This is a genomic window from Hymenobacter sp. BRD67, assembly GCF_013256425.1.
GTDB lineage: Bacteria > Bacteroidota > Bacteroidia > Cytophagales > Hymenobacteraceae > Hymenobacter.
The window spans coordinates 2,323,082-2,379,038 of record NZ_CP053904.1 but is presented as its reverse complement, the minus strand read 5'-3'; the positions used below and the strand labels follow the sequence as shown (position 1 = coordinate 2,379,038).

General features: G+C 59.7%; 54 protein-coding genes, 4 tRNA genes and 2 pseudogenes (2 of these 60 cut by a window edge). 27 read left to right on the top strand and 33 right to left on the bottom strand.

Annotated elements, in window-relative coordinates:
- A protein-coding gene (locus GKZ67_RS11140) for a T9SS type A sorting domain-containing protein (RefSeq protein WP_173242346.1) crosses the window boundary here: on the top strand, positions 1 to 498 show its 3' end. It extends 516 nt beyond the left edge of the window; the window shows 498 of its 1,014 coding nt (coding positions 517-1,014); the start codon falls outside the window, past its left edge; the stop codon is at positions 496 to 498.
- A 207-nt stretch (positions 499 to 705) separates the two neighbouring features.
- Here GKZ67_RS11140 and GKZ67_RS11135 read toward each other — a convergent pair.
- From GKZ67_RS11135 to GKZ67_RS24595, 10 genes and pseudogenes are all read right to left on the bottom strand, one after another.
- Positions 706 to 1,485 (bottom strand): annotated as a pseudogene (locus tag GKZ67_RS11135) (pectinesterase family protein); the annotation flags it as partial.
- 258 nt (positions 1,486 to 1,743) lie between these two features.
- Positions 1,744 to 2,709: a pectinesterase family protein gene (locus GKZ67_RS11130; RefSeq protein WP_173242344.1), complete on the bottom strand. Its 966-nt coding sequence runs from the start codon at positions 2,707 to 2,709 to the stop codon at positions 1,744 to 1,746.
- A complete protein-coding gene (locus GKZ67_RS11125) occupies positions 2,685 to 3,782 on the bottom strand; it encodes a pectinesterase family protein (protein WP_173242342.1) in 1,098 nt (365 codons plus the stop codon). The genes GKZ67_RS11130 and GKZ67_RS11125 overlap by 25 nt, the downstream gene beginning before the upstream one ends.
- Before the next feature lie 145 nt (positions 3,783 to 3,927).
- Positions 3,928 to 4,776 (bottom strand): fumarylacetoacetate hydrolase family protein, encoded by an 849-nt coding sequence (locus tag GKZ67_RS11120; protein WP_173242340.1) that lies wholly within the window; start codon positions 4,774 to 4,776, stop codon positions 3,928 to 3,930.
- 204 nt (positions 4,777 to 4,980) lie between these two features.
- On the bottom strand, positions 4,981 to 6,507 hold the full coding sequence (locus tag GKZ67_RS11115) for a glycoside hydrolase family 88 protein (protein WP_317172126.1): 1,527 nt from the start codon (positions 6,505 to 6,507) through the stop codon (positions 4,981 to 4,983).
- Between the two features lie 95 nt (positions 6,508 to 6,602).
- Positions 6,603 to 6,800, bottom strand: a pseudogene (locus GKZ67_RS24615) (glycoside hydrolase family 88 protein); the annotation flags it as partial.
- Positions 6,801 to 6,981: 181 nt separating this feature from the next.
- Positions 6,982 to 7,302: a hypothetical protein gene (locus GKZ67_RS24610; RefSeq protein WP_317172125.1), complete on the bottom strand. Its 321-nt coding sequence runs from the start codon at positions 7,300 to 7,302 to the stop codon at positions 6,982 to 6,984.
- 91 nt (positions 7,303 to 7,393) lie between these two features.
- Positions 7,394 to 7,651: a glycosyl hydrolase family 28 protein gene (locus GKZ67_RS24605; protein ID WP_317172124.1), complete on the bottom strand. Its 258-nt coding sequence runs from the start codon at positions 7,649 to 7,651 to the stop codon at positions 7,394 to 7,396.
- Positions 7,648 to 8,376, bottom strand: coding sequence for a glycoside hydrolase family 28 protein (locus GKZ67_RS24600; protein ID WP_317172123.1), 729 nt, complete (start codon positions 8,374 to 8,376; stop codon positions 7,648 to 7,650). The genes GKZ67_RS24605 and GKZ67_RS24600 overlap by 4 nt, the downstream gene beginning before the upstream one ends.
- Complete coding sequence (locus GKZ67_RS24595; protein WP_317172122.1) at positions 8,358 to 8,669, bottom strand: hypothetical protein; 312 nt, start codon at positions 8,667 to 8,669, stop codon at positions 8,358 to 8,360. Before GKZ67_RS24595 ends, GKZ67_RS24600 begins: the two co-directional genes overlap by 19 nt.
- 342 nt (positions 8,670 to 9,011) lie before the next feature.
- Between GKZ67_RS24595 and GKZ67_RS11105 the strand changes: the two genes are divergently transcribed.
- From GKZ67_RS11105 to can, 8 genes are all read left to right on the top strand, one after another.
- The gene (locus tag GKZ67_RS11105; protein WP_173242338.1) at positions 9,012 to 9,833 is read left to right on the top strand and encodes a phosphatase PAP2 family protein; all 822 of its coding nucleotides are present in this window, start codon (positions 9,012 to 9,014) and stop codon (positions 9,831 to 9,833) included.
- Positions 9,834 to 10,110: 277 nt separating this feature from the next.
- Positions 10,111 to 10,788: a response regulator transcription factor gene (locus GKZ67_RS11100; RefSeq protein WP_173242336.1), complete on the top strand. Its 678-nt coding sequence runs from the start codon at positions 10,111 to 10,113 to the stop codon at positions 10,786 to 10,788.
- Positions 10,789 to 10,843: 55 nt separating this feature from the next.
- Positions 10,844 to 12,160, top strand: a complete 1,317-nt coding sequence (locus tag GKZ67_RS11095; protein ID WP_173242334.1) for a sensor histidine kinase — start codon at positions 10,844 to 10,846, stop codon at positions 12,158 to 12,160.
- A gap of 133 nt (positions 12,161 to 12,293) precedes the next feature.
- The gene (locus GKZ67_RS23510) at positions 12,294 to 12,533 is read left to right on the top strand and encodes a DUF3869 domain-containing protein (RefSeq protein ID WP_254244766.1); all 240 of its coding nucleotides are present in this window, start codon (positions 12,294 to 12,296) and stop codon (positions 12,531 to 12,533) included.
- The gene (locus GKZ67_RS11090) at positions 12,509 to 14,644 is read left to right on the top strand and encodes a TonB-dependent receptor plug domain-containing protein (protein ID WP_254244765.1); all 2,136 of its coding nucleotides are present in this window, start codon (positions 12,509 to 12,511) and stop codon (positions 14,642 to 14,644) included. The genes GKZ67_RS23510 and GKZ67_RS11090 overlap by 25 nt, the downstream gene beginning before the upstream one ends.
- A gap of 14 nt (positions 14,645 to 14,658) precedes the next feature.
- The gene (locus GKZ67_RS11085; RefSeq protein ID WP_173242332.1) at positions 14,659 to 14,811 is read left to right on the top strand and encodes a hypothetical protein; all 153 of its coding nucleotides are present in this window, start codon (positions 14,659 to 14,661) and stop codon (positions 14,809 to 14,811) included.
- Positions 14,808 to 15,497: a DUF4249 family protein gene (locus GKZ67_RS11080; protein WP_254244764.1), complete on the top strand. Its 690-nt coding sequence runs from the start codon at positions 14,808 to 14,810 to the stop codon at positions 15,495 to 15,497. Before GKZ67_RS11085 ends, GKZ67_RS11080 begins: the two co-directional genes overlap by 4 nt.
- Before the next feature lie 76 nt (positions 15,498 to 15,573).
- Complete coding sequence (gene can / locus GKZ67_RS11075; RefSeq protein WP_254244763.1) at positions 15,574 to 16,227, top strand: carbonate dehydratase; 654 nt, start codon at positions 15,574 to 15,576, stop codon at positions 16,225 to 16,227.
- 8 nt (positions 16,228 to 16,235) lie between these two features.
- On the opposite strand, the gene GKZ67_RS11070 is transcribed toward can, so the two are convergent.
- On the bottom strand, positions 16,236 to 17,378 hold the full coding sequence (locus tag GKZ67_RS11070; protein WP_173242330.1) for an acyltransferase family protein: 1,143 nt from the start codon (positions 17,376 to 17,378) through the stop codon (positions 16,236 to 16,238).
- Positions 17,379 to 17,489: 111 nt separating this feature from the next.
- Here GKZ67_RS11070 and GKZ67_RS11065 point away from each other — a divergent pair, with 111 nt between their 5' ends.
- The 7 genes from GKZ67_RS11065 (at position 17,490) to GKZ67_RS11035 (ending at position 26,236) form a co-directional block, all read left to right on the top strand.
- Positions 17,490 to 18,395 (top strand): DUF3078 domain-containing protein, encoded by a 906-nt coding sequence (locus tag GKZ67_RS11065; protein ID WP_173242329.1) that lies wholly within the window; start codon positions 17,490 to 17,492, stop codon positions 18,393 to 18,395.
- A 29-nt stretch (positions 18,396 to 18,424) separates the two neighbouring features.
- The gene (locus GKZ67_RS11060) at positions 18,425 to 20,425 is read left to right on the top strand and encodes a TonB-dependent receptor plug domain-containing protein (RefSeq protein WP_173242327.1); all 2,001 of its coding nucleotides are present in this window, start codon (positions 18,425 to 18,427) and stop codon (positions 20,423 to 20,425) included.
- Positions 20,426 to 20,584: 159 nt separating this feature from the next.
- Positions 20,585 to 21,463: an EamA family transporter gene (locus GKZ67_RS11055; protein ID WP_173242325.1), complete on the top strand. Its 879-nt coding sequence runs from the start codon at positions 20,585 to 20,587 to the stop codon at positions 21,461 to 21,463.
- Positions 21,464 to 21,958: 495 nt separating this feature from the next.
- Positions 21,959 to 23,431 carry a di-heme oxidoredictase family protein gene (locus tag GKZ67_RS11050; RefSeq protein WP_173242323.1) on the top strand — a complete coding sequence of 491 codons (1,473 nt, stop codon included), beginning with the start codon at positions 21,959 to 21,961 and terminating at the stop codon, positions 23,429 to 23,431.
- A 239-nt stretch (positions 23,432 to 23,670) separates the two neighbouring features.
- Positions 23,671 to 24,615, top strand: a complete 945-nt coding sequence (locus GKZ67_RS11045) for a DNA topoisomerase (RefSeq protein ID WP_173242321.1) — start codon at positions 23,671 to 23,673, stop codon at positions 24,613 to 24,615.
- The gene (locus GKZ67_RS11040) at positions 24,501 to 25,166 is read left to right on the top strand and encodes a DNA topoisomerase (protein ID WP_317172301.1); all 666 of its coding nucleotides are present in this window, start codon (positions 24,501 to 24,503) and stop codon (positions 25,164 to 25,166) included. The genes GKZ67_RS11045 and GKZ67_RS11040 overlap by 115 nt, the downstream gene beginning before the upstream one ends.
- Positions 25,163 to 26,236 (top strand): topoisomerase C-terminal repeat-containing protein, encoded by a 1,074-nt coding sequence (locus GKZ67_RS11035; RefSeq protein ID WP_173242317.1) that lies wholly within the window; start codon positions 25,163 to 25,165, stop codon positions 26,234 to 26,236. The genes GKZ67_RS11040 and GKZ67_RS11035 overlap by 4 nt, the downstream gene beginning before the upstream one ends.
- 5 nt (positions 26,237 to 26,241) lie before the next feature.
- Here the strand turns inward: GKZ67_RS11035 and GKZ67_RS11030 are convergent, their stop codons facing one another.
- The 8 genes from GKZ67_RS11030 to GKZ67_RS10995 form a co-directional block, all read right to left on the bottom strand.
- A complete protein-coding gene (locus GKZ67_RS11030) occupies positions 26,242 to 27,045 on the bottom strand; it encodes a hypothetical protein (protein WP_173242315.1) in 804 nt (267 codons plus the stop codon).
- Between the two features lie 2 nt (positions 27,046 to 27,047).
- Positions 27,048 to 28,145, bottom strand: coding sequence for a prolipoprotein diacylglyceryl transferase family protein (locus tag GKZ67_RS11025; protein WP_173242314.1), 1,098 nt, complete (start codon positions 28,143 to 28,145; stop codon positions 27,048 to 27,050).
- A gap of 193 nt (positions 28,146 to 28,338) precedes the next feature.
- Positions 28,339 to 29,790: a toxin-antitoxin system YwqK family antitoxin gene (locus tag GKZ67_RS11020; RefSeq protein WP_173242313.1), complete on the bottom strand. Its 1,452-nt coding sequence runs from the start codon at positions 29,788 to 29,790 to the stop codon at positions 28,339 to 28,341.
- 164 nt (positions 29,791 to 29,954) lie between these two features.
- Positions 29,955 to 31,136 (bottom strand): acetyl-CoA C-acyltransferase, encoded by a 1,182-nt coding sequence (locus tag GKZ67_RS11015; RefSeq protein ID WP_173242312.1) that lies wholly within the window; start codon positions 31,134 to 31,136, stop codon positions 29,955 to 29,957.
- Between the two features lie 144 nt (positions 31,137 to 31,280).
- Positions 31,281 to 32,330, bottom strand: a complete 1,050-nt coding sequence (locus GKZ67_RS11010; RefSeq protein ID WP_173242311.1) for a tetratricopeptide repeat protein — start codon at positions 32,328 to 32,330, stop codon at positions 31,281 to 31,283.
- Complete coding sequence (locus GKZ67_RS11005) at positions 32,327 to 32,527, bottom strand: hypothetical protein (RefSeq protein ID WP_173242310.1); 201 nt, start codon at positions 32,525 to 32,527, stop codon at positions 32,327 to 32,329. The genes GKZ67_RS11010 and GKZ67_RS11005 overlap by 4 nt, the downstream gene beginning before the upstream one ends.
- A gap of 59 nt (positions 32,528 to 32,586) precedes the next feature.
- Positions 32,587 to 33,138: a VWA domain-containing protein gene (locus tag GKZ67_RS11000; RefSeq protein ID WP_173242309.1), complete on the bottom strand. Its 552-nt coding sequence runs from the start codon at positions 33,136 to 33,138 to the stop codon at positions 32,587 to 32,589.
- Complete coding sequence (locus GKZ67_RS10995) at positions 33,087 to 33,341, bottom strand: hypothetical protein (protein ID WP_173242308.1); 255 nt, start codon at positions 33,339 to 33,341, stop codon at positions 33,087 to 33,089. Before GKZ67_RS10995 ends, GKZ67_RS11000 begins: the two co-directional genes overlap by 52 nt.
- A gap of 188 nt (positions 33,342 to 33,529) precedes the next feature.
- Here GKZ67_RS10995 and GKZ67_RS10990 point away from each other — a divergent pair.
- The 5 genes from GKZ67_RS10990 (at position 33,530) to GKZ67_RS10970 (ending at position 36,603) form a co-directional block, all read left to right on the top strand.
- A tRNA-Ser gene (locus GKZ67_RS10990) sits at positions 33,530 to 33,617 on the top strand.
- 63 nt (positions 33,618 to 33,680) lie between these two features.
- Positions 33,681 to 33,754: transfer RNA gene (locus GKZ67_RS10985), tRNA-Pro, on the top strand.
- Between the two features lie 64 nt (positions 33,755 to 33,818).
- Positions 33,819 to 33,892, top strand: a tRNA-Arg gene (locus GKZ67_RS10980).
- A gap of 193 nt (positions 33,893 to 34,085) precedes the next feature.
- The gene (gene gyrB, locus GKZ67_RS10975; RefSeq protein WP_173242307.1) at positions 34,086 to 36,107 is read left to right on the top strand and encodes a DNA topoisomerase (ATP-hydrolyzing) subunit B; all 2,022 of its coding nucleotides are present in this window, start codon (positions 34,086 to 34,088) and stop codon (positions 36,105 to 36,107) included.
- Positions 36,108 to 36,213: 106 nt separating this feature from the next.
- Positions 36,214 to 36,603 carry a RidA family protein gene (locus tag GKZ67_RS10970; RefSeq protein WP_173242306.1) on the top strand — a complete coding sequence of 130 codons (390 nt, stop codon included), beginning with the start codon at positions 36,214 to 36,216 and terminating at the stop codon, positions 36,601 to 36,603.
- A gap of 51 nt (positions 36,604 to 36,654) precedes the next feature.
- On the opposite strand, the gene GKZ67_RS10965 is transcribed toward GKZ67_RS10970, so the two are convergent.
- The gene (locus GKZ67_RS10965) at positions 36,655 to 37,107 is read right to left on the bottom strand and encodes a nucleoside deaminase (RefSeq protein WP_173246700.1); all 453 of its coding nucleotides are present in this window, start codon (positions 37,105 to 37,107) and stop codon (positions 36,655 to 36,657) included.
- Positions 37,108 to 37,450: 343 nt separating this feature from the next.
- Between GKZ67_RS10965 and GKZ67_RS10960 the strand changes: the two genes are divergently transcribed.
- On the top strand, positions 37,451 to 39,391 hold the full coding sequence (locus GKZ67_RS10960) for an ATP-dependent DNA helicase RecQ (protein WP_173242305.1): 1,941 nt from the start codon (positions 37,451 to 37,453) through the stop codon (positions 39,389 to 39,391).
- An 82-nt stretch (positions 39,392 to 39,473) separates the two neighbouring features.
- Here GKZ67_RS10960 and GKZ67_RS10955 read toward each other — a convergent pair whose 3' ends face one another.
- From GKZ67_RS10955 to GKZ67_RS24590, 6 genes are all read right to left on the bottom strand, one after another.
- Positions 39,474 to 39,770 (bottom strand): rhodanese-like domain-containing protein, encoded by a 297-nt coding sequence (locus GKZ67_RS10955; RefSeq protein ID WP_173242304.1) that lies wholly within the window; start codon positions 39,768 to 39,770, stop codon positions 39,474 to 39,476.
- A gap of 171 nt (positions 39,771 to 39,941) precedes the next feature.
- On the bottom strand, positions 39,942 to 40,229 hold the full coding sequence (locus tag GKZ67_RS10950; RefSeq protein ID WP_173242303.1) for a hypothetical protein: 288 nt from the start codon (positions 40,227 to 40,229) through the stop codon (positions 39,942 to 39,944).
- 175 nt (positions 40,230 to 40,404) lie between these two features.
- Positions 40,405 to 42,378, bottom strand: a complete 1,974-nt coding sequence (locus tag GKZ67_RS10945) for a T9SS type A sorting domain-containing protein (protein ID WP_173242302.1) — start codon at positions 42,376 to 42,378, stop codon at positions 40,405 to 40,407.
- A 133-nt stretch (positions 42,379 to 42,511) separates the two neighbouring features.
- Entirely contained in the window at positions 42,512 to 43,273 is a 762-nt protein-coding gene (locus tag GKZ67_RS10940) for a PASTA domain-containing protein (protein WP_173242301.1), read from the bottom strand.
- A gap of 66 nt (positions 43,274 to 43,339) precedes the next feature.
- Complete coding sequence (locus tag GKZ67_RS10935; RefSeq protein ID WP_317172121.1) at positions 43,340 to 45,889, bottom strand: D-alanine--D-alanine ligase; 2,550 nt, start codon at positions 45,887 to 45,889, stop codon at positions 43,340 to 43,342.
- The gene (locus GKZ67_RS24590; protein WP_317172120.1) at positions 45,826 to 46,086 is read right to left on the bottom strand and encodes a hypothetical protein; all 261 of its coding nucleotides are present in this window, start codon (positions 46,084 to 46,086) and stop codon (positions 45,826 to 45,828) included. Before GKZ67_RS24590 ends, GKZ67_RS10935 begins: the two co-directional genes overlap by 64 nt.
- 188 nt (positions 46,087 to 46,274) lie before the next feature.
- Here GKZ67_RS24590 and GKZ67_RS10930 point away from each other — a divergent pair, with 188 nt between their 5' ends.
- On the top strand, positions 46,275 to 47,462 hold the full coding sequence (locus GKZ67_RS10930; RefSeq protein WP_173242300.1) for a phosphoglycerate kinase: 1,188 nt from the start codon (positions 46,275 to 46,277) through the stop codon (positions 47,460 to 47,462).
- A gap of 163 nt (positions 47,463 to 47,625) precedes the next feature.
- Here GKZ67_RS10930 and GKZ67_RS10925 read toward each other — a convergent pair whose 3' ends face one another.
- From GKZ67_RS10925 to GKZ67_RS10905, 5 genes are all read right to left on the bottom strand, one after another.
- A complete protein-coding gene (locus GKZ67_RS10925; RefSeq protein WP_254244762.1) occupies positions 47,626 to 48,024 on the bottom strand; it encodes a hypothetical protein in 399 nt (132 codons plus the stop codon).
- Positions 48,025 to 48,071: 47 nt separating this feature from the next.
- Positions 48,072 to 48,464, bottom strand: a complete 393-nt coding sequence (locus GKZ67_RS10920) for a hypothetical protein (RefSeq protein ID WP_173242299.1) — start codon at positions 48,462 to 48,464, stop codon at positions 48,072 to 48,074.
- Positions 48,461 to 48,703 carry a hypothetical protein gene (locus GKZ67_RS10915; protein ID WP_173242298.1) on the bottom strand — a complete coding sequence of 81 codons (243 nt, stop codon included), beginning with the start codon at positions 48,701 to 48,703 and terminating at the stop codon, positions 48,461 to 48,463. Before GKZ67_RS10915 ends, GKZ67_RS10920 begins: the two co-directional genes overlap by 4 nt.
- A gap of 84 nt (positions 48,704 to 48,787) precedes the next feature.
- Positions 48,788 to 50,014, bottom strand: a complete 1,227-nt coding sequence (locus tag GKZ67_RS10910; protein ID WP_254244761.1) for a site-2 protease family protein — start codon at positions 50,012 to 50,014, stop codon at positions 48,788 to 48,790.
- Entirely contained in the window at positions 49,974 to 50,636 is a 663-nt protein-coding gene (locus GKZ67_RS10905; RefSeq protein ID WP_173242297.1) for an HAD family hydrolase, read from the bottom strand. The genes GKZ67_RS10910 and GKZ67_RS10905 overlap by 41 nt, the downstream gene beginning before the upstream one ends.
- A 135-nt stretch (positions 50,637 to 50,771) precedes the next feature.
- Between GKZ67_RS10905 and GKZ67_RS10900 the strand changes: the two genes are divergently transcribed.
- The 4 genes from GKZ67_RS10900 (at position 50,772) to GKZ67_RS10885 (ending at position 52,545) form a co-directional block, all read left to right on the top strand.
- Positions 50,772 to 50,845, top strand: a tRNA-Ile gene (locus tag GKZ67_RS10900).
- Between the two features lie 204 nt (positions 50,846 to 51,049).
- Positions 51,050 to 51,346, top strand: a complete 297-nt coding sequence (locus GKZ67_RS10895; protein WP_173242296.1) for a helix-turn-helix domain-containing protein — start codon at positions 51,050 to 51,052, stop codon at positions 51,344 to 51,346.
- A 34-nt stretch (positions 51,347 to 51,380) separates the two neighbouring features.
- The gene (locus GKZ67_RS10890) at positions 51,381 to 51,938 is read left to right on the top strand and encodes a helix-turn-helix domain-containing protein (RefSeq protein WP_173242295.1); all 558 of its coding nucleotides are present in this window, start codon (positions 51,381 to 51,383) and stop codon (positions 51,936 to 51,938) included.
- Complete coding sequence (locus GKZ67_RS10885) at positions 51,847 to 52,545, top strand: IS630 family transposase (RefSeq protein ID WP_173242294.1); 699 nt, start codon at positions 51,847 to 51,849, stop codon at positions 52,543 to 52,545. The genes GKZ67_RS10890 and GKZ67_RS10885 overlap by 92 nt, the downstream gene beginning before the upstream one ends.
- Before the next feature lie 62 nt (positions 52,546 to 52,607).
- Here GKZ67_RS10885 and GKZ67_RS10880 read toward each other — a convergent pair whose 3' ends face one another.
- Together GKZ67_RS10880 and GKZ67_RS10875 are read right to left on the bottom strand one after the other, a co-directional pair.
- A complete protein-coding gene (locus GKZ67_RS10880) occupies positions 52,608 to 55,679 on the bottom strand; it encodes an RHS repeat-associated core domain-containing protein (protein WP_173242293.1) in 3,072 nt (1,023 codons plus the stop codon).
- Positions 55,680 to 55,798: 119 nt separating this feature from the next.
- A protein-coding gene (locus GKZ67_RS10875; RefSeq protein ID WP_173242292.1) for a DUF6443 domain-containing protein crosses the window boundary here: on the bottom strand, positions 55,799 to 55,957 show its 3' portion. It continues 1,092 nt past the right edge of the window; 159 of the gene's 1,251 nt are visible here — the last part of the coding sequence; its start codon lies beyond the right edge, outside the window; its stop codon occupies positions 55,799 to 55,801.

The following is a 55,957-nucleotide window of genomic DNA, read 5'->3' as shown; positions in this document are numbered from 1 at the left end:
GGGGCTTTTGTCGCTACTACGGGCGGATTTGCTACTCCTATTACGCTGGCTCAGATTACTACTCTGCCTAATAAAACCAATACTTATCGCATTGCGCTCAATGGTACTACCGGCGTTACCATTGCGGCGGGGCAAACCCTCACCGTACGCATCTATTTCAGCTGCTCGAGCAGTGGTGCTACCAGCCGCTACGCCACGCTGCGCAATGTTATGCTGAAAAGCACCCAGGTAGCTCTGGCTACCCGCGCCGTAGCCAACACCAACCTCGGGGTGTACCCTAACCCTGCCCAGAGCCAGCTGACGGTGCCGCACACGGCTGCCAGCCGCGACGCGCAGGTGCTGGTGTATAACACCACCGGTGCCCGCATCTTCAGCCAGGCGGTGCAGCCCGGCTCGCTCGAAACAACGGTAAGCCTCAACGCGCTCGCCAAAGGTCTTTACCTGGTTGAATATGCCGATGGCGGCCAGCGCAGCACGGCCCGCATCGTGAAAGACTAACTTCTTAGCCCGCCTACGCTCGTAAGCGGAAGCAGCAAAAGCGTCCCCGGCTACTAGCCGGGGACGCTTTTTGGTTAGATACCAGCGCTGAAATAAGGCCCGGCGCCTAGTGCCCGGCCGGGAGCCAGGGGAAGGAGCGTTAAATATATTGCTTAATGAATATAATTTGGCTTCCTTGGCCGTGAGCTGATGGGTCCACTTAACGCGGGCGCCAGGATTGGCGCCGGCGCCGGTAGACTGGTACTCGGCGTAGTAGGCCGTCTGCTCGTTGGCCGGGTCGCGCCAATTATCCCAGCCGCCGGGCAGAATGTGCGCGCCCAGCTCGCAGCACAGGTACACGGTGCGCGCGTGGGGCCGCCAGGGCCGGCCCAGAAATACTTTGTGCGCGGCCGTATCGGCGGTGAGGCGGCAGTCCATAAACACGAAGCCGTAGGCCTGCCGCTCGGTAGTGGCGGCCGCCGCAATGTAGGAGTTGCGCTTGCTGCGAATCTCGCAATGGTCAAACACAGCGGTAGCGGAGCCAAAAATAAAATCGGTAGTGCCCTCGATATAGCAGTCCTGATAATATTGGCGGCTGTTTTCCACCGCCGGAAACAGCGTGTCCTGGTTGCCCAGCATGCGGCAGTGGCGGAAAATGGCGCGGTCACCATCGACGTGCAAAGCTACTGCCTGGCCCACGGGGCCGGCCGCGTTTTCAAACGTGATGTTTTCGGCGGTGAAGTCGTTGGCCTGCACCAGCACCGTCTGCGACGAGTAGGTATTGTGGCCGGCCGCGTCGCCGGTGTGGTCGGCTCCGGTAATAATCGTATTTGCCGCGCTTTCGCCTACCAGCCGTATGTGCGTCTTATGGGAAGGAATCAGTAGTTTTTCGCGGTATATACCGGGCTTAATCTGAACAGTAACCATCACCTGCGATAAGTCGCGCACGGCATTAACGGCCTCCTGAATAGTGCGGTAGTCGCCGCTGCCATCCTGTGCTACGCGCATGAGCAGCACCTGGGGTGGTGCCGGGCGTGCGGGCGGCATCCCCAGGCTACTGGCGGCAGGCGTAGTAGGTTGGGCAAAGGCTGGCGTCAGCGGCAGCAGGCAGCTGGCCCAAAGCAGGCGACGGAGCATGGGTAAGGGCGTAAAACGAGCAATCAGGTAAAAAATAAACCTCCGTAAGTTGCAGCTGCTATCAGGTTGGTCACCGCTGGCGCCGGGTAGCGGTTCTTGCCAAAAGCTGGCTACACTCTAGCTGGTGAATTACTTAGGCCACTTGGGTTCCCAGCCACGCAGCACGGCGGTGCGCGTGTAGGCTTTGGCCTCGTCTTTGGTGAGCTGGTGCGACCACGGCACGCGGGCGCTGGGGTTGGCACCCGGGCCCGTCGATTTGTACTCGGCGTAATAAGCAGTTTGCTTGTTGCTGTCTTTGCCCCATTCGTCCCAGCCGCCGGGGCGCACGATGGCGCTCATGTTGCACTCCAGGTACACGGTTTTGGCGTAGGGCCGCCAGGGCCGGCCCAGGGCATACGAGCCGGCGGGGGCATCGCCGCTAAGCTTGCAGTGGTTAAAAACGTAGCCGTAGCGGGTGGTATCAGGGGTGGAAGCGGCGGTAAAGAAGCCGCCTTTTTTACCTACCAGCTGGCAATTCTCAAACCAGGCCGTGCTGGAGCCGAAGATAAAATCGACGGTGCCTTCAATGTAGCAGTCCTCATAGAGCTGGCGGCTGCCATAGCCGTAGGTATAGAGCGTATCCTGAAAGCCCAGAAAGCGGCAGTGGCGGAAGCTGCTACGGTCGCCGCTCACCCACACCGCCACGGCCTGGCCCACCGGACCAGCCGAGTTTTCAAACGTAATATTCTCGGCCGAAAAGTCGTCGCCGTAGAGGTGAATGCTGCCGGAGCCCGACGTGCCGATATTTTTGCCAGTGGCCGGGTCGATGCGCTGGTTGTAGTCGTCGAAGGTAAGGATGGTGCGGGCGGCGTCTTCGCCCACCAGGCGCACGTGGTTTTTGCCCTTGGCCAGCGTCAACTTTTCCTTATAGGTGCCTGGCTTTACCACGATGGTAAGCCACGTTGGGTTGGCATCGGGCACGGCGTCGAAGGCGGCCTGTACGGTCCGGTAATCGCCGCTGCCATCGGCCGCTACCACTACGCGGCGGCTTTGGGCGTGCAGGCAGGTAGCGCTGGCCAGCAGGCCACACGTCAGCAAAGGGCGGAAAGAGAACATAAAACGCAAAAATGGCTAAGCGCAGCAGAGCTGAAACAACCGCCGGGCCGGGGGTATATTATAAAAAGAAGGCTATTACGCAGCTGACTTGGGCACCTGCTGGCATGGCTAGTTAACGGCCTGCTCGGGCTGCCAGCCGCGCAGCACCCGCTCGCGGGTGTAGAAGTTGGCCTGTTCGGGGTGAGCTGGCGGCCCCAGGGCGCCCGCAGCTTTGGCGTTGCGCCAGGGCCGGTTGACTTAAACTCGGCAAAAAAAGTATCTTGCTTGTTGCTTTCCTTGCCCCAATGGTCCCAGCCGCGGGGGTTTACTACCGCGTCGAGCACGCAGTTGAGCAGCACAGTTTTGGCAAAAGGCTTCCAGGGGCGGGCCAGGAAATAAGCGCTGGCCGCCGCATCGCCCGTAATACGGCAGCGCTGCAGCACAAACCCGTAGCGCACGGTATCGGGGGTAGAGGGTGCCATCAGGCAAATACCGCCGGGCTTGCAAAACACGGTGCAGTCTTCAAACAAGGCCGTCGCCGAACCCAGGATAGCATCGGTACTGCCCTCAATATAGCAATTTTTGTATAATTGCCGGCTGCCGTAGCCATACGGGTACAGCGTATCGCGGAAACCCAGGAAGCGGCAGTTCTTAAACTGTGCCCGGTCGCCGTAAATCCAGGCCGCTACCGCCTGCGAGCTTGCGCCGGCCGTATTTTGAATAGTCAGATTCTCGGCCGCAAAATCAGTAGCGTACACGCGCAGCGTGGCCGAATTGGAAGTGCTCAGCGTGTCGCCGTTGACGAGGCGGCCCTTAAAGTCGTCAAATGTGAGCACGACGGCGGTAGGGTCCGACCCCTCGCCGAGCAGTTTCACAAAGTCCTGCTTCTTGTTGAGTGTCAGCTTTTCGTGGTAAGTGCCGCGCCGCACAAAAATAGTAAAGGGCGTACGGTTGCCCTTGGGCACGGCATCGAGGGCCGCCTGAATGGTGCGGTAGTTACCGGTGCCATCAGACGATACCACCACCTGCCGCGATTGGGCCAGGGCCGTAGCCGAGCTGGCTGCGAACAGCCACAGAAGTATAAGTAACCTCATGGGAAAAAGAAAATAGGTGGGAAATGGAATGCTGGACGAGGGGTAGCGCCGGGCGCTGAAGTAGTGTGATAGGTGTAATCATAGCAAGTAGAATAAAGAATAGGCAAAGGCCACGCAAGGTAAACCCAGCGCGGTAACAGACAAGTCAGAAAGAGCGGACCGTTTGACGAGCTACGCCCAGGCCCGTAATTCCCAGCTCCACGACATCACCGGGTGCCAGAAAGCGGGGTGGCTTGAGGCCGCTGCCCACCCCGGCGGGCGTGCCTGTCGAAATAATATCGCCGGGCAGCAGCGTCATAAACTGGCTGATGTAGCTGATGAGGTAGGCCACCCCGAAAATAAGGTTGGCCGTGCTGCCGCTCTGGTAGGTTTCGCCGTTTACCTTCAGCCAGAGGCGCAGGTTGGCGGGGTCGGCCAGCTCGTCGGGGGTAACCAGCCAGGGGCCCAGCGGCGCGAAGGTATCGCAGCCCTTGCCTTTGTCCCAGGTGCCGCCGCGCTCCAGCTGATAGGCGCGCTCCGATACATCGTTGAGCAGCACGTAGCCCGCCACGTAGTTTAGCGCATCGGCCTCATCTACGTAGGCCGCCCGCTTGCGGATAACGACTGCCAGCTCAACTTCCCAGTCGGTTTTAACCGAGTTTTTTGGCAGTATTATCGCATCGTTGGGGCCGGTCAGCGCCGAAGGGGCTTTTAGAAAGAGAACGGGCTCGGTAGGCAGCGGCAGGCCCATTTCCTGGGCGTGGTCGGTGTAGTTGAGGCCGGCGCACACAATCTTGGATGGCCGCGCTACCGGCGGGCCCAGCCGCTGGGTTGCCGGTACGGGCAGCAGCAGCTCGCGCTGCACATCAACGAAAGCAGCCAGGCGCCGCAAGCCATCGGTAGCAAAAAACCGCTCATCATAGTCTTCTGCGAAGTCGCTAACGTCATAGTGATGGCCGTCGAGAACGACGCCAGGTTTTTCGTGCCCAGGCTGGCCGTGGCGAATAAGAAGCATAAGAAAGGCAGTGAGCAGTTAACAGTGAACAGTTAGTAGTGAACAGCTGGCAAAAGAACGTCAGACTAAGCGAAGGTCAACTGCCTTGCTCACCTAACTGGTGAGCTACTACCTCTCACAAGCTGTCCGTTGCTGCTCAGTAGGATGTTATCACGAGTCATTATATTAACTGTTCACTATTAACTGTTCACTATTAACTGCTCACTACTTCAGCAGCCAGCGCCCCAGGTCTTTGCCGGCCTGAAAATTTTCGAACGTAGCCGGAATCTTGCGGCCGTCGGTGTATTCGTTGTACAGCCACGGGTCGCCGAGCGCAAATACGCGGCCTTTGCCCAGCTGCGCCGTGGCCATGATAACCTTGCCGTTGTTGGTGACCAGCGGCTGGGCCGGCGCTTGCAGCGCCAGTACTGCCAACTCCTTGATATAGGCAGATTTAGCCTGCTTGAAAACTGCCGCGCCGCTCGTCAAGTCCACCCGGCCCTGTTCAAACTGGCTGCCCTGCACCATGTTCACACTCTGGTCAGTGAACTGCACGCCGAAGTTGCGGGCCAGCTCATTAAAGTGCCTGATTTCGCAGTTGGCCGTGTCGTTGGCTAGCAGCACCAGCGTGCCCCCGGCGCGCACCCAGTCGGTTACGGCTTTGCTGTCGGCGGCCGAGATATAGTGGGGCTGCGGGGTTTCATTCTTCGTGTCGGGGTCCACTATCACGTACACGTTCAGCGCTTTGAGGCTGGCGGGGGTAGGTGCGGCGGGCACGGCTATCGTTTTGGCGCCCAGCTCGCGCAGCTGGTTGCCCCACAGCCAGAAGCCGCCGTGGGTGCGCTCTTCCCAGGTATAGTGCCACTGCTCGGGCTGGCCGGTGAAGGCATTTTTGCGTAGCTCGTGGTTGAAGTAGTAGTCGAGGCCCACAGTTTTGCCCTGGCCCACGGCATTTTCCTGCGCAATCTCCATCTCCGTGCTGGCCAGAATAAATGGCCCCACGCCCTTCAAATCGTTTTTGCGCAGCGGCTCGCTCAGGTAGTACTGGAAAGAGCCGTCGCGGTAGGGCTTGCCGCCCAAGCCGCCCACGCTCACCGTGCCGTTGAGGGCCAGCGCGCCGTTTTCGGTGGCCACGAAGGTCTTCAGAATGCCCTCGTAGCCTTTGCGGGCCACGGCGGCGTATTTTTTATCGAGGTAGCCCAGGCGCACACCTTTTGCCAGCGCGTACACAAACATGCTGCTGCCCGAGGCTTCGGCGTAGTTGCCTTTCTCGCTTTCGTGGCCCATTACCAGGCTCCAGGTGCCGGTTTTGGCATCCTGGTACTTGGCCAGTACCGGGGCCAGGCGCTGCAAATCTTTAATGAGCGCCGCGCGGTTGGCGTTGCCGGCCGGCAGATAGTCGAGGGTTTCGACCAGCGCCATGGCGTACCAGCCAATGGCGCGGTCCCAGGCATTGGGCGACTGGCCGGTGGCTTTATTGGCCCATTGCTGCTCGCGGCTTTCATCGTAGCCGTGGTAGAGCAGGCCAGTTTTGGGGTCCACAAGGTGCTTTTCGATGAGCGCAAACTGCTTGGCCACGTCGTCGAGGCCAGCCGCGTCGCCGGTTAGCGCGCTGTACTCGGCGTAGAACGGCTCGGCCATGTACAGGCCATCGAGCCACATCTGGTTGGGATAGGTTTTTTTGTGCCAGAAGCCCCCCTCTTTGGTGCGCGGCTGGCTGGCCAGCTGCTTGCGCAGGGTGGCGGCCGCCACCCGGTACTTCTCATTGCCGGCACCGACAGCTGGCTCAGCAGCAGCAGCGCCGTGCCAGTGGCAAGGTTATCGAGCTGGTATTCATCAGCTTTGTAGGTACGGATGCTGCCATCCTTCTGCACAAACTGGTCGAGGTCTTTCTGAATATAGGTAAAATACCGGGCGTCGCCGGTGCGCTCCCACACGCGCTCCAGCGCCCGCAGCATCAGGCCCTGCTCGTAGTCCCAGCGCGCCGTTTTGCGGTTGCCAATTACAATGGAGTCGGGATGCTGGGCAATGAAGGCGTCGGCCATGCGCTGCGACATGGCGGCCGGGGCGTTCTGGGCCGGAGCCAGCAGCGGCAGGGCCAGCGCAGCGGCAAGAAGCAAAAGGCGAGTGGGAGAAGTCATAGGGAGAAGTTGGTCTGCTCTTGCTTAAAGCAGACAGCACCTCGCGCAGAGCGCAGCATAAGGTGCTTTTCTAGTTATCGTTTGCTTATTTAGCGGCTACCTGCACCACCTTTTTACCTACCTTATCACCCAGCTCCAGGTCTTTCTTAGCGAGCCTGGTGTTGGTGTTGGTAAGACGGATGTCCTGGCTGCGGTCGCCGCTCACGCGCAGCAGCAGGTTGGCCCCGCTGGGGTACTTAATGCCATCGAGGCTGATATTTTTGCTGTTCTGTACTTCCATTACCGGCTGGGTATTGGCCGTGAGCAGCGTCACGTTTTTGAGGCGGATGTTTTCGGCTTCCTGACACACCAGGCCTTTAGTAGCCTCAATCACAATATTTTCGAGGTTGATATCCTTGATAGCCATCTCGGGCAGGCCGCGTACCAGAATGGCGGTTTCGGCCCCTTGCAGGTCACGTTTTTGATGTAGAAGTGCTGGAACTGCGGCGTGCCTTCGTTCAGGGCTGGGCCGCGATAACGGGCGGCGCCACCGACTCGCCGGTCTGCGGCACCGGGTCCTTAGCCATATAGTACATATCGAATAAAATGGCCTGCCCGGCAATATCGGTCATGGTAATGCCATCAACCCAGATGTTTTCGACCATGCCGCCGCGGCCCCGCGCCGTTTTGAAGCGCAGCCCTACATCGGTGCCCTGGAAGGTGCAGTTGCGCACTATCATGTTGCGCACGCCGCCCGACATTTCGGAGCCAATCACGAAGCCCCGTGGGCGCTGTACACCTTGCAGTTCTGAATAAGAAAGTTTTCGGTGGGCACGCCGCGCTTCCGCCCCTCGGCGTCGCGGCCCGATTTGATGCACAGGCCGTCGTCGCCCACGCTGAACACGCAGTCGTCGAGTACGCCATTGCGGCACGACTCCACGTCGATGGCGTCGGTGTTCTGGCCATACCAAGGGTTGCGGGCCGTTACGCGGCGCACAGTCAGGTCCTGGCATAGCAAGGGGTGAATCGTCCAGGCCGGCGAGTTCTGAATGGTAAAGCCTTCGAGCAAAATCTGCTGACAATCGGTGAGACTCAGCATGTTGGGCCGCAGGAAATCGCGAATATCATCAAAATCCTTGGGGTCGAGACTTTTGCGGGGCGTGTTGGCAGCTGCCAGCAGATTGCCCTTGAGCGAGCTGGCCGAGGGGTACCACGAGTCCTTTTTATCGTTGAGCACGCCGCCGGTGGCCAGCAGCTTTTTCCACTCGCCCTCGTTCAGCTTGCTTTTCTTTACCGGCCGCCAGCTGTCGCCGGCCCCGTCAAACGTGCCATTGCCGGTGATAGCGATATTTTTCAGGCCCGTGCCCGAAATCGGGGCCTGGCTGCGAATGGCTTCCTCACCTTCCCAGGTGGTTTTGATGAGCGGATACTGCTGGTGGTCGGTAGTAAACTGCACGAGCGCACCGGTGGCCAGGTGCAGGTTTACGTTGTTCTGGAGCACAATGGGGCCCGTGAGCCAAAGGCCCGCTGGCACCAACACCGTGCCCCGCCACTTTGGGCGCAGGCTACAATGGCTTGCTGAAACGCCTGCGTGTTAAGCGTCTGGCCATCGGCCACGCCGCCATATTTCTGAATATTAAACGTGTCGGCCTTGAATTTTACCTGCCGCACGGCGGGCAGAATGGGCGGAGCCGGCTGCGCTACGGCCACGCGGTTGGCCTGGGCTAGGGTAGGGGCAGCGTGCCAAGTGGCCAGGGCCAGCAAGGCGCCGGGAAGCAGCGAAAAGCGAATCATATAAAAGCGGGTGGGAGGAAGGTGCAGCCCGGCGGCCGCAACCAGGCGATAAAGCAGTTAATATAGTGAAAATCCCATATAAAACGGGCTTTGGCAGCGGAATACTAGGGCCATTTGCCGGCATCTGCAAGCAAGGGGAGCGATTTATTTGCGCTATCGTTCCCGGCAACGTTACCGCCCCCGTATTTCCGGGTGGGAGGTTGACACTTCAGCCAAAGAGTCGCCGTAGACAGGCTGTAGTCATTGCCCGACAAAGCCGGGCAGAATCTCGTCAGAATTAGCTCAAAGCAGCGAAAACGGCCTTGTTTGCGTAGAGCGGAATTCAGTATTTTATCTTATCCTATGCGCTCCCTTTTCTCTTCACCCCGTGTCCTCCTGCTTGGCCTGCTGTTGAGCAGTGCTACGCCCGTGCTGGCGCAGGTACCCCTCAACCCAGCCACCACTGCTCCGGCCGATACTACCCACAAATACGAAAACCCTCAGGGCGCACCCGTAGGGCTTAAAAAGCCTTTTTTAAAAAGCAAGGTTTTTAAAGCGGTAGCTATTCCGGCGGTGCTTATCGGCTACGGGGCTTATACGTTTAATGGGGGCGGCTTTTATACCAACCAGGATGCCCAGCGCGATATTCACCGCCTGTTTCCCAGCTCCACCACCCGCATTGCCGATGTCCTCATCTTCGTGCCGTATCTGGAGCTGGGCGCCGTCGAGCTGTTTGGGGTAGAGTCGCGCAACGACCGCATTAATACCCTGCTCATTATTGCCAAGAGCGAAGCCATTATGCTGGGTAGCACCTTCCTGGTGAAGTCGCTGAGTCACGAGGAGCGGCCCGATGGCTCCGACAATCTCTCCTTTCCCTCGGGGCACACGGCCCAGGCGTTTCTGGCTGCCAGCATTGTGCACACTGAGTTTCGCGATAAAAGCCAGTGGTACGGCGTGGGAGCCTACGCCGTGGCTACCAGCGTGGCCGGCCTGCGCATGATTGTAAACAAGCACTGGCAAAGCGACGTGGTAGCCGGCGCTGGTTTCGGCATCTTGTCGGCTCACCTGGCTTACCTCACGCACCGCAACCGCTGGGGCCGCAAATCTATTGGCCGCGATATCGGCATTATGCCCACCTACTATGGCAATACGCCGGGCCTGTGCTTTACCTGGCGGCCCAAGTAGCCAGCCCAGCGCCGGGAGGTAGCTTATCAAAGGTGGTCGGCCGGAGTTTTTGTCCGGCTGACCACCTTTTTTGCTGTCCTTAGCGCGGTTTCGGAGTCGCTGCTTGAGCAGCCTTATCCCGATTCCGAAACCGCTTTAACTTCAGCTTAAATGACGCTGGTTATTAATTGAACATATGATATATTTAAAAAAGGCCAGCCTCGCTATTGTCTTGCTCTCCTGATTTCCCACAGATTTGGCTCGTTTTTTCGTAAGCTGTTAATAACGCAGCTTATCGATGAAAATACTTTTAGTTGAGGATGAGCCGGCTTTACGCTCTACGCTGATAGAGGCGCTGCGACAGGGAGGCTATGTAGTAGAGGTAGCAGCCGATTTTGAGCAGGCGTATGAGAAAGTCAAGCTTTATCGCTACGACTGCGTATTGCTCGACCTGACCCTGCCCGATGGCAATGGCCTCGACCTGCTGCGGGCGCTGAAGGCCGAAAGCTCGACTACGGGCGTACTCGTTATTTCGGCCCGTAATGGCCTCGACGACCGCGTGGCGGGCCTCGACCTGGGCGCCGATGATTACCTGGCCAAGCCTTTTCATCTTTCCGAGCTCAATGCCCGCCTGCGGGCTATTATTCGGCGGCGGCGTTTTCAGGGTCAAAATCACCTGGTTTTTCGCGACCTGGTAGTGTGGCCCGAGCAGGCCGAAGTGCAGGTAAACGGCGAAGCCCTGACGCTCACGCGCAAGGAGTATGACCTGCTGCTTTACCTGCTGGCCAACCCTGGCCGGGTGCTTACCAAGGAAGCTATTGCCGAGCACCTATGCGGCGATTCGGTCGATGCCGCCGATTCGTTCGACTTTATCTATACGCACCTTAAAAACCTGCGCAAGAAGCTTCAGGAAAAAGGAGCGGAGAATTATATTCGTACCATGTACGGAGTAGGCTACAAGCTGAGCGCGGAGTAAAAGCACTGGGCAAGGCCAGGCACTGATTGCTAACCAAGCGCTTAACCACTACCTAATGAGGCTACTGCCGGCAACCACCCGCTACTACGTGCTGCTGAGCGCGGGGCTTTTTGCGGTGGGCAGCGGCGTGCTCTACGTGGGCATCAACCGGGCCGTGCGCAATGAGGTGGGCGAGCAGCTGCAAAACCATCGCCAGGAGCTGGTGGCGCGCGTGGCGGCGGGCCAGCCTTTGCCCGAGCCGGTATTTCGGCAGCAGTATGTGGTGAGTACGCGGCCCCGGCCCCTTGGCTATTCCGATACGGTGCTGCTCGACCCTACTGAGGGCGAGTTGGTGCCGCACCGGCAGCTCACCTTTCGGGTGGCGCGGGCCGGCCAGCTGCCCGTGTGGGTAACGCTGCGCAAGTCGCTGGTAGAAACCGATGAGCTGCTGGCGGCTACCGTGGGCAGCATGCTGGCCGTGATGGCGCTGCTGCTGCTGGGTATTGTACTGCTGCACCGCTACTTGTCGGCCCGGCTGTGGGCGCCTTTTCGCCACACCCTGGCCCAGCTGCGCGCCTACGACTTGCAGCAGCACCAGCCCCTGAGCCTGCCGGCATCGGCCATTGAGGAATTTGCCGAGCTTAACCAGGCCCTGACGCATTTGAGCCGACGCCTCGTGGCCGACTACGAAAGCCTGCGTGAGTTTACTGCCAATGCCGCCCACGAAACCCAGACGCCGCTGGCCATTATGCAGGCCCAGCTGGAGCAGCTGCTGCAAGTGCCGGCCCTGGCCGACGATGCCGCCGCTGCCCCGCTGGTAGCCAACCTCTACGGGGCCACGCGCCGCCTCTCGCGCCTGCACCAGGCGCTGGGCCTGCTCAGCCGCATCGAAAACGGGCAGTACACCGAAGCTGTGCCGCTCGACCTGGCCGCACTTATTGAGGAAAAAGCCGAGCAGCTCGCGCCCTTGCTGGAAGCTCGTGGGCTGGCACCGCACCTGCAGCTGGCCCCAGCGCCGCCGCGCTGGCTACATCCCGGCCTGGCCGACTCGCTGCTGCACAATCTGCTGCACAACGCTATTCGCCACAACCTGCCGGGCGGCGACGTAACCGTGCGCCTGAGTGCCACCGCGTTGGAGGTAAGTAACCCTGGCCCGGCAGTAAGCGGCGACCCGGCCCGGTTTTTTGAGCGCTTCCGCAAGCACAATGCCGCCTCCGAGTCGCCGGGCCTGGGCCTGAGCATCGTGCAGCATATATGCACTTACTACGGCTTCGGGCTGGCCTATGAGTTTACGCCGGCCGGGGCGCGGCACACGCTGCGCGTAACGTTTGGCCCGGACCGGGAGCCTGGCAGCCCGGTACTGCACGCCACGGCCGAGCTGGCGGGTGGCTAGGCCGGCCAACTCGGCGGGCTTTTGGCTCCAGTGGCAGAATAAAGCGCGAAAGGCTCTGCTTACCCAGTAAGTTTGTAGGATGAACTTACTGCTTACTTCAACCGGAGCGTGTGTACAGCTGCTTTATGCTTCTTTGAGCGCGCTCGCCAGGGGTGGTGGCCGGCTGGTGCGGTGGGGGCTTTTGCTGGGCCTGAGCGCCCAGGTAGCCCACGGCCAGGCCCGCATCACGATTAGCGGCACCGTGAAGGACGCCACCACCGGCGAAGACCTCACCGGGGCATCGGTGCACCTAGCCGAGCTGCCGGGGGTGGGGCGGCGGCCAACGCCTACGGCTTTTACACGCTTACTGTGCCGGCCGGTACCTATACCGTAGAAGCCAGCTTCGTGGGCTACCAGGCCCAGCCGCGCCACCTGACGCTCACCAAAAGCCAGCGGCTGGACTTCCGCCTCAGCGCCGGCGGCCAGGAGCTGAACGAGGTGGTCGTGACCGGCCGCGCCGGCCAGGTCAACGTCAGCCGGGCGCAGTCGGGGGTCGAAACTCTCGACATCAAGCAGATTGCCAAGGTGCCGGTGCTATTTGGCGAGAAGGACGTGCTCAAAACCCTGACCCTGCTGCCGGGAATCAAGTCGGCCGGCGAAGGCAGCAGCGGCTTCTCGGTGCGCGGCGGCAGCGTCGACCAGAACCTGATTCTGCTCGACGAGGCCACCGTCTATAATGCCTCCCACCTGCTGGGCTTCTTCTCGACCTTCAACTCCGATGCCATCAAGGACCTGACCGTGTTTAAGGGCGGGATGCCCGCGCAGTACGGCGGCCGGCTCTCGTCGGTGGTCGATATCCGCATGAAGGACGGCAACGACCAGGCCTTTCATGGCAGCGGCGGTATCGGGCTGATAGCCTCGCGCCTGGCCCTGGAAGGCCCGCTGGTGAAAAATAAAGGCTCGTTTCTGGTAACCGGCCGCCGCACCTACGCCGACCTGTTTCTGAAGCTCTCGCGTGATGCCACGACCCGCAGCGCGAGCCTGTACTTCTACGACCTCAACGCCAAGGCCAACTACACCTTCAACGACCGCAACCGCCTGTATTTTTCGGGCTATCTGGGGCGCGATGTGTTCGGTGTCAACAATTTTGGCACCAACTACGGCAACCAGACGGCCACGCTGCGCTTCAATCACTTGTTCTCGGACCGCCTGTTTAGCAATACTTCGCTGATTTTTAATAAGTACAGCTACCAGATTACGATTCAGTCGAACGACCAGGACTTCAGTATCGACTCCAAAATCCAGGATTTTCACCTCAAGCAGGACTTCGAGTTCTCGCCCAGCACCCGCCAGACGCTGCGCTTCGGCGTCGATGCCATCTCTCACACCATCACGCCGGGCCACGTCACGGCCTCAGCCGCCGCACCTGTCAACGCTACCCCCGACCGTACTAACCACTCGCTCGAAACCGCAGCCTACGTCTCGCACGAGTGGAGCGCCACCGACAAGCTCGACTTTACCACCGGCCTGCGCCTGTCAGAGTTCAGCCTGCTGGGCGCGGGCGACTACTCGACCTACGATACGGAGGGCAACGTGCTGACCACCACGCACTACAATGCCGGTCAGTTTATCAAAAACTACCTGAACCTGGAGCCCCGGCTGGCCGCCAGCTACCAGCTCACGGATAATACGTCGTTTGAGGCCGGCTACGCCCGCAACGTGCAGAACCTGCACCTGCTCAGCAATTCGGCCACGACCCTGCCCACTGATTTGTACGTACCTACCTCGCTCAACGTGCGGCCCGAGCTGGCCGACCAGCTCTCGGCCGGGTACTACCGGCGCCTGGGGGCTAATCATACCTACTCGTTTTCGGCCGAAGTGTACTATAAGTGGCTACAGCACCAGATTGACTACCGCGACGGCACTCAATTGCAAGCCAACCAGGACGTAGAAGCCAGCCTGCTCTATGGCAAAGGCCGGGCCTACGGCGCCGAGCTGCTACTGCGCAAGGAAACCGGCCGCCTCACCGGCTGGATTGGCTACACGCTGAGCAAGTCGCAGCGGCAATATACCGATATCAACTCCGGGGCCTGGTTCAACTACCGGCAAGACCGGCCGGTGGACCTCTCCATCGTGGCCATCTACCAGCTCTCGCCCAAGTGGAGCCTGTCGGGCACCATCGTGGGGAGCTCGGGCCAGGCCGTGACCTATCCCATCGGCAAGTATATGGTGGCCGGCCAGGTAGTAAATCTCTACGGCCTGCGCAACGCCGACCGCCTGCCGCCCTACGAGCGCATCGACGTGGGCGCCACCTACGAAAAGCCCCACCAGGAAGGGCACCGCTTTCACAGCAGCTGGAACTTCTCCATCTACAACCTGCTGGCCCGCGAAAACGCCTACAGCATCACGTTTCAGCAAGACCCCAACGACCCCACCAAGACCCAGGCGCTGCAAACCGCGCTGTTTCGGATGGTGCCCTCGGCCACCTATAACTTCAGCTTCTAAGCGGGCTTCGTACCATGAAAAACAATTTCCTGCCCCGCCTGCTGGCCGCGAGCGCGCTGCTTCTGGCAGCCTCCTGCCAGAAGGTAGTGACGCTTAACCTGAAAGACTCGGCCCGCAGCTCGTCATCGAAGCCAACCTGGCCGACGACGGGCACCCCTGCACGGTGAAGCTCTCGCAGAGCGTTGACTTCACCCAGACTAATATTTTTCCGGCGGTGAGTGGAGCCGTCATTACCCTCAGCGACGACGCGGGCCACTCCGAAACGCTGTCCGAAACCAGCGTGGCCGGCCAGTACCAGGGCCGCACCGTGCTGGGCCAGCCCGGCCGGCGCTACACGCTGCGCGTGCAGGCCGGCGGCCAGAGCTACGTGGCCGCCTCCACGCTGCCCGCCCCGGTTGTGCCCCTTACGGGGCTGCATGCCCAGAAAAGCAACTCGGGCAACAACATTCAGCTGGTACCCGAATACCAGGACCCGGCCGGAGTGCCCAATTTCTACCTGTTCCGGCAGTACCGCAACGGACTGCTCAACCCAGCCATCTTTTTGCAGGATGACGAGTTTACCGATGGCAAGGCTAACATTCGCGCCCTGGGCGGCGGGGGCCGGGGCAACAGCGGCGGCGGCAGCGGCACCGACGTCAACAAGCTGGCCACCGGCGACAGCGTGCGCGTGGAGATGCAGAACATAGACTCGACCGCCTACGGCTACTTCCGCACCCTGAACCTGCTGCTCCAGAACAACCCGCTGCTGAGCACCACGCCCGCCAACCCACGTACCAACTTCTCGGGCGGAGCGCAGGGCTATTTTAGCGCCCACTCGCGGCGGCAGCGTACCCTGATAGTCCCGACTTTGTAACATAGTAAAATTACTATCTTTTCCTAGTCGCGTATTGGGCGTAGCATTTTCCTCTCACTTCTTTTTTAGCAATTTTATGCCTGGTATACAGGATATTCTGGCCAATAACCGTCAGTGGGTGGCCAGCAAAAACGCCGAAGACCCCGCGTTTTTTCAGCGCCTGGCCAACGGCCAGCAGCCGCGCTACCTGTTCATTGGCTGTTCCGACTCGCGGGTGCCGGCCTCAGGCATCACGGGCACGGGTCCGGGCGAGATGTTTGTGCACCGCAACATCGCCAACCTGGTGGTTCATGCCGACCTGAACCTGCTGAGTGTGCTGCAATATGCGGTGGAAGTATTAGGCGTGCGCGATATTATGATTGTGGGCCACTACGGCTGCGGGGGCGTGGCTGCGGCGGCCAGCAACAAGCAGTACGGCCTCATCGACAACTGGCTGGTGAGCATCCGCGACGTGGTGCGCCTGCACGAAACCCAGCTGCTGCGCATTCCCGACGAAACCCAGCGCCTGCGCCGCCTCGTCGAGCTGAACGTGATGGAGCAGGTGCGCAACCTGGCCAAAACCAACATCATCCAGAATGCCATGAAGAGCGACAACCCGCCCCGCCTCCACGGCCTCGTCTACGACATTGCCGACGGCCGCCTCAAAGACCTCAAAGTAGATAACCAGGATTTGATGGCCGATATGGACCACATTTACGGCATAGAAGCCGCGCCAGAAGCCGGCGAGTAAGCCCTGGGCTACGACCATTCGCCGCGCGGCAGCGTGCGGGCCAGTATCCAGCGCCGGGCGGGCTCCTCTACCAGCCGGTATAGCAGCTCGCTAAAAACCATCGTTACGAGCAGCTGCCAGCCCACGTGCTGCCGCCAGCCAAACTCATTGCGCCACCAGATGCTGAGCAGGCCAATCTGCATCAGGTAGAAAGAATACGAGCGCTTGCCCATGGCGTCGAGTAGCCGGGTGCCCAGGGCCGCCCGCAGCCAGCTGCGCTCGGTGAGCAGGCCCGCCAGCAGCAGCGTCATGCAAACCGGATAAAACACGACGTTGAGCAGGATGGTCGCCGGCTTCAGGTTGCCGTCGTACCAGTCGAACGGCGAATTGAGCCATACCAGTACCACGCCGCCCGCCAGCATCAGCGCCAGGCTAAGGGTGGTGCGCCAGGGCCAGCCCGGAATGCTGGCGGTAGGCCGCCCGCCCCACCAGCGAGCCAGCCCGACGCCCATCGTAAACTCCAGCACCCGCCCAAAAAAAGTAAAGTTAAACAGGTGGTGAAACGAGCCAAAGAAGCCGTGCAGCGCCTCGTGCCCCCGGCAGATAGCCGTGAGCCCCAGTCCGATAGCTAATATTGCCCCCGCAAATGCTGCCGCCCCGCGGTAGCCGTAGCGCCGCCACAGTACCAGCAGCACTGGCAGCGAAAAGTAAAAGCATTCTTCGGCCGTGAGCGACCAGGCCTGGGGCAGGCCCACGTACTTGAGGGTGCTGGAAAACCCGCGGAGCAGGGTTTCGCTCAGAAACACCAGCAGGGCGGTATGTCCGGCCTGCCCGGGCGGCACCGGCAAGTACACGTAAAGCAGCACAGAGGTATTGAGCAGCAGATAGATGGGATAAACGCGGGCCAGCCGCCGCCAGAGGTAGCGCCGCCACCAGGGGCGGGTAAACTCCACATCGGACTGGTAGCGCGTGGCCATCACAAAGCCGCTGAGCAGGAAAAACATGCTCATGGTCATGTGAAACTGCTCAATTATCAGGTTTAGCCATTCGGGGGTGTAAAGCGGCCGAAAATGCTTGGAAAAAACCATGAGGCACGTTACAGCCCGTAAGCCCGTGAGGGCGGGGTAGTAGGGCCGGGCCGCCGGGCGAGCGGCAGGTAGGGTAGGGGACATCGCTTGCAAAATACTACGCTGCGCTAGTTGCCCTGCCCTTGCCCGGCTTTGCCGGCTGCCCGTCGAGTAGAATCAAGCTGGAGTAAGGCGGGTTTATAATACCTTGCCGGCATGAAAAAACTGTTTACGCTGCTGCTCGCCCTGGGGCCGGCCGGGGCTATGGCCCAGGCACTGCCCGTACTTACTGTCCCGGCCGATACCTTACGCTACTGGGCCACCAGCCTCAAAGCGGGCGTTAATGCCAACGAGGCGCTGCTCTCCGACAATTGGAAAGGGGGCGGAACCAGCTCGGTGGGAGTTAGCTTGCTTTTCAACCGCAAAGCCAATTACCATCGGGGCCGCCACAGTTGGGACAACGAAGCCGATTTTCTCTATGCCGGGCAGTATGCCAAAGGTCTGGGCTACCGCAAAACCACTGACCGCCTCTGGCTCGATACCAAGTATGGCCACGACCTGACGCCGCACTGGGGGCTGTTTGTGGCCCTGAATGCGCTTTCGCAGTTTGCCCCTGGCTTTGATTATTCCGGCGACCCTACCCGGCTTATTTCCAGCTTTCTGGCCCCGGCTTATATCACGAACGCCTACGGGGCCGAGTTTCACCCCAATGCCCGGTTTAAGCTGCGCCTTTCGCCCTTTGCCCCGCGCCTGACGGTAGTGCGCGATGCCGACCGCTTCCGCACCCTGCCTACCGATGTCGTTTACGGCGTAAACCCCGGCCATAATACGCGATGGGAGGTGCTGGCCGCTCAGATTTTAGCCGAGCTGGACCAGCCCCTGGGCCCCAATGCCAACCTCAAAGCCCGCTACGTGCTGTTTGCCAATTATGAGACGCTGTCGTTCGACAAAATCAGCCACCGGTTGGACCTCACCATTACTGCCAAGGTAAATAGGTTATTGAGCGTAAGCTTCGGCACCATTGTGATTTACGATTACAGCCAGGACGCCGCCGTGCAATACAGCCAGAACCTGGCGCTGGGCATTTTGCTCAGCCGCGAGCACCCCGCCAACGCCAAATAGCTCGGCGGTAGGAAGGGGCTACTGTAGCTTTGCGGCGTCATTCTGCCTTTTATGCCCCGTCCTCTACCCTCGCTTGCTTACTTGTTTTCCCGCTGCTGGGCCAGGCTCAGCGAATTACCACGGTTGCCGATAGCTCGCGCCGCCTCGGCGAAGTAACCGTTTATGCCACCCGCCTGGGCCAGCTCTCCGGCCAGACGGGCCGCTACGTAACGGTGGTGCCGGGCAGCACGCTGAGCCACTACCCCGTTACCTCGCTCGATGACCTGCTGCGCCTGCTGCCGGCCATTGAGGTGCAAAGCCGGGGCAACTTTGGCACACAGGCTGATATTACGCTGCGCGGCTCGACCTTTAACCAGGTCCTGATTCTGCTCGATGGTATGCGCCTCAACGACCCGCTTACCGGCCACTTTGCCGGCTACTTCCCCATTTCGCCGGCCGAGATTGAGCAGATTGAAGTGGTGCGCGGACCTGGTGCGGCGCTTTACGGCCCCGATGCCGTAGGCGGCTTTATCAATATCGTAACCAAGACGTTTGCCGCCACCCACCGGCCCGATGGTACCGAGCTGGCCGGTACTTTCCTGGCCGGCGAGTATGGCCTCAAAAGCACCAATGCCGGCTTCTATGGCCAGGATAAGGGCCTGCGCCTGGCGGGCGGCCTGCTCAACAATACGGCCAGCGGGCAGCTGCTCGACCTGCCCGGCGGTGGCCGGAACGACTTTAAACTGAATACGTACTCGCTGTCGGGCGCGTATGAGCTTACACCTAAGCTTAGCGCCGCCGCCCGCGCTAGCTTCGACAGGCGCGATTACAACGCCCAGAATTTTTATACCAATTCTCCCGGTGACCGCGCCCGCGAAACTACCGGCCGCGACTGGTATCAGGGCCAGCTGCGCTACGAGTGGAGCGAGCGCAGCCGGACCGAATTGCAGCTGGTTGGCACGTCCAGCACCGACTACTACGTGTACACGCCAACTACTGCGCCCAGCGACCACCTCATGCACTACCTCAACGTGCAGGGGCAGCATCAAGTACAGGTCTCTACCAAGCTGCGCCTTACGCTGGGTGGTCAGGCAGACCGCCGCGCCGTGCTTAGCAACGACCGTGGCGACCATACTGCCTGGCACACCGGGGCCTTTGCCGTGGCCGGTATTGCGCCCCTGGCCAACCTCAACGTCACGGCCGCCCTGCGCCTCGACCACGACCAGGCGTATGGCACCGACCTGGTGCCCCAGCTTAATGCCAGCCAGCAGGTAGGCGAACGACTGACCCTGCGTGCCGCCGTGGGCAAGGCTATTCGGGCCCCCAATTTTACCGAGCAGTATAATTCGGCTATCCGGCCGGGCATTGTCCCCAGTGGCTTCAACGTAGGCAACCCAAACCTGAGCGCCGAGCGCACCGTCAATTACGAGGCCGGCTTCGACTACCAGCCCACGCGGGCCCTGACCCTGCGCAGCACCTACTTCAATCGCTACGGCCGCAACCTGATTGACTACGTAACTGTGTCAGGCAGTCAGGCCGCTGAGACGACGGGCTTCACCAACCTCAACTCCGGCGTTACCTACCGCTTGGCCGAAAACCTGTTTGCCGTTACCACCCAGGGCATTGAAACCGAAGTAACTACCCGTGCTCAGCTTACGCCCGGCCTGCGCCTCGATGGCAGCGTTGGCTACACCTGGGTGCACCTCAACGTGGAAGGCGATGTGCAGTCGCAGTACCTTTCCAATGTGGCCCGGCAACTGGTTTCCGGTAACGTGAGCCTGACGCACCGGCGCTTCACAGCCAGCTTTGGCGGCCTTTACAAGCAGCGCGCCGAGCAGCAAATTGCGGCCAGCGCCAGCAACAACGCGGCCGAGCTTACGCCCAGCTACGCCGTTTTCAACGCTCGCCTCGACCTGGCGCTGTTGCCCGAGCGGGTGTGGGTCGTGGGGCAGGCGCAAAACCTGTTCAACGCGCACTACTCCGACCTGCTGGGGGCTCCCATGCCCACGCGCTGGCTGATGGCCGGCGTGCGCATCGCGCTGCGCAAGTAGGGAGTTTATTGTTTAAACAGACTTTTAGCTGACTTTCTGGATAGTATTGAAAAGTATAAATTAATAATTGTCTCTTCATCATAATGAAAAAAAATAGTATAGAAGATTATTTTGTCAATTCATAATTCCCCTTTGAAGCCTGCCCGAATCCTTCTACTTGTGGCCTTTGCCGCCGTGTACCTTCTGTGGGGCTCCACGTACCTGGCCATTAAGTATGCGGTGGCGACTATGCCGCCTCTGCTGCTGGCGGGCAGCCGGTTTTTGCTGGCCGGCAGCATCCTGGCGCTGGCCGGCCGGGCCTCGGCCGACTACGAAACGCCCACGCCGGCGCAGTGGAAAACCAGCTTTATCGTGGGCGGCCTGCTGCTGCTGGGCGGCAACGGGATGGTGGTGCTGGCCGAGCGCACGTTGCCTAGCAGCCTGGCCGCGCTGCTCATCGCCACCGAGCCATTCTGGATTGTCATCCTGGGCTGGCTATGGCTGCGTGGCGAGCGGCCCGGCTGGCAAGTAACGCTGGGCCTGCTGCTGGGCTTCGTGGGCGTATACCTGCTGGTAGGGCAGCAGCTTACTGCGGGCACCAGTCGTGCGCAGCTCATAGGCGTAGCGCTGGTGCTGCTAGCCGCCTTTAGCTGGGCCGCGGGCTCCATTTACGGCCTCCGCGCGCCGGTACCCCGGTCGGCGGTGCTGGCCTCGGGGATGCAGATGCTGGCCGGTGGTGCGCTGCTGGTACTGTTGAGCACGGCTACCGGCGAGTGGCATGGCCTACGGCCGGCCAGCTTCGGGCTGGCGGCCTGGCTGGGATGGGGCTACCTGGTGGTGTTTGGCTCACTGGTGGCGTTTACGGCCTACAGCTGGCTGCTCAGGCACGCCCCGCCGGCGCGGGTGGCCACCTATGCCTACGTCAACCCCGTGGTGGCCGTGCTGCTGGGCTGGGCCATGCTGGGCGAAAAGCTGACGGGCCAGATGCTGGCAGGTGCGGCCGTCATTGTAGGCTCGGTGGTGCTGATAACTACGCAGCAGAAAAATAAATTAAAATAACAATTTTTTTATATACTTGCTAACGGTACCGAAATACTTGCAAAAAAGTAGTAGGGGCGGGAGCAAGCCCCCTTCCCTATTATTTGGTGGTATTAGGTAAAGGTATTTATATTTAATATATTATAATTTATATTATTAGCTAATATCAGGTGCGGTGGTTCCGGAAATAGTGATTAGTTGAAAAATAATCTCATGATTTTGAACTTTTCCCCAAAAAACAGTGCGCTATTTTTCCTTTTTGGGAAATAATTGATAGTCAACGGGAAAAAATATTGTATCGTCGGGGATTTTTATCAAATGAGCACGTTTGTGAGATGATTATACTGGTAGGGAAGGTGGCACTAGCCGCTTGACGCGTATCTTTTTGGGGGTGCTGTTACGTACCGTAGCCAGCTGCCTGGAGCTGCTTGCGAAAATTGTTGATAGGAATAGCGAAGGAATGTAGCAGGTCTAGGCTGCCATTGTCTGCTATTTACCTTCCGTTTCAATGCTTGTATGCTAAAAAGACTTACCTCCCGCACGGTAAACCACTATTTCTCGCCGGCTTTCTTGCTGCTGGCCGGAACTTTGCTGCTGGCCAGCTGCTCCAAAAATCTAAACGATGAGGTAGCTCCCACGCCCAGTGCGGTCAGCAGCAACGACAGCGCCCCCAACGCTAATGACCAGCAGCAGTACCAGAAACTGGTAGACACTTGGCTGCCGGTAGTGCAAAACGGTCGGGCCGGGGGGAGCTCTACCACCAAAGACTTTACGGCCAGCGCGTTCGACCAAGTAGCGCCCGGCTTCGATGCGCAAGCCCAGGCTGCACACCAGACCGGCGACGCAGCATTCAACCGGGTATTTTCGCTGGCTAAGCTGGCCCCCATCTGGGTTAATCAAAGCTGCCAGTCCTGCCACGTGGGTGGCGGCCGGGCCGACGTATCGAAAGACGGCGTAACGCCGCAGCTCCTGTTTCGGGTAAGCCAGCCAGGCCAGACCAGCACCGGGGGCCCCGCCCCGCTACCCGTGTTCGGGCTACAGATTCAGCCAGTAGCGCTGGGCCCCGATAGCACGCGGGTAGTAAGCTTCAAGGGGAAAGTGACGACTACTTACGTGGAGCAGCTAAAGGCCTTGGCCGATGGCACGACCGTGAGCCTGCGGCAGCCCACCTACACCTTTAGCGTGCCCCTGCCGGCCGGCGCCCTGTTCTCGCCGCGCACGGGCTCGCAAATGGCGGGCCTGAGCCTATTGGAGGCTGTGCCCGAGCAAACTATTTTGCAAATAGCACAGATGCAGACTAATGCACTTTCGTTTGGCATCACCGGCAAGCCCAACTACGTGTGGGACCCGGTGTCGCAAACTACCAAGCTGGGCCGCTTCGGCTGGAAGGCTAACCAGCCTTCGCTGGTGGCTCAGATTGCGGGCGCTTATAATGGCGACCTGGGCATTACCACTACCCTGTTTCCGATAGAGCCCGATGGCTCGGCTACCGTGGGCGGCGGGGTTGATGTGTCGGATAATGAGCGTACCAGCCTGATGATGTATGCCCGCACGCAGGGCGTGCCCGCCCTGCGCAATACCAACGACCCACTCGTGCAGGCCGGCCGTCTGCTGTTTATGAATGCCCGCTGTGCCGTCTGCCACACGCCGGTGCTGCGTACTGGCGACGTAGCGGGCGTGCCGCAGCTTTCCAACCAGGTTATTACGCCCTTCACCGACCTGCTGCTGCACGATATGGGCCCCGGCCTGGCCGATAACCGTCCCGATTTCCTGGCCTCCGGCTCGGAGTGGCGTACGCCGCCGCTCTGGGGAATGGGCCTGAGCCAGATTACCAGCGGCCACACCAACCTGCTGCACGATGGCCGGGCCCGCAATGCCATGGAAGCCATTATGTGGCACGATGGCGAAGCGGGCTACTCGCGCCAGCAGGTAGAGCAAATGTCTAAAACCCAACGCGACCAGCTGGTGGCCTTCCTGAATTCGCTGTAGGCTGCCGTTCCGAGTTAGGCAAAAGCGCCCGCTGGCTTCTGGCCAGCGGGCGCTTTTGCGTGTCAGCTATGAGCTAGGTAGTTTAAGCTAGTTATACTGTGCTGAGACAATTCAATGGCGGGAGTAGTCAGGCTTTCTGCTAAGGCTGGCTCCGACCTTTTTGCGCCGTATTTTTGTTGATTGACGTACGCGCCACGCTAATTGGCGGGTGTCTACTCAGCACAAATCTGCCATTCAGCATGAAAGTTTGCCTTGCCGAAAAGCCCAGCGTGGCCCGCGAGATTGCCCAGGTTATCGGGGCCGACCGGCGCATGGATGGCTACTACGAGGGCAACGGCTACCAGGTCACCTGGACGTTTGGCCACTTCTGCCAGCTTAAGGAGCCCGACGACTACCGCCCCGAGTGGAAGCGCTGGAACCTGCACGACCTGCCCATGATACCCGACTCGTTCGGTATCAAGCTCATGCGCCGCGACGAGGGCGTAGTGAAGCAGTTCAATACCATAAAAAGACTGCTCGATGCAGCCACCGAAGTTATCAACTGCGGCGACGCCGGGCAGGAGGGCGAGGTCATTCAGCGCTGGGTTATTCACGAGGCCAAGTGCCGCAAGCCGGTAAAGCGGCTCTGGATTTCGTCGCTCACCGAAGAGGCTATCCGTCAGGGATTCAACAATCTGCGCGATGGCAGGGAGTTCGACTCGCTCTACCAGGCGGGGCGCAGCCGGGCGGTGGGCGACTGGCTGCTGGGCCTGAATGCCACGCGGCTATTTACGCTCAAATACACCAGCTACCAGGACAAGCAGCTGCTGAGCATCGGGCGGGTGCAAACGCCCACGCTGGCGCTGCTCGTGGACCGCTACCACGAAATCCGCAACTTCAAGCCCGAGCCGTATTGGGTATTGAAGACGGAGTACCGCAATACCACCTTCACGCGCATCAACACCGAGGCTGAGCAAAAGGAAGCACAGGATGCTCCCGATGAGCAGTCGCGCCTGCGGGCGCTGGGCTACTTTGTGAAGGAAGACGAAGCCAGTAAGGCCCTTGAAACGGTGAAGCCTGCCCGCTCACTATCACCAATGTTGAGATTAAGAAAGGCCGCGAGTCGCCGCCCCGCCTCTTCGACCTCACCGCGCTGCAAGTGCAGTGCAACAACCAGCTGGGTTTATCGGCCGAGGATACGCTAAAGATAGTACAAACACTATATGAGAAAAAGGCGGTTAGCTACCCGCGCGTCGATACCACTTTTCTGCCCGATGATATCTACCCGAAAATTCCCGGTATTCTGCGCGGCATTGGGTACGGCAACCTGACGGGCCCGCTGCTGGAAAAGAAGATTCCGAAGTCGCCCAAGGTATTCAATAACAACAAGGTAACCGACCACCATGCCATTATTCCGACGGGTAGCGGCGGGCCGGGCGGGGGCATGGAAAGCAGCGTGTACGACATCATTGTGCGGCGCTTTATCGCGGCCTTTTACCCCGACTGTGAGGTGAGCAACACCACCGTGCTGGCCGAAGCAGCCGGGTTCCTGTTTCGGGTGCGCGGCCGGCAGATTCTGAGCCCCGGCTGGCGCGTGGTGTACGGCGACCCCACCCAGCAGGCCGCGCCCAAGCCCGCCGCCCCGGCCGGCGAAAAAGCTACCGGCAACGACGAGGACGACCTGGTAAGCACCGTGCTGCCCAGCTTCGCCAAAGGCGAAAGTGGCCCCACGAGCCGCGCCTCGAAAGCAAGATGACCCAGCCGCCTAAAGACTACACCGAGGCCAGCCTGCTGCGCGGCATGGAAACGGCCGGCCGCAACATCGACGACGAGGAACTGCGCCAGGCAATGAAGGAAAGCGGCATCGGCCGCCCCAGCACCCGCGCCGCCATCATCGAGACATTATTCAAAAGGAACTATATTCGGCGCGAGAAAAAGCGGCTGCTGCCTACGCCCACCGGCGTCGAGCTTATCGGCCTCATTCGCAACCCGACCCTGAAATCGGCGGAGCTGACCGGCCAGTGGGAGAAAAAGCTGCGCCAGATTGAGCGCAACGAGCTGCCTTCCGACCAGTTTTTAGAAGAGCTGAAGGGCCTGGTTCGGGAGATGGTGCAGGAAGTGAAGCTGGATAGAAGCGGGCGGGCGGTTACGGCTACTTCGGCCACGAGCAGCCAGGCGGCAGCCACGCCGGGCAGTCCGCAAAAGGTGGCCAGCCCGCCGGCCAGTGCGGTTGCGGGGCAAAAGCCGGCAGGGGCCGGGCCGGCTAACGGCTTGGGAGCGTGCCCCATGTGCAAAGTGGGCCATGTGCTGCGCGGTAAAACCGCTTTTGGCTGCGCCCGCTTCCGCGAGGGCTGCCAGTTTCGGCTGCCCGCCGAGATTCTGGGTAAAAAGCTGAGCGACTCTCAGGTAAAAAGCCTGCTGGCCAAAGGCCGCACGCAGCTCATCAAGGGCTTTGTGACGGGCGCGGGCGAGAAAATTGACGGTGCGCTCACTCTCGATGCCCGCCACCAGCCCGAGCTGCTGCCCGCCGCCGAAAGCAAGCCCACCACCGCCACCGACCCCGGCCAGATTCCGTGCCCCGTATGTAAGCTCGGGACCATGCTCAAAGGCAGCAGCGCTTTTGGCTGCTCGCGCTTTCGCGAAGACTGCCAGTTTCGGGTGCCCTTTGAGTGGGGCGGCAAAAAGCTGACCGACGCCCAATTGCGCCAGCTGCTGCGCCGCGGCGAAACCGGCGTCATCAAAGGCTTTCTCTCGGCCAAAACCGGCAAGAAGTACGACGCTGCGCTTAAAGTGGAGGAAGGGCGGGTGGTGCCGGTATTTCAGTAAATAAGCTAGCGTGCTAAGCGGTAGCTCATTTTCAGGCTGAAAATCTGATGGCGGGCGAAGTCGGTGGCAAAGTAAGGTTCCAGGCCGAGCGCACTCAGGCCCGTGCCGCCGGGCAGCCGTAGCCTGGCGCTGACAAAAGCCATGCTGGGCGTAGGCTGATGGGGCGAGTGCGCGAAGCCGGCCAGTAGGTTGCTGCCGCCCAGCTGGCCCAGGCCCGACCCCAACGCTAGCCGGGTAGTGTAAGCTCCCATGGCATTTTCGGCTCCGTAGCATAAATCGGCCTGGCTGTAGAGCACCCGCGGGTTGCCCAGGCTGAGCATCAGCTCGGGCATGAGCCAGGTGGAGCCCCGCGAGTGGTCATTATCGAAATAGCTGTAGTAGCCCAGGCTGCCGATGTGCAAGCCGGTGCGAACGCCTACGGATAGCCAGCCGCGGTCGGTTTGCACTTCCCGGTAAAGGTGAATATCGGCCAGCTGGTAGCGCAGCGTAGTATCCTGGTATGTAGGAGCTTGCCCGCTGGTAGGTACTACCTGAATGCCCACCCGCTGCTGACCTACCCATAGGCCGCCGCCCCAGGTGCCCGTGCCAGTCGGCGTTGTTGTTACCAGCGCTACTTCGCCTCCCCCAGCGCGCACCCGCTGGTGCAGTGCCAGTAGCTGGCTGCTGCCGCAGCCCGAAGTATTTGTCAGTATGTCTTCCTGTGCTTCGTGGTAGCTGCCGAGCACACCACCACTGAAAACAAGTGTCTGGTGGAATTCGTCAGCGCTTTCTGGTGGAGCAGCCTGTTGCGGAGCTGGGGCCTGGGCCATGGTCAGGAGCAATACGCCGGACAGCCCTGCCCCAGCGGCAGGGTAACCAAGCGCGGCACGAGGTGGCTTAGAAACCATAGTGCAGTGTAGCCTTCAGCAAGCAGTACGAGCAGCAGCAGCGCTTGCATGATAAGTACTTCCGGCCGGCTAAGCACGCCCGGCCCGAGCTTGCTCGTGGCAGCAAGCAGCGCCAGCCCCACCAACGCCGGGTAGCCGACCGGCGCGGCAACCGCGCGCGCTGCTATCGGCTCCCGTAACTCCGCCTGCTGCCCGCGCCACACCAGCCACCCCCAACTGCCCAGCAGAGCACTAGCTTCGAGCAAAAGCAGGGCTTGCAGCCGCAGCAGCGTAAAGCCAGCCACTAGCACTGGCGAAGCCAGCAAAGGCTCGCCAAGCGGGTCGCGCCAAAACTCGATAACAAAACGGCCCAGGCAAAGCAGCCCCATCCCCAGCAGGTATTGGCTGCCGCCAGGCCAGGCTGCGGCCCGGCGGCGCAGGCGGATTAGTGTCAAGCCAGTGCCTGCGCACAGCAGTAAATGGTAAAGCTGCGTCGGGACTACCGGCAGCGAGTGCGCGGCTCCCACTGATAGCAGGCCCTGCGCCTGCTGCGCCAGGTAAGGCAGCGTACCTGGTCCGTAGCGCAGGCCCCACATACCTGGTGCTGCTACCTCGCCCCAGCAACAGCCGGCCAGCAGGCAGCCTACGCACTGCACCGCCAGCGCCCAGCACAGCGGCGCGGCAAACGCGTCGAGCACGGCCCAGCCTCGAAAGCCCAATAGCCGTCGCAGTGCCACTACTGCCAGCAGGCTGGCCGCGGCGCCACCCACCACGGAGCGCGGCCCTTCGCCCAGCGCCCGCGCTATGTCGACATCGCCCCGCAGCCAGGGCCACCAGTTGCCCGGTGGCAAAAACACCACCTGGCAGCCCACTATCAGAGCCAGGGTAGCAGCGGCTACCAGCGGCAGCCAGTGGCGCCAGGGGTAGCCGCGCTGGTAGCCCTGGGCCAGCAGCCCGGCCACAAACACCACAAACGCGGCCAGCTGAGCAGTGTCGTAATAAGGGTGCTCAGCAAGAGCGGGCAGGGTATAAAGTAGGGCCATGCAAGTAGTAGCTGACGCGCTGCCAGAGTAGCAGCGGTGGCGGCGAAGCTACGCGGGGGCCTACCAGGGTGGTAGTATTTAGTTTGCTGAAAAAGGACGCTTGAAACAAGCTATTATGTTGCATAAAAACTAGATTATCAAGAAGTTGATACCTTGATAATCTGACTTTATAAATAGCAACGCTGAGAGCCGGCTACTTCTTTTTCTTCGGCACAAAGGGCTTGCCGTTGAGCTTAGCGCGGCTGCCTGAGCCCTGGGGCCGGCCGTCGCGGTAGGTTACCTGGCGCTCGATGCCATGACCATTCGCTTTGTAGTATACCCAGTCGCCGCTTTGCTTGCCATTTTTATACTGGCCGGTCACGGCCGGACTACCATCTTCGTGAAACTCTTCAAATGCGCCCGACGGCAATCCTTTGAGGTAGTTGGCCTCCTTACGTACCTGGCCGCTGGCGTAAAATTCCTGGCCCGGCCCGGTTTGCAGCCCATTCACATCAAACTGCTGGCGGGTTTGCACTTTCCCGCTGTCGAAATAAGTCAGCCGTTCGCCGGTGAGCTTGCCATTGGCCGCGTAGGTTTCGACCTGGCGGGGCGTTTTGCCATCGGGGTAAAACTCGCGCCAGGTGCCAGCCGGGCGGTTGCTCTTGTACTGCTCCTCGGCCTGGCGGGGCTGGCCGGCCGTGTCGTAGTAGCGCACCACCTTGCGGTCGCGGCCCTGGGCGGCGTAGTCGGTTTCTTCCTTCACCTGGCCATCTTCGTAATAGGTGATGCCCCTGCCGGTAGGCACGCCCAGGCGGTAGGTAGTTTTACCTTTCACTTTCCCGCTTTCGTAGTATGAAGTAGCGGGCCCATCGAGGGCCGACGTGCCGGTGCGTGGCGCTACGCGCTTGGTAAGGTCGTCGCCGAGCGGGTTGCGCACCTGGCGCTCGCGCACGGCGGCGGGCGAGTAGGTGCCCTCAGTCTGGAGCTGCCCGCTGGGGTAATAAGAGCGGTAGCGCCCCTTGCCGGTTTTCTCGTCCATCACCGTTTCGCTCTCCAGCTGGCCGCTTTCAAAATAAGTTTTGTAGGAGCTGGCCAGCAGGCCATTGCGTAGCATGCCTTCGCTTTGTAGCTTGCCGCTGGGGTAATAAAACTTCACTGCGCCGTTGGGCTGGCCATTGGCATACATAACCTCGGCGGCGGGCTGGCCGTTGGCGTATAGCTCGCGCACTGCCCCGTTGGGCTGGCCTTTGGTGAGCGTGGTTTGCAGCTTTATCTCGCCGGTGGGGTGGTAAGTGGTGAGCGGCCCGTTGGGCTCATCATCCAGAAAAGTGCCTTCCTGGGCCACCTTACCGCCGGGATAATACGTTTTGAATGCCCCCTGGCGTATTCCCGCTACGTACGTTGCCTCCAGCCGCCGCCGGCCGTTGGCATGAAACTCAACGTACAGCGAGTCGCGCTTGCCGTCGGTGTAGCGCGTTTGGGCTTCGAGGCGGCCGTTGGGATAAAACCGCTTGTACGGCCCCTGCATCACGGTATCGTGGGCAACGAGCGCCCGAAAAATCTCGTGGGGGTGAATCTTGGTTGAATCGAAATAAATGACAATGCGCTGCGAGCGTTGGGCCTGGGCAGCAAAAGGCAGCAGCAAAAAAAGCAACAGGTATCGCATAGCAGAGGTAACGCGGCGCAGGTATTTTTTAGCGCAAAGTTTCGCAAAGTTGGCAGAGTTTCGCTAAGGCTGGCTGAATTGATACCCAGCCATCCACCGGCAAAAAAAGAGTTCCGCAAAGCCAATGCTCTGCGGAACTCTGCCAACTTTGCGAAACTTTGCGCTTACAGCTTTTCGAGCACAATGGAGCTGGCCCCGCCACCGCCGTTGCAGATGCCGGTAACGCCGATTTTGCCGCCTTCCTGCTCCAGCACGCTCAGTAGCGTGGTCACGATGCGCGCGCCCGAAGCGCCCAGCGGATGGCCCAAACTCACGGCCCCGCCATACACGTTTACCTTGCTGCCTTCCAGGTTGAGGAGCTTGTTGTTGGCCAGCGAAACCACCGAGAACGCCTCGTTGATTTCGTAGAAATCTACGTCAGCAGCATCCAGACCGGCGTTTTTCAGCGCCTTCGGAATGGCCAGTGAAGGCGTGGTTGTGAACCATTCGGGCGCCTGCTCAGCATCGGCAAAGCCGCGAATGCGGGCCAGGGGCTTGATACCCAGCGCATCGGCTTTTTCGCGGCTCATCAGCAGCACGGCGGCGGCCCCGTCGTTGAGGGTAGAGGCGTTGGCCGCCGTCACGGTGCCTTCCTTGGTAAAGGCGGGCTTGAGGGCGGCAAATTTATCGAACTGTACCTTGGTGTACTCCTCATCATCGCTAACCACGGTTTCCTTGCCGCGCACGGTAATAGTCACGGGCACAATCTCTTCCTTCTTTTTGCCAGCCTGGGCGGCCGCGGCGCTACGCTCGTAGCTCTGGCGGGCAAAGGCATCCTGCTCCTCGCGCGTGATGCCGTAGTGCTTGGCCGTGGCATCGGCCGCGTTGCCCATGGCGTAGTCGTGGTAGGGGTCCCAGAGGCCGTCGCGCACCAGGCCGTCAATCATCTGGCCATTACCATATTTAGCGCCGAAGCGCGCCTTATCGAGGTAGTAAGGCACGTTGCTCATGCTTTCCATGCCACCAGCCAGAATAACCTCGGCCTGCCCCAACATAATGGCCTGGGCAGCAAACATAATTGCCTTGGAGCCCGAGGCACACACCTTGTTTACCGTGGTGCATTCCACGGTGTCGGGCAAGCCGGCTTTTTTGGCTGCCTGGCGGGCGGGCGCCTGGCCCAGGTTAGCCGAAATCACGTTTCCCATAATCACTTGCTCAACCAGCTCAGGCGCTACGCCGGCTTTGTCCAGCGCTCCTTTCAGGGCAATAGCACCCAGCTCGGTGGCCGAAAGCGAGGCCAGGGCTCCGCCAAATGAGCCAATGGGCGTGCGCACGGCGGCTACGATAACTACTTCTTTTACTTGCATAACGGGGTGGGGTGGGAGGTAAGAAATGGCGGAGAAATAGCGAGTGAGCGAAAGCGGGTGAGCGAGCCCGCCGCGCTCGCCGCCCACAAGAGCTAACAAACCTTCGTTCGTTGGCCCAAAAGTACGACGCCCGGTCGGGCCGGCTCACCAGGTTGGCTGGCCGGCCGGCGGGACCGTACCCTGGCGGGCGCGGGGACGCTGCTGTAAATACTGCTGTTCACTGGCCCGCAGGGCTTCCAGCACCTGCCGGGCCTGCTCCGGGGTGAGGTCCATTGCTTTGAGGCGCTCGCGCTGCGTCTGGAGCTGTAGATCGGTGCTGGTGGCAGCTTCGGTACCAGGCCGGTGGCTTGTGCCAGCGGCGGCTGGCTGGCCTTGCGCCGTAGCGCCAGGGTCGAGGCCGCGCTGGGTGCCCCGCCCCGCGCCGGTAGGTACAGGACGTTCGGGCCCGTTGGTACCCGGCTTGAAGCTGCTGCCGGCGTGCCGGCCACTACCGGGCGCCGAGCCCTCGGGACTGCGCTGCCCAGTGGCGGCGGGCTGAGCCGTTCCGGCGGCGCTGCCCGGCGGTGGAGGCTGCGCCGCATCGGGCACTTCACCCGGCTTGTCATTGCCCGGCTTCGGCGTAGGTTCGGGGCGATGGCCCGCGCCTTGCTGGGCGGCCACCGAGTCTGGGGCGGGCGGTGGGAGGTGGGGCGGCAGCTGCTTAGCCAGCTGGGGCGCAGTGGGCTGCGAATGGTTTATATCGCTTGCGTATTGAACCAATAGCTCATAGTTATATCTGGCCGTGCTATTGCTGGGATTGAGCCGTAACGCTTCCCGCAACAAGCCGATAGCCTGCGGCAGCAGACCCTCGTCGGCCAATAAGCCGGCCAGCTGTTGCCGGGCCGTGCTGCCAATAGCAGCGGGTACGTTCCGGGCTATCAGTTGCCCATACGTCGCCCGGGCCGCGGCAGCCTGCCCGGCCTGCGCCTGCGCGTGAGCCAGGTTAAGCAGCAGGGCCGGGGCCGGCTCACGGCGGTTGGCCAGGGCTACTGCCCGTGCGTAGAGGCTGGCAGCCTCAGCGGGCTGGCCGCGCCGGCTGGCCTGCAGGGCCTGTGCCTGTGTCAAATTATGCTCCTGCACGCGCACAAGCCAGTTCCAGCCCGGCAGGCTTGTTCCTAATAAGGCAAGTAGCAACGCGAAAAGGCCAGTTTTCATTGTGGAAAGCGCAGTACGCGCACGGTAATAAGGCTGTCGAGCAGCAGGAGTACTAGTGCCAGCCCCAGGGGATAGCGATAGCGGTTATCGGCCACTGCCACCGTGCGGCTGGCCGCAGTGCTGGCCAGGGGTGCCGGCAGGGTTCGCAGGCCGGCCAGCAGCGTTGACAAGCCGTTTTCCCGGTCATTGAGCGCCACGTACTGGCCGCCGGTCTGGGCAGCTATCTGCAGCAGAGGAGCCTCGCGCAGCCGGCTTATTACTGTGCCCCCCGTGCATCGTACAAGGGAGCCTTACCGCCCGGTGCTGGCACCGCACCCCCGGCCGTGGTGCCTACTCCCACAGTATATACCCGCGCCCCGGTGCGCCCCAGCGCCTGGAGAACCGGCTCCAGGTTCTCGCCAAAGTCTTCGCCATCGCTTACCACTACTGCCGTCGTTGTGCGGGGCGAAGCGCTAGCTGCGGCTCCGCCCGTTGCAGGTGCCGGGGCGGCCGGTGCCAGGCGGCTCAGCAGCAGGTCTAGCGGCGCGCGCAGAGTGGTGGGGCCGGGAGCAGTAAGGCGGGTGCTCAGCGTACTCAGAAACAGCTGCAGCGCCGACTGGTCGTAGGTAAGCGGGCATTGCACATAGGCATCGGCCCCAAAAACGATAAGCCCGAGGCGGTCGGCCGGAAACGCCGCTGCTAGTTCGCTAAGCGCCGCCTGCGCCCGCAGCAGGCGCGTAGGCGCTACGTCGGCGGCATCCATCGAGCGCGATACGTCTACCAGCAGCCACACATCCTGGCCACTGTTGCGCACGGCCTGCCGGCGCACCCCCAGGGCCGGGCCCAGCCAGGCCAGCAGCAGCAGCCCCCGGTAGCCAGTCGTAGCGGCAGTTTCCAGGCCAGCCGGCCGGCTCCCAGGCCGAGGCGCCGGCTCAGCCGCCGGGTGCGGCTGGTGTAAAGCACCAGCAGCAGGCTAAGCAGGACCAGCCCGGCGGCGGCCAGCCAAAAATCGGGGTACGCCCAGGTAAACATGGGCGCAAAGGACGGGTAAAGGGCCGCAAAACCAAAAATATGCCCGGCCAGCTAGGGGCCAGCAGGTTCCGCAGCAGGCAGTTGCGAATCGGCCGGCTAGAAAGTTCAAAAAAAGCTGCGGATTTTCGGGGCATCGCCGTATATTTGCAGCCGCTAAGGCCAATAGGGCGTTAGCAAGCCACTTGTACGGAGAAGTGGGTGAGTGGCTGAAACCAGTAGTTTGCTAAACTGCCGTAGCTCTAAAGGTTACCGGGGGTTCGAATCCCCCCTTCTCCGCAGTAGTTAAGTTAAGAATGAGGAAGTAAGCATTTACACTTCCTCATTCTTAATTCGTTTCCTCGGGGTGTAGCGTAGCCCGGTATCGCGCCTGGTTTGGGACCAGGAGGTCGTAGGTTCGAATCCTGCCACCCCGACATAGTAAAAAGGTAGCATATTCAACAAAGATAGTTTTTGTTGAATATGCTATTTTTTCGTTAAGACCCCATAGCTCAGCTGGATAGAGCAGCTACCTTCTAAGTAGCCGGTCATTGGTTCGAATCCAATTGGGGCCACTTTATTCAAGTCCTGAAATGGAGCCGGTCTTTACCCGAAAAAAAGCCTCTGCCGGCCCCGGCAGAGGCTTTTTTTGCGCCTGAAAATACCCGGAAAAAGCTGCGCAAAAGCTAGGCTAAATGGAATAAAAACGGTACTTTTGAGTGTTCTCTTCCTGACTGGTTTTTCAGTCGGTTTAACCCCCTCTCTCGCATGAGTGAAGTAGTAGAAAAGAAAGCCCCCGCCGACTACTCGGCCGATAGCATTCAGGTGCTGGAAGGGCTGGAGGCGGTGCGCAAGCGCCCCAGTATGTACATCGGCGACACGGGTATCAAAGGCCTGCACCACCTGGTGTGGGAAGTAGTCGATAACTCCATTGATGAGGCCCTGGCCGGCCACTGCGACCTGATTCAGGTTACCATTAACGAAAATAACTCAGTTACCGTCCGCGACAACGGGCGGGGTATTCCCGTCGATTGGCACGCCAAGGAAGGCCGCTCGGCTCTCGAAGTAGTGATGACCGTGCTGCACGCCGGTGGCAAGTTCGACAAAGACTCGTACAAAGTATCGGGCGGCCTGCACGGGGTGGGTGTGAGCTGCGTAAATGCGCTCAGCATCGACCTGAAAGTAAACGTGCGCCGCAAAGGCCACCTCTACGAGCAGGAGTACAGCATTGGTCAGCCGCTGTACCCCGTAAAGGAAATCGGTGATACCGATGAGCACGGCACGGAGGTGCAGTTTTTGCCCGACCCCACTATCTTCTCCGAAACCGAGTACCGCTACGCCACTATCGCCGGGCGTCTGCGCGATTTATCGTTTCTGAATAAAGGCATTCGCATTACCCTCACCGACCGCCGCGATAAGCTGACCGGCGACGTGGCCGTGGGCCACAGCAACGCCGAAGGCTTCCGCTACGAGGAGTTTTACTCGACCGGCGGCCTGCGCGACTTCGTGCAGTACCTGGACGGCACCGAACGGCCTTCGCTACTCTCCGAGCCCATCTATGTGGAAAGCGAGAAGGGCGGTACCCCGGTCGAGGTAGCCCTGCAGTACAATACCTCGTACCAGGAAAACGTCTATTCCTACGTCAATAACATCAATACCATTGAAGGCGGTACGCACGTAGCGGGCTTTCGCTCGGCCGTGACGCGGGTGCTGAAAAACTACGGCGATAAGAGCAAGCTGTTTGAGAAAGCCAAGGTAGAAATTACCGGCGACGACTTCCGCGAGGGCCTCACAGCCGTTATCTCGGTGAAAGTGCAGGAGCCGCAGTTCGAGGGACAGACCAAAACCAAGCTGGGCAACTCGGAAGTGAGCGGTGCCGTGAACAGCGTGGTGGGGGAAATCCTGGCGCAGTACCTGGAGGAAAACCCCAACCAGGCCAACCGCATCATGGATAAGGTGATTCTGGCCGCCAAGGCCCGCATCGCCGCCCGCAAGGCCAAGGATATGGTGCAGCGCAAAAACGTGCTGGGCTCCAACTCCTTGCCCGGCAAGCTGGCCGACTGCTCCGACTCGGACCCGGCCGTGTGCGAGCTGTATCTGGTCGAAGGTGACTCGGCCGGTGGAACTGCCAAGCAGGGCCGCAACCGGGCGTTTCAGGCTATTATGCCGCTGCGCGGTAAAATCCTGAACGTGGAAAAAGCCCAGGAGCACAAGATTCTGGAAAACGAGGAAATCCGGAATATGATTACCGCCCTCGGCGTCACGTTCAACGAGCGTAAGTCGCTGGCTTTCGGCACCGATGACGATGGCAACGAAACCGGCCCGCTCAACTTCGACAAGCTGCGCTACCACAAGGTTATTATCATGACCGATGCTGATATCGACGGCTCACACATCCGTACGCTCATCCTGACCTTCTTCTTTCGGTATATGCGCGAATTGGTAGACAACGGCTACATCTACATCGCGCTGCCGCCGCTTTACCTCGTGAAGCGCGGCAAAGAGGAGCGCTACTGCTGGACCGAGGAAGACCGCGCCGCCGCTACCGATGAGCTGGGCCGCGGCCGCCCCGAAACGGTGAACGTGCAGCGCTATAAGGGCTTGGGTGAAATGAACGCCGAGCAGCTCTGGACGACCACCATGCAGCCTTCTACACGAACCCTGAAGCGGGTAACGGTAGATTCGGCCGCCGAGGCCGACCACCTCTTCTCGATGCTGATGGGCGATGAGGTGGCCCCGCGCCGCGACTTCATCGAGCAGAACGCCAAGTACGCCAAGCTGGACGTCTAAGACCACTGATTAGCCCGGAACTTAGCGGATATCACGAATTTTGTAGACGTAAAAAGGCCACCCATGCGGGTGGCCTTTTTTGTGGGGGCTGGGCTACTTTTGCTTTATGCGACAACTTATTTCATCCGGTGCCCCGTGGGAGGCCAGCGTGGGCTACTCGCGCGCCGTGCGCGTAGGGCAGGTAGTAGAAGTAGCGGGCACTACCGCCCAGGATGGCCAAACTATCAGCGGCGGTGATGAATATGCGCAAACCAAGCGCATTCTGGAAAAAATAGCCGTGGCGCTGGCGGAGGCCGGTGCCACGCTGGCCGACGTAGTACGCACGCGTATGTTTGTCACCAACATAGCCGAGTGGGAAGCCGTGGGGCGGGCCCACGGCGAAGTATTCGGCGAGATTCGGCCCGTCACGACGATGGTACAGGTAGCCGCCCTTATCGACCCGCGCCTGCTGGTTGAAATCGAGGCTACGGCCATTATCGACGTGCCGGCAAGCTAGCTATCACCGACTTGCGCCACACTCAAAATCCGCCTAATTCGCGGTTCAGCCTCAATACTCGGTACGGTCTTCCCGGGATGCCCAGGCTTGAAACGATATGGCAGCCTCCTCGCGCAAAAGCTGCTGCATAGGTAAGGTGCGCTCGGCCAGCGGCTTATCAATCTCATCGTAGATAAACTGGTCGTCGAAGCCGATGGCCGCGGCGTCGGCTTTGGTGTTGGCGTAGAATACCCGCGCCGGCCGCGCCCAGTAGATAGCGCCGAGGCACATGGGGCAGGGCTCGCAGCTGGTGTACAGGTCGCAGCCAGCGAGCTGAAAGGTGCCCAGCGCCTGGCAGGCCTTGCGGATGGCATCGACCTCAGCATGACAGGTAGGGTCGTTGGTGCTCGTAACCTGGTTGAAGCCACGGGCGATAATCTGCCCATCTTTCACCACGACCGCGCCAAAGGGGCCGCCAAAGCCGGCCTGCATTTTTTCCAGCGAGAGCCGGATGGCTTCGCGCATAAAATCGGCCTGCGGAGTATTAGGTGAGCTGTCGGGATTTTTCACGGGTTGAAAATCAGTTTTTTACTTCAGGGAGCTAAGAAAATTTTCGATTAGCCGGAATCTTTTGCCGACTTGTTTGTTCTACCTGCGTGAAAGAATAGTTTTTTAAGGTGTTTTGGTTGGAAAGGCGAATGGCTCTGCTATTCGCCTTTTTTCATGCCCGCCCGCGAAGCCCAGCCAGAGGCAGACCCATTTTTGGGCTGGGGCGAAAGCGCAAAAGTACGCAGCCGGCATGGGGTGAGCGCGGCAAGCTGTGGCCGGCAGGCATACCCGCTGGCTTCAGATGCAGTAATTTTGCAGCATGTCTGCCCCCCTTGCTGCCGAACCGCTTGCCCTACTGCGTCAGTACTGGGGGCATCAGCAGTTTCGGCCGGGGCAGGCCGACATTATTGAGGCCGTGCTTCAGGGCCACGACGCGCTGGCCCTGCTGCCCACCGGCGGCGGCAAAAGCGTGTGCTTTCAGGTGCCGGCGCTGGTCCGGCCGGGGCTTTGCGTAGTGGTAACTCCGCTCATTGCCCTGATGCGCGACCAGGTAGAAAACCTGCGCAAGCGCGGGCTCAAAGCCGAAGCGGTGTACGCAGGCATGAGCCACCAAGAAATAGACCAGGCGCTGGATAACTGCGTGTACGGCCGTGAGGTAAAGTTTCTCTACGTCAGCCCCGAGCGCCTGCTGACCGACCTTTTTCGGGCGCGGGTAGCCCGCATGAACGTCGGGCTGCTGGCTATCGACGAAGCGCACTGCCTCTCGCAGTGGGGCTACGATTTTCGGCCGCCCTACCTGCGCATTGCCGAGCTGCGGGCATTGCTACCCGCCACCGTGCCCTGCCTTGCCCTCACGGCTACGGCCACCAGCCAGGTACGGCAAGATATAGTAAATAAACTATGTTTTAGACCCGGCTACGGTATTTTCACCCAGAGCTTTGCCCGGCCCAAGCTGTCGTACTCGGTGCTGCAAACCGAGGACAAGCAGCGCCGCCTGCTGGAAGTGCTGCGCGGTATCGGTCCGCAGAAAACCGGTATTGTGTATGCCCGCACGCGCCGGCAGGCCGAAGACACGGCGGCCTGGCTGGTGCAGCAGGGCCTGGCCGCCGCCGCATACCACGCCGGCCTGCCCGCCGAGCAGCGCACCCGTACCCAGCAGGCCTGGCTCACTGACAAAACCCGGATAATGGTGGCTACCAATGCCTTCGGGATGGGTATCGACAAGCCCGACGTGCGGGTGGTAGCCCACCTCGACGCGCCGGCCACGCTCGAAGCGTATTACCAGGAAGCTGGCCGCGCCGGGCGCGACGGCCTCTACGCCTTCGCCGTGCTGCTCAGCGGCCCGGCCGATGCTGACAGTCTGCGCCGGCAGGCCCAGCTGGCTCACCCGCCGCCCGACGTGGTGCGCCGCGTGTACCAGGCGCTGGCCAACTACTCGCGCACGGCCGTGGGCGGCGGCGAACTGGTGGCATTCGACTTCGACCTCGGGCTGTTTGCCGAAACCTACCGGCTCAAGGCCGTGGACGCCCACCACGCCCTTAAAGCATTGGAGCAGCAGGGCTTTGTGCAGCTCACCGAAGCGGTGAACCAGCCGGCACGGGTGCAGCTCATTAGTAATCAGCACGACCTCTATCAGTTTCAGGTGGCCAATGCTCAGCACGACCAGCTCATTAAAGCGCTGCTGCGGCTGTATGGGGGCGAGCTGTTCGTGGTCTTTCAGGGTATTTCGGAAAGTGCGCTGGCCCGGCACCTGCGCCAGAGCACTACCGATGTGGTGCGCCAGCTGCGCTACCTGCACAGCACCGGTGTGCTGCACTACCAGCCCCGACGCGAGCTGCCGCAGGCGCTTTTTACCACGCCCCGCTACGATGCGGCCCAGCTGCCCCTCGACGAGCGCCGCCTGAAGGCAGCCCGCCAGCTCACCGAGCACCAGACTAAGGCCGTGCTTGACTACGCGGCGAGTACTACGCAGTGCCGCCAGCAGCAGCTGCTCGACTACTTTGCCGAGCCCGACGCGCCCGCTTGCGGCGTGTGCGACGTATGCCTGGCCCGCAAAAAAGCCCGGCAAAAGCCCGAAAGCGCCGCCGAGCTGCAAGCCGGATTACTCGAGCTGCTACGCGTTGCGCCACTGCTGCCGCGCCAGGTAGTAGCACATTATCCTGCCCCCGAGGCACCGGCCGTAACTGCCGCGCTACGTGCCCTGGTAGAGCACGGAAAGCTAGCCTACACCCCCGACGGCCGGCTAAGCGTAAAAAATTGATTTAAAACTTAGAAGTCGGAGTCCGTAATTACTATTCTATTGGCTCTTTGCTCCTAACTATAAAGCGCTGGCTATAGCCTTATTATCCTCCATAGGCCAGCATGCCGCCTTCCAGGTTGCGCACGTTGGCGAAGCCTTGCTGAGTAAGAAAGGCTTTGGCCGAAGCCGAGCGGGCGCCGCTGCGGCAATGGACGATAACTTCCTGGTTTTTCAAGTCTTCCAGGTCGTCGAGGGCGGCAGGCAGGTTGCCAAGTGGGATGCTCTGGCTGCCGGCAATACGGCTTTCCTCTACTTCCCAGGGTTCGCGAACGTCAATGATGTGGAGCTTTTCGCCGGCTTTCAGGCGTTGGCGAAGCTCAGTAGCGGTGATGTCGGCCATTAAGTTAAGTTGCTGATTAGTAAGAAAGAGGCAGGTTATCCAGGTCGTGTAAATCCTGGGGCGGTGGGTAGCCGCCTTGGTCTTGCATAAAGCGGCGAGGTTGATATAGCGGACAGGAATACCGGCAGTTTCAGTTATGAGCGCATCCGTGGCGCACTCATCGAAGGTAAATTACTGAAGCTGAGTAAGTAAGTCAATCCATAAATCCTGACGACTAAAAGACAGAAAGTTAGGAGTCGTAGTGAAGTCAGCTTCCTCAAACTCTCCGCTTTTGAAGCCGTAGCGCACCAAAGCCTGTACTACCCGCTGGGCATTTTCGGGCGTCGGGCGAAGAAGAATATCGATGTCGCCGGTAGTGCGGGGAAAGCCGTGCGCAATAACGGCGTAACCGCCAACTACTACATAATCAACGTGCTCGGCGTGGAACAGGCGTAGCAGATTTAAGTATTCGCTCTCCATAAGTGCTGGGTAAGTTGGCCGGGTTAGACGCATAAACCTGCCGGGCCTCAGCCATGAGGCGGGCGGCGGCAGCCAGGCGCTGCTCAGGCGTTTTACTCCACCAGTACTGGCGCTGGGCGGCATCTATTTCCGCTTTATTCTGTGACTTGATAAGCAGCATATTCCTGGCAAGAGCTTATTCGACTACCAGGCGGCGGGTGGCTAGGCGGCCATCAGGTAAAGTTAGCTGCACCAGGTAGATACCGCCGGGCAGGCTGGCGGGTAGGTGCAGGGTGGGCTGCCCGGCTTCGGCAGCGGCCTGCTGCCACACGGGGCGGCCCAGCACATCGAGTACCACGGCCTGTCGAAAAGCCGGTCCGCTTGCGACAACCGTAGTGCCGGTAGGCGCGGGGTTGGGGTAAAGCGTAAACTGCACATTGGCAGTTTGTTGCGGACGGGTAGCCAGCACTCCGTTGTTCATCACGGCCCGCATCATCAGGGTGCCGGGGGTAGTGACGGTCGGCGTACTCCAGGTATTCTGGACGTTATAAAAAAGCGTAGGGGTCGTAGAAGTATCGTTCAGGTCATAGCCATAGGGCAAAAACTGTCCGCCCGATGCCTGGCCAAACCCTATATAGAAACGGCCCGATACGTGCACCGGCGTATCAAACGCGATGGCATCGGCAAACACCCGGCCGGCCGGTAGCGGATTAGGCAAGACGAACGCTTTGGTAGCCAGCGGAGCGTTTGCCGGCTGGCCGTTAGCATCGGCCCACACGGCCACGATAACTGAGCGGTTCTGGTAGTTCTCCCCACCCTGAGCCAGGGCAATGTTATTGAAAATCGGAGCTAGCTGAATAGCCTTCACCTGGTCACTTTTGGCCACCGTGATGGGATAAGCGTAATACGTGACAGGCCCGTTGCTAACGGCCGGCAGCGGCAGAAAAGACTCGGCCGTGCCGTCGTCGAAGGCATAATAGTCAGCCAGCTCCAGGTCGCGGTAGGTGCTGTCGTTCGGCAGCGTAAGGGGGTTGCTCTCATTGGTTTGCAAAGCCAGGGTGTAGCGGTAACGCCGGGGAGTGGCCGTGGCGGGCAGCGGGGCCGTGCGGGCATCGCCCTGCACCAGCTGTTGCCGGGCGCCGGCCAGCAGCTGTTGGTTGCTGGTAACCCAGGTAGCTGGCCCAAAGCCGCCGGGAGTCAGCTCGCTTACGGTGCCCACCGCGCTAATTGGCGTGGGGTTACCGCTGGGCAGCAGGTTGTTGACCGTCGTGTTCATGGCCGGGTTCAGCACGCTGCTGCCGGCGGCCGCGTACTGCCAGGCTGGCATGGCCGTGTAGCCTTGCAGCGGACTGTTGAGAGCCCGGCTGGTGGCAATATCCTGAAAGATAGTATCAGCCGCCGTGCGGTTCTGGTTGAGGTAAATATAGTCTAAGCCAAATGCGTCGCGGCTCGATGCCTGGTTGCCGGAGGCGCGAAACCGGAACCGGAACCCCGCGTGAAAGTAGCTCGCCTGGTTTATCGGAAAAATCTTTTGCCGAAACTTCGTCGTTTTTCCTTCCGCGTTATAAGTCCAGATAGTATTCCAGCGCCCGGCATTATCCAGAAATTCCAGCATGAGGTACACGGGGGTGCTGCTGCCGCTGGCAACCGGCGCGCCCGCCAGCGTACCGGCCTGCCAGGCGTAGCTGAGGTACACGTTGGCCCCCACCGATACGCCCGACAGGTCGATAGGCAGCGAAGTCAGAGTATCGGTTTTGCTGTAAAAGGAAGCCGAGCCGGGGCTGTAGGGCAGGCCATTGGCGCGCAGGCCATCGAGGGTAGCGGTGCCGCGCGTGAGCGGCTCAATAGCCAGCCGGTTGCTCACATAGGCGCCGCCGCCGCCGTAATGCTGGGTGAGGCCGCCGCCGTCGGGGTAGTCGAGCGCCGCCGGCTGCCAGCGGAGCGGACTGGGCTGGCCGTCGCGGGGCAGGGTAAAATCGTCGAAAAAAGGCAGCCCCAGCGCCGCCGTGCGCTGCCGGCTCGCTTGTGCGGAAGCCACTTGTGCTGCCGAAGCCGCCCGGCCGGGGTCCGACAGCAGGGGCTGCGGGGTGAGGGTGATGGGCGTTTGCGCCTGGGCTACCACGGCCAGCAGCAAAGTTGGCAGCCCAAGTAAGCGAAGCAGTTGGCGCATAAGGTGTGAGAAGTTAACTGGTTTTCGTTGTTGACTTGCTGCCGCGGCGGTCTGGGCTGGTAGTGAACGTATTTTCAGTCAAAAACAGGTGGCCGGCTCGCAGAATTAACAGCCAGCAACAAACGACGGGTACTTATTCGGCCACCCACAAATCCACGAGCTGGCCCATGCGAATGGTGGCGCCCGGCGCGGCAACCGGCCGCTGGCGCACCACGGTGCCGGGAATCTGGCCGGTTTCAGCAGGCTGCTTAAACACTTCGCCCACCTCCAGGTGCTGGCCGGCAAGCAGGGTGCGGGCCTCATCTTCGGGCATAGTAACGAGGTTGGGAACCTCAAACTCGGTGTTGCCGAGGCCGTCGCCCACTTCCAGGTCTACCCGCGTGCCCTTGGCTATCGGGGCGCCGGCTGCAATTTCCTTACCGCCCACTACCTGCTTCAGCACGGCATCTTTTGCCACGTTGGGCACCAGCTTTATCTGGCCGATTTCGAGGTCGTAGCTTTTCAGAATGAGCTGCGCATTTTTTACCGAGCCATCGGTCAGCTTGGGCATTTTAATGACCGGCGGCCTGCGCATAGCCACCGAAATGTAGATTTTGCGGTCCTGCTTTACCTTTTCGCCGGGGCCTGGCTCCTGGGTGAGCACCGTCAGGGGCCGGATGCCGGGCGCGTAGCTGCTGTCATCCACGAAGTAAGCCAGCTTACGCTCGTCGAGGTAGCTCTCCAGGTCGGCCAGGTTCATACCCGTTATCTTAGGCACCACAATGGTTTGGCCGTGGTGCGTGGTAATGGGCAGGTACACGTAGAAAAAGCCCAGCACCAGTGCGGCCATGAGCGCCAGAATGAGCGCCAGATGCTTGAAAACGTCGAACCAGGTATCGGATTTAAAGAAGGACATAGAGTAGGGGAACGTCGGCAAAAGCGTCTGTCATGCTGAGCCTGTCGAAGCATGACGTTCTTTGAGTTAATTATTGGCAAGTAAAGCCCGTTCTGCCCGCGCTTTGCCAAAATCCAGAATCCGGTCGATAAACTGGTAGGGTGTGTAGCCAGCCAGCGCCGTTTGGTGAAAAATACAGGTCGCGGGGGTCATGCCGGGCAGCGAGTTGACTTCAATAATAAGCACCTCCACCGCACCCGACTGCCGCACCCGCACAAAGGCATCGATGCGGGCGTAGCCCTCGATGTGCAAAATCTCGGCCACCTGGCGCAGCACGCGCTTCACCTCGTCGGAGATGCGCTGGCGCTCGGCCGGGTCAGTGGAATATCGGGCGGGCGTGATATTCTGCCCCTCGCCGGCCAGGAATTTTTCTTCCAGACTCAGGACTTCCCCGGTGGCAAGCGCTTCGCTGGCCTCGAAGACCTCAATTTGCAGCTGGCCTTGCGCATCATACGAAGTCAGCAGCCCGCCCGTCACTTCCAGGAACTTGGCCGCGCCGTCGGGGCCGATGAGGGTTTCCACCAGAAAGGCATCCTTCTGGGGAAATTCTTCCTTGAAGCCCAGATGCAGCACCTCGGCCGGACCCGTGAGCAGCGGCTCGCCCGGCCGGAAAATCTGCTCGCTGAAGGCGGCCAGCTCGGCGCGGCTCTTAATTTTCTTCACCGCCGACGAGCAGCCATCGTCGGCCGGCTTGGCGATGAAAGGGTAACCAAACTGACTTTCCAGCCCGCGGTAAAAGGCCTCGGGGTCGGCACTCCACTCCAGGCGCTGGGCCAGGCGGTGGTTGGCTACGCGCAGGCCGGCCTCGCGCAGGCGGCGGTTGGTTTCAAACTTGTTGATGGTCACGGCCGAGCTGGCCGCGCCCGAGCCGTTGTAGGGCAGGCCGAATTTCTCCAGCTCCTGCTGCAAGGCGCCGTCTTCGCCGGGCCGGCCGTGCAGGGCAATAAATACCTCATCGACCTTCTCGGCCAGCTCCTCAAAGGAAATGCGGCGCGGTGCGGCCACCGGCTGCCCGGCGTAGGTGCCCGTGATGCCGCTGGCCTCCTGCCGGATGCGCGCCAGCACGGGGTGGCTGGCCGAGCCGGCCTCAGCGTGCTCGATTTTTTCGCGGATATCATCCGCGTTGTCCTTGAGCATCACGTTGATGGGCAGCTCGTAAAGACGAAATTCCTCGCTACTGCCAGTCAGGAATATCGGAAAAGGGCGATATTTGACGGATGAGCTGAGCTTCTCGTAGATGTTGCGCCCGCTCTCCACGGAGATGTGCCGCTCGGAGGAGTAGCCGCCCATTATCACGGCCACCCGGATGCGGTCGTCCTGTACCTGCTGGCGCGACTGGATATCGGCATCCAGCTTAGCCAGGGCCGCGCCCAACTGCACCGGCTTCAGGCCGCCGCGCCGCCGGGCGTTCAGCGACGTGCGGATGATATACGTGAGAAACTGGCTGGGATTCAGCCCAATCTCGGCCGCCTGGTGGAAGAAGAACGACGCCGGCAGCATGCCACTCGTGGTGTTTGGGTCGTTTAGGAAGATGGTGCCGTCTTCCTGGATAAAGCCGTCCAGCCGCGCATACACCTCAAAGCCGAAGGTGCTGAACATCTTCTGTGCTTCCTGGCGAATGCGCTCGATATCAGCCTCCGGCAAGTCGATGGGCGTCACCTTGCGGGCCAGGCCCGGCAGGTACTTGGCGCGGTAGTCGAAAACTTCGGTGCCTTTGACGATTTCGGTAGGCGGTAGGGCTAGCGGGGCGCCGTTTTCGTCCTCCACCACGATGCACGAGAACTCGCGGCCGGCTACGAATTGCTCGACTAATACCTGCGTTTCGCCGGTAAGGCTGGTGAAGCGAATGAAATCTACTTCTTGCTTAAACTCATGAACAGCGGTTTTGCTAAAATTTCGATTGATATAGTCCAGTAAGTCTTCAGGAGAAGCAATTACTTCTTCTCCTCCTTCTTCAAAATCACCCGTAACAAGCAGCCCTTCGACTGGCAAACCAATACCTTCACGTATATCGGCCAATTGATGTACCCAAGTCAGTTGCTCAGCTTCGCTTAAAGTTTCCCAATCACTACGGAACAGATAGCGCTTAAACAGCGCTCTGTCCGCGGCATCAAGGAATAGTTCTTCGTTTTCCTCCCGCACAATGCTCACACCAATGCTGCTGCCCTGATGCGGAGCTTTTACGACGAGCGGCAAGCCCAAGTCCTGCACTAGTTCTGATAGTGAGCCTCGTTTGCTAACTTCCAGGTCTTTTAGCACCCGAAACTTCGGCGTTGGCAGCCCCACGGCCTGCATCAGCCGCTTCTGCGCAATTTTATCAATGCCCAGCGCCGAGGGCAAAATGCCCGAGCCCGAGTACGGAATCCCGACCCATTCCAGCAAGCCCTGAATGGCACCATCCTCGCCGCCCGGCCCGTGCAGGGTCAGGAAGACAAAATCCATAAGCTTAGGTAGTTCGCTGGCCTCCACCCGGCGGCCGACGTGGCTGATAAGCTCCGTCAGCGCCTCGTCGCTCAGCTCGCCCAGACTTTCGATATAGACTTGCCAGGGGTGGCGCGTGGCGGGCAAGGCAGCCACGGGGGGTAAAAATCGCGTATAGTGCCCTTGTAGAGGTACTGCCAGTCGAGCAGGATGAAGTGCCCGAGGCTATCCACAAAAATGGGGACGGGCTGAAACAGGCCCTTGTCCAGATTGTCAAAAACGGTGCGCCCGCCGGCGAAGGAAATCTCCCGCTCGCGCGAGGTGCCACCAAAGAAAATGCCGATTCTCATCATACTGGGCGCAAAGGTACGGGGCGGAAGGTGGGGCCGTAAATGCTTACGTTTGTCCTTGTGAGCGCAGCGAAGCAATCGCAGCCGAACGACTGGCGGGCGCATCCGTATCGTTCTACTCCGGTCGTTTGGGGGCGATTGCCTCGCTGCGCTCGCAAGACAAATCTTCTTCATTTCTTCACTCTCCCTCCGTGAACACCCTCGCCAACTACAACTTCGCCGGCCACCGCGCCGTGGTGCGCGTCGATTTCAACGTGCCGCTCGATAAAGACCTGCACATCACCGACGATACCCGCATTCGGGCCGCCACGCCCACCATCACCAAGATTCTCAACGATGGCGGCTCGGTAGTGCTACTCTCGCACCTGGGCCGGCCCAAGGGCGGCTACGAAAAAAAATATTCGCTCGAAAGCCTCTTGCCGCGCTTGCGCCAGGAGTATGGCCGCGACGTGCTCTGGGGCGGCGACGTGCTCTCCGCCGAAGCACTGGCCGCTGCGCAGGCGCTTCAGCCCGGCCAGGTGCTGCTGCTCGATAACGTACGCTTTCACCCCGAAGAAGAAGCCGGCAACGATGCCTTTGCCATGCACTTGGCTCGCCTTGGCGATGTGTACGTGAACGATGCTTTTGGGGCGGCGCACCGCCGCCACGCCTCTACGGCCGTGATGGCCAGCCACTTTGCCCCGGCCAACCGCGTGGGCGGCTTACTGCTGCAAGGCGAGCTGGAGAATGCCCAGAAAGTGCTCGATAATCCGCAGCGGCCCTTCACGGCCATTATGGGCGGGGCCAAGATTTCGGATAAGATATTGCTGATTGAGCGGCTGCTGGATAAGGTGGACAACCTGCTTATCGGGGGCGGCATGGCCTACACGTTTGCCGTGGCCGAGGGCGGCCATGTGGGCAGCTCCTTGCTCGAAGCCGACAAAGTAGACCTGGCCAAAAGCCTCATTGCCAAGGCCAAAGAAAAAGGCGTGAACCTGGTACTGCCCGGCGACAGCCTCATCGCTGATAAGTTTGCCAACGATGCCAACGTGGACGTGGCGCCCAATGGCAGCATTCCGGTGGGCTGGATGGGCCTCGACCTCGGCCCCGGCGCCCGCGAGCAGTTTGCCGGCATCATTCAGGACTCGAAAACCATTCTTTGGAATGGTCCGATGGGTGTATTTGAGATGAGCAATTTCTCGCTGGGTACCGAGTACGTTGCCCGCGCCATTGCCGAAGCCACTGAGGCGGGTGCCTACTCGCTCATCGGGGGCGGCGATTCGGCGGCGGCTGTGCAGCAGCTCGGCTTTGCCGACCGCGTGAGCTATATCAGCACCGGCGGCGGCGCGCTGCTCGAATTTATGGAAGGCAAAGAGCTGCCCGGCGTCAAGGCGTTGTAAGGGTAGCGTTATGATAATTAAGAGGCTATCCGAAAAATAATCAGACCGTCATGCTGAGCTTGTCGGAGCATCTCGCTCGCTTCGTTGAACGAATCATACGGCGCGGTAGAGATGCTTCGACAAGCTTAGCATGACGGTCTTTCCTATAAATCGAGTTGGCTAGCTAAGCGGCCTTTTTTTCCAGCGCCCCCAACAGCTCATCGGCGGCTTTTTCAATATCGTGGTAGCCTTGCTGGGCGGCGCGCTCCTTGGCGGCAATCAGGCCATCGCGGTGCACGGTTTTGAAGTCGCCGTAGGGAAACTTGTAGCGGCCCTTGGTGTCTTCGCCCTGGCTTTTGTCTTCGCCAAGATGCCACTTAGCGTACTCCTCAATCTCGTGCTTTTTGAGAAAGGCGTTTTCCTGGGTCGAGCCAGGGTTATGCTGGCCCCAGTGGCCTTCATCATTCTTGATTTTGCCGTCTTTTATCAGGCTTTTAGCAAACGTGACAGCGGCTTTATTCAGGGTAATGCTCATGGCAGGAGGTGAAAATGGTACCTCCGCAATACGAGCAGGCGTGGGCACGGGGTTATAGTCGGGCTTAGCGCAGACAGCTTCTTAAGCCTAGATGGCTAATTCACGTAAGGCGGCTCCAGCTTCTGGCCCATGCTTTTGAAGCCGCGGCCGGGCAGGCGGCCGGTGAGGCGCGTGGCCAGGGCCTGGGCCTCGGGCATATCGAGCACAGCCAGCTCGTGCAGCCAGGCCAGGCGGCGCAGCTGCGGCTCAATGAGGCCCAGCGGATTGATGGGCGCATATTCGCGCCGCAGGTAAGTCTTGGTGTGCTTTTCGAGGTGCTCGACAAAAGTGCGCAGCTGGCCACGGTCGGCGGGGTGGTCGGCCAGCACAACTTTGAGGTGGGCTGTGTGCACAATGGCCTGGTGCCACCAGTTGCGGTGCGCATAAAACACGAACCCGCCCAGGGCTGCCATGCCGCCGAAGAGCCAGCTCCATTCCTCGTTGCTCAACGAAGCCCCAGGTTGACGTGCAGGAGTTTCAGCAGCCAGAAAATGCCCACGATGGCCCAGCGCCACTGAATTTGGGGCGTTGTGTTACGGTACTCCACTTCAATGGGCAGCAGCTCTTCGTACGGAATCTCGACGGCAATATCGATGCGGCCCCGGCCGTCGCGCTGGCTCACGAAGAGGCCGTTTTCGCGGAGGGCAAGCTGGGTAGAGCGGGTAAGCTGCTTTTGTTGAAACTTCATATAGCTATTGTGGCCAGCCATTGCTAAAAATCAGCATGCCGGAAAGTATTGGTAAGAAAGCAGCCCCGCACTAGCTGCCCGCTGCTACGAGCTTAAAGGGGAGGAGGAAAAGCACAAAATAAATAGCCCGACCAGTAGCCAGCCCAACAGCTGCCGGCCCCGGCTGAGCGGGCGGTCGTCGGGCGCTACCGGATGATAAATCCCTGAAAGGCGCCCCAGCAGCAACCCAAATACCAGCCAGCCGGGCTGCCCAAGGGTGCCCGGCCAGGCTGTAGCCACGCCTAGCTGGGCCGCCCACACTCCGGCGGCCACTACCATTCCCCACCACACTTTGGGTAGCATATGCCAGAATACCAGCCCAAGATACAAGGCATAGGGCAGCCCACCGTACAGCCAGGTTTCCCAGCCGCTGCGCAAGGAAAAGATGCCCAGGCCGGCATAGAAAATGAAGGCTACAAACAGTACTGCCGACAGCCGGCCGGCGCGGCGTGCGCCCAGCAGACCATACATAAGGTGCCCCCCGTCGAGCTGCCCGATGGGGAGCAGATTGAGGGCGGTGAAAAACAAGCTCAGCTCGCCCGCCACCAGCAGCGGGTAGCGCAGCAGCAGGTTGGGCGGTGGCAGGCGGTGCGGGTCGGCAAATGTGTGTTCGAGCCAGCGGTAGAGGAGTGGCTGGGCCAGCGTAAAGTCGGGCGCACGGTAGCGGGCCAGGCTATGGGTAGTCACGAGCAGGTACTCGGCCTGGTCGGGCAGGTGGGTAAAGGCATAGATGAGCAGCAGTATTGCCACTACCAGCCCGGCCAGGGGGCCAGCTGCCCCGATATCAAAAAACTCGCGCCGCGAGAATATCCGGTCCTTTATTCTGATAACTGCCCCGAAGGTGCCCAGTCCAAAGGGCATGGGCAGAAAATAGGGAAGCGAAGTGCGCACCTTGTTAAACCGCGCCGTAAAGTAGTGCCCAAACTCATGTATGGCCAGCACCCCCAAAAATGGACCCGCATAAAGCAGCCCCCAGCTTAGCTGGGCCCAGCGCTCGGCAGCCGGCAGGCCCAGCACGTCGAAAGCAATGCCATCGGGCCCGCTGCGCAGCAGTTGCACCCCGGCTACAACGGTTGTAGCCAGCGTGAGCAGAAACAGCCCCAGGTGCAGGGCATAGCGCCAGCCCGGCCGCATGGGCGGCCGCTCGTAGCGCCGAAACAGGCCTCTGGCCCAGGCCCGGCGAGCTGGGGCCGCCTCACCGGCGGTGTCGGCGGGCCAGCCGGCCAGCGGCTCAGGCAACGGGTGGTTCGGGGTATTCTCGGGGAAAGACACGCAGGGCTTCGGGCAGGGCGGTGGTAAGAGTAAGGGGCGGGGCCAGGTGCAAAACATGCAGCCCCAGGCGGCGGGCCGTGGCAATGTGCTGCGGACTGTCTTCAATGAATAACGTCTCAGCAGCCTGCCAGTTCATTTCGCGCAGCGCGTGTCGGAATATCTCCTCGCCCGGCTTGCGCAAGCCCACCACCTGGGAGTAAAACACCCGGTCGAGGCAGTCGGCAATACCGTGCTGAAAGCCATACTGCTGAGCCAGCCGACGGTTTACCGCTTCAATATGCAGCACGTTGGTATTAGAAAGCAAGGCCGTTTGGTGCCCCCGACGGCGCAACTCACCGATTATGGCCAGCCGCTCGGCGGGCACCTCGAGCAGCAGCGCTCCCCAGGCGGCATCGATTTCTTCGTCGGTGCCTTCGAGCTGGTAATGCGTGCGCAGTCCGGCCCGAAACTCGACGGGCGAGATATGGCCCGTTTCCAGCTGGTCAAACAGTTCGGCCTGACTGGCCTGGCTGAACTCAACGGTGCTGCCGGCGCGGCTCAGGCGGCGCAGCGCCGCCGGGGTGCGGGCATAGTCGATGTCGATGATGACGCCGCCAAAATCAAAAAGCAGGTTGGGAAGCATAGTGGAGAGCAGGGGCCGAAAGCCACCGGCCAGCAAAGGTCGGGCTCAAAAGATGCCTCGCTGGCCAAAACTGCACACGCAATTCCCCATCCTGGCGTAACTTTGAGGCGTCTGCCACCTGCGGGTGCCGGCACCGGGCCTATAGCTCAATCGGTTAGAGCAGCTGACTCATAATCAGCAGGTCCTTGGTTCGATTCCAAGTGGGCCCACGAAAAACCCTGTTTCCAGGCTGGAAACAGGGTTTTTTCTTTTATGTCGGACGTTATATCGGACACTTTTCTTCAACTAGGTAAAAGTTGGGTAGTTTTTATTTGTCGCATGGCTAAAAAAGAAGCAAGCATCAGCGAAGGCGCCCTTCTCACTGGGGTAAACAAATGCGGGTTGACTTATCGCGAAGGGTAAACAAAAGAGCTATGGATAATTCCTTTGAAGCGATTGCCCGCCGATTGGACAACCTTGAGGCATTGCTAGTAGAAATACTAACGCACTTACGCAGCAGCACTAGTATACCTAAAATTGGCGGTATTGAACTGGCGCAGCAAATAACCCGCTTGAGTAAGGCTCGCCTTTATGCTTTGGTATCTGCTCGGCAAATTCCTCATGCAAAGCGTGGGAACAAGCTTTACTTCACCCAAGCAGAATTGCAAGCGTGGGTTATGAATGGTAAGCGCAGCAGTCCTAAGCAACTAGTGCTTAGTCAGGGAAGTTAACTAACAAAATGGAGGCCTTTGGGGTTAGGCTAGTATGGCCCGACCACTCACTTCTTTTGCCCTACCGACCGCCGACCAGGCTGCCCTGGAAAACTTCACTCGCACAGGCTGCCGCCCGGTGCGGGCCGTGCGCCGCGCCCAGGCCCTATTGGCCTTAGCTACGGGTATCGGCCAACAGGCGACCGGTAAAGCCGTGGGCCTGAGCCGGCAGACCGTCAGTGAGCTGCGCCGCCGCTACGAAGCGGGCGGCTGGCAGTTTGCCCTGACCGAGGCCCCGCGCAGCGGCACGCCCCCGCGCTTCGACGGCCCCCAGCGGGCGGCGCTCACGGCCCTGGCCTGCACCCCGGCCCCGGTGGGCCACAGCCGCTGGACCCTGCGCCTGCTGGCTGATAAAGCCGTGGAACTGGCGCTGGTAGACACCATTTCCCACGAAACAGTGGCGCAGGTGCTCAAAAAAACGAGGTGCAGCCTCACCGCCAGCAGCACTGGTGCCTGGGGCAGTGAACGCCGCGTTTGTAGCTCGGATGGAAGACGTGCTGGCCGTGTACGAGCGGCCCTACCACCCACTTTTTCCGGTCGTTTGCGTCGATGAGCGCCCCTGCGTGCTCCACGGCCAACCCGTCGAGCCCCTGCCGCCGGTCCCGGCCCGACCTGCGGCGGGTGAACAGCCGGCCAAAGCCGGGCGGCCCCGCCGCGAGAGTAGCACGTATGTGCGCCAGGGCACGGCCTGCCTGCTGGCGGCCTTCGAGCCGGGTACCGGCCAGCGTCTGGTCGAGGTCTCGGCCCGCCGCACCGGGGCCGACTACTGCCGCTTCATGCAGAACCTGGCCGCCCACTACCCCCACGCCGAGAAAATCGTGCTCGTGCAGGACAACCTCAACACCCACACGGATGCCGTTTTTTACCAACACCTGCCCGCCGCCCAGGCCCGCGCCCTAGCCGCGCGCTTCGAGGTGCATTACACCCCCAAAAACGCCTCCTGGCTCAACATGGTCGAACTCGAACTCTCGGCCATCGCCCGCCAGTGCCTGCACCAGCGCATCCCCACCCTGACTGAACTCACCGCCCACGTCGCCGCGTGCGTGGCCCAGCGCAATGCGGCGCGGGCCACCGTAAAATGGCAGTTCACCCTCGAAAAAGCGCGCGTCAAACTCGACCGCCACTATCAGAAAATTAGGGCAGCTAATTTGCCTGACTGAGCACTAGACTACCTCAAATTACAACCCCACTACCGGTTAAACCACTAAATTGATAATTAAAATTATGGAATAAATAAAGGCAGAGGTATTGGTTCATATACGGGCATTGGCTCGAATGTTGGTATCTCAGGCATTGTAGGCATGGGAGTACCTGGCGCAAATGGAGTCGGGACAGTTACAGGGTTGGTGCTAGGCGCTGGTGCAGTTTCTTTCCGTGGTTTATTTGAAGGCCTAGGAACAACTAAAAATGGTGTTCCATCTGTGTAGCCAAAACTTCTGTAAAGTTGATTCAAATCCTTCGCCTGCTCAGCATTTTCACTCTCTGGAACATATTGCACAACTGCATTTGTTCCATTCATACTTTCGTATGTAGAAACATAGGGATATTCATCTCTCTCAAGACCTAACCATTTTAATGAGACATAATCTCCTGTGGATTCACGTCTCGCTTTGCTTTTCTCATTGAGAGAATCATATTTTTTATAATGTAATAATTGAGGCTTACCCACATTGAACGCAGCCTTAGTAAAGTAATATATATAAGGGGTTTTGTCTTCATCAACGAAATGTATATTTCCTGTGAAATTAGTCTGGCTCAAACCAGAAAAAAGCGTCCGAGCATCATTTTCTGTAAATCTGAGTCCCCCTTCAATGTTTAGAATCTCTCTCCCGTCAACATCTACATAGGACAGAGCATTATTTTCACTGAAATTATAAGGACTCCAAGAAAAGTATTTGTCACTAAGAGGATCGATTACATTCCACCTTCCAATTTGCGAGTTATACATTCGCGCCCCATAATCAATCCAATTCAACCCAAAGTCAGCCTGCTTTTCTTTTCCGTTGAACTGAAACAGAGAGTTAGGATCACCATCCTGTTCAATACCGACTAGGTTTAGTCCAAAAGGGTCATAGTGATTTTCCTGATAAGGAGTTGAAGCAATGGCTTGTAGCGACATGTCATCAAAGTAAGCCGCAACGCCACTTTCGTTCACTAAGCTTACATGTACGAAACCTGCGCTGTCGGCCTTAGTGCTCACCTGTAGATGCTGCCATTCATCGTTAGCCGTGCGCTTAATAGCCTGTATCTTGGTCGCTATCAATTGGCTATCTTTATTAAATAGCTCGTAGCGTAAGTATGCGTTAGGCAGTTGCGCCTGCTTGATTTGTAACAACTCAGGTATTATGGCAATGCTTGTCCCAATAAAGGGCAACCAGTGACGGCGACTCGCTACCGGCTGGGTCTGGTCAGTTCCTGCCTGACCAGGTGCGCCAGTCACGATTCCTCCCATAACCAGAGCACCTTTTTGAAAAACCGTTCCAGCAACCGCTCCTCGGTCATAGCGCCCGTATACTTCAGCACGAATGCTATCCCCAACTGCTACCTTCAACCGGACACTGGGACCATCACGGCGGCCCGTTTTGGCATTAAGTCGCGCCACATAAGAGCCTGTACGAGCGTTATCAGGGTCAGCCAAGCGGGTTTCGGCCAGGTGTTGGAACTGTTGCTCCTCTTTAGGCGCATTAATTGCTTCCATCCCGGCTCGAAATTGTGTAACTGTGCCGTTATCCTTATCTGCTCGGAAGGCAAAACGCAAGTTTCCTAGGTGGTCTTTCAGGTGATATTCGTACTTCCAGCTATAGTCCGTATTGTTGGACGAGGGGATGTACAAGACGCGTCCTTCGGGCGAGGGAGCAAAGCTCAACACGTCATTTATATATACAAGTCCATCGACATAGTCAGTTGTCATAAGTGGTGAGCCATATCCACTAGTTATCTTACGTATTTTTTGTCCTGTTGCTGTATGGATATAAGTAATTCTGTTATAGGCTGTCGCCGCATAGTCCAGTAGCCCAATGCTCGTGTAAGCGAAGCTTTCCTGCTTATTGTTATCGCGTGTGAGTCGACCGGATGCATCGTATAAGTACTCCGGTGCACTAGGCGAATAGCGACTTCCGTTATCCCTAAAATTGTGGGTAGCTGGTAGTGGTGACGTATTGTCCTGGTCTACACCAACCAAGTTATTAGCCTTGTAGTAATATGTTAATTTGTCCAAATCCCCATATACTGTAGGATTAGCTGGATCGAGCTGCCCCTTCCGCTCCATCCGGGTTATGTTTCCATTGGCATCGTACGCAATCTTAGGCACCGAAAAATCAGTACTATAAATCTGCCACCCACTTCCTTCGTACGTGCGGTAAGGTGCCGTTAGCAGGCGATTGGTTTTATCATAGCTGTAAGAGTAGCCGCGTAACTTTTGCAAGTCGCTTCTTCCCCGCGTGTGCCACATCACTTCCGAGATATTGCCATTGTATTGAGGCGTGCTTAATTGCAGATTCTGGTAGTCATTATACATGATCTCCATTCCAAAAAGATCAGGCTGTGTCGTAGTCGGATCGTCTTGATTGGGGTCAGCTCCATTGAATGAGGACCCATTATTGGATAGGTTACGGTCGTTGATATTAGCCAACCATCCTCGGATGGTATATCGATAGTCTACTGATTGCAAAAAAGAGGGATTGCTGGTGGACGCCCAATCTGCGCTATGGAGTTTTTTGTCGATGAGCTGGCCTACTGCATTATACGTATTGTCACCGACCAGAATTTCCGGATGCAGGAGTGTGTTAGGAACCCCGTAGTCCATTTGCTGAAATTCCTGTCTTAAGCGGCCCACCTGGTCGTAAACGTACCGGTTACGAATGCTGTGGGTAGTATTATTATGGAGTTGAGTGAGTAGGGTACTTTGCGATAGACCAGTAAAGCTGAGCTGCGTAGTAATCCGCGTGGATCCGGTTGGATTCGTATCCCCTTGGTAATTATCTTCTTGTGACTGGATGGGCCGGGCCCATTCATCATAGAAAGTGGCCGTCACCAGCCACGGCGCGGCACTGGTCAGTACTCGCTCTGCCTTTCCCGTCACTTGCCCTAGGGTCGAAGCGGAAATCCCACCTGCTGCGTTCTCATTGACAAAGGTGCGGCTGCTTAGCTGGGGATAGGTATAATCATCGTAGAATGTCAGCGTTTGTACCTGAGAATCCGTCAATGGTGGATACGCCTGATTCAGACTATATCCCAGTCCGGTGCTTACGCGCCCTTCCGTCAGCACGGATTGGCCATCCAAGGCATTCTGCAACGTTTGGCGATCTTGATTAAGTAGTGCGTAAGCCGTTAAAATAGGTCGTCCTTGTCCATCGTACTTGGTTATCCACCAGGGCTGGCCAGAACTGGCGGCCTGCTGCTGGTCCTGGGTAGCTACGACTCTGTCGGCGTGGTCGTAGGCATAGTACGTGCTCCCCCGCCCGGCACCTGCTTCTCGATGATGCGCTGGCGAATATCATGCTTGTAGAGAAAGCACCACTGACTTAGAAAGGTAGCATCGACTACGCTACTACCTTGGGTCCGAACTGCTTG

What these genes read in the sequence shown, in the direction of transcription:
- GKZ67_RS11010 (WP_173242311.1), bottom strand. Translation starts at nt 32,330, where the DNA reads ATGAAAACTGGCCTTTTCGCGTTGCTACTTGCCTTATTAGGAACAAGC.
- GKZ67_RS10915 (WP_173242298.1), bottom strand. Translation starts at nt 48,703, where the DNA reads ATGAAGTTTCAACAAAAGCAGCTTACCCGCTCTACCCAGCTTGCCCTC.
- GKZ67_RS24595 (WP_317172122.1), bottom strand. Translation starts at nt 8,669, where the DNA reads ATGATTCGCTTTTCGCTGCTTCCCGGCGCCTTGCTGGCCCTGGCCACT.
- GKZ67_RS11050 (WP_173242323.1), top strand. Translation starts at nt 21,959, where the DNA reads ATGCTAAAAAGACTTACCTCCCGCACGGTAAACCACTATTTCTCGCCG.
- GKZ67_RS11100 (WP_173242336.1), top strand. Translation starts at nt 10,111, where the DNA reads ATGAAAATACTTTTAGTTGAGGATGAGCCGGCTTTACGCTCTACGCTG.
- GKZ67_RS10905 (WP_173242297.1), bottom strand. Translation starts at nt 50,636, where the DNA reads ATGCTTCCCAACCTGCTTTTTGATTTTGGCGGCGTCATCATCGACATC.
- GKZ67_RS11035 (WP_173242317.1), top strand. Translation starts at nt 25,163, where the DNA reads ATGACCCAGCCGCCTAAAGACTACACCGAGGCCAGCCTGCTGCGCGGC.
- GKZ67_RS10940 (WP_173242301.1), bottom strand. Translation starts at nt 43,273, where the DNA reads ATGTCCTTCTTTAAATCCGATACCTGGTTCGACGTTTTCAAGCATCTG.
- GKZ67_RS10895 (WP_173242296.1), top strand. Translation starts at nt 51,050, where the DNA reads ATGGATAATTCCTTTGAAGCGATTGCCCGCCGATTGGACAACCTTGAG.
- GKZ67_RS11070 (WP_173242330.1), bottom strand. Translation starts at nt 17,378, where the DNA reads ATGTCCCCTACCCTACCTGCCGCTCGCCCGGCGGCCCGGCCCTACTAC.
- can (WP_254244763.1), top strand. Translation starts at nt 15,574, where the DNA reads ATGCCTGGTATACAGGATATTCTGGCCAATAACCGTCAGTGGGTGGCC.
- GKZ67_RS11095 (WP_173242334.1), top strand. Translation starts at nt 10,844, where the DNA reads ATGAGGCTACTGCCGGCAACCACCCGCTACTACGTGCTGCTGAGCGCG.
- GKZ67_RS11120 (WP_173242340.1), bottom strand. Translation starts at nt 4,776, where the DNA reads ATGCTTCTTATTCGCCACGGCCAGCCTGGGCACGAAAAACCTGGCGTC.
- GKZ67_RS11065 (WP_173242329.1), top strand. Translation starts at nt 17,490, where the DNA reads ATGAAAAAACTGTTTACGCTGCTGCTCGCCCTGGGGCCGGCCGGGGCT.
- GKZ67_RS11020 (WP_173242313.1), bottom strand. Translation starts at nt 29,790, where the DNA reads ATGCGATACCTGTTGCTTTTTTTGCTGCTGCCTTTTGCTGCCCAGGCC.
- GKZ67_RS24590 (WP_317172120.1), bottom strand. Translation starts at nt 46,086, where the DNA reads ATGATGAGAATCGGCATTTTCTTTGGTGGCACCTCGCGCGAGCGGGAG.
- GKZ67_RS24610 (WP_317172125.1), bottom strand. Translation starts at nt 7,302, where the DNA reads ATGGCTATCAAGGATATCAACCTCGAAAATATTGTGATTGAGGCTACT.
- GKZ67_RS10945 (WP_173242302.1), bottom strand. Translation starts at nt 42,378, where the DNA reads ATGCGCCAACTGCTTCGCTTACTTGGGCTGCCAACTTTGCTGCTGGCC.
- gyrB (WP_173242307.1), top strand. Translation starts at nt 34,086, where the DNA reads ATGAGTGAAGTAGTAGAAAAGAAAGCCCCCGCCGACTACTCGGCCGAT.
- GKZ67_RS10950 (WP_173242303.1), bottom strand. Translation starts at nt 40,229, where the DNA reads ATGGAGAGCGAATACTTAAATCTGCTACGCCTGTTCCACGCCGAGCAC.
- GKZ67_RS11085 (WP_173242332.1), top strand. Translation starts at nt 14,659, where the DNA reads ATGAAAAACAATTTCCTGCCCCGCCTGCTGGCCGCGAGCGCGCTGCTT.
- GKZ67_RS11015 (WP_173242312.1), bottom strand. Translation starts at nt 31,136, where the DNA reads ATGCAAGTAAAAGAAGTAGTTATCGTAGCCGCCGTGCGCACGCCCATT.
- GKZ67_RS10965 (WP_173246700.1), bottom strand. Translation starts at nt 37,107, where the DNA reads ATGCGCGAAGCCATCCGGCTCTCGCTGGAAAAAATGCAGGCCGGCTTT.
- GKZ67_RS10995 (WP_173242308.1), bottom strand. Translation starts at nt 33,341, where the DNA reads ATGTTTACCTGGGCGTACCCCGATTTTTGGCTGGCCGCCGCCGGGCTG.
- GKZ67_RS10890 (WP_173242295.1), top strand. Translation starts at nt 51,381, where the DNA reads ATGGCCCGACCACTCACTTCTTTTGCCCTACCGACCGCCGACCAGGCT.
- GKZ67_RS10960 (WP_173242305.1), top strand. Translation starts at nt 37,451, where the DNA reads ATGTCTGCCCCCCTTGCTGCCGAACCGCTTGCCCTACTGCGTCAGTAC.
- GKZ67_RS11125 (WP_173242342.1), bottom strand. Translation starts at nt 3,782, where the DNA reads ATGAGGTTACTTATACTTCTGTGGCTGTTCGCAGCCAGCTCGGCTACG.
- GKZ67_RS11030 (WP_173242315.1), bottom strand. Translation starts at nt 27,045, where the DNA reads ATGGCCCAGGCCCCAGCTCCGCAACAGGCTGCTCCACCAGAAAGCGCT.
- GKZ67_RS11130 (WP_173242344.1), bottom strand. Translation starts at nt 2,709, where the DNA reads ATGTTCTCTTTCCGCCCTTTGCTGACGTGTGGCCTGCTGGCCAGCGCT.
- GKZ67_RS11045 (WP_173242321.1), top strand. Translation starts at nt 23,671, where the DNA reads ATGAAAGTTTGCCTTGCCGAAAAGCCCAGCGTGGCCCGCGAGATTGCC.
- GKZ67_RS10970 (WP_173242306.1), top strand. Translation starts at nt 36,214, where the DNA reads ATGCGACAACTTATTTCATCCGGTGCCCCGTGGGAGGCCAGCGTGGGC.
- GKZ67_RS11025 (WP_173242314.1), bottom strand. Translation starts at nt 28,145, where the DNA reads ATGGCCCTACTTTATACCCTGCCCGCTCTTGCTGAGCACCCTTATTAC.
- GKZ67_RS11105 (WP_173242338.1), top strand. Translation starts at nt 9,012, where the DNA reads ATGCGCTCCCTTTTCTCTTCACCCCGTGTCCTCCTGCTTGGCCTGCTG.
- GKZ67_RS10955 (WP_173242304.1), bottom strand. Translation starts at nt 39,770, where the DNA reads ATGGCCGACATCACCGCTACTGAGCTTCGCCAACGCCTGAAAGCCGGC.